Below are 56,113 nucleotides of genomic sequence, written 5' to 3'. Positions count from 1 at the left end.
GCTTCTTCGGGTCCGGCTCGCCGGCGCCGCTCCACAGCAGGGTGGCCGGGCCGTCGTACTGCACGGCGAGCACCCGGTTGTCCACATTGGCCAGGCCCACGTGCGCGAAGGTGCCGGGGCGGCCGGCGGCGGTGGACAGGTAGACCCCGAAGCCGGCCTGCGCGGCCACCGCCACCCCGGGCGCGCCGCGCTCGGAGACGAACGCCCGGACCGCGTAGAAGCCCCGGTCGGCGTCGGCCGGGTCGACCAGGATCTGCAACGGCACGGCGCCGGGCAGCAGCGACACCTCGTAGAGGCCGGCGTCGGTGGCCAGCAGCAGCGCCCCGGCGCCGTCCCGGTCGATCCAGGCCAGGTCCCGCACCCCGGAGTCCAGGTCGGTCAGCAGCGTCCAGGTCTCGCCCAGGTCGGTGCTCAGCCGCACCCGCGAGCCGCCCGCGTCGCGCGCGGTCACCACGGCCACCGAACCGGCCCGGGGCACCACGCCGGGGCGCACCGGGGCGGGAGCGGGCACCACCCGGACCACGCTCTCGCCGTCGAACCGGCCGGCCGGCTCCCACCCCGCGCCCGCGTCGGTGGAGCGGAACAGCACCGGGCCGCGCCCGGTGTACCAGGTGCCCGGCTGGTACTGGTCGACGGCCACGGTCCGCACCTGCGCGTCCGGCGCCTCGTCGACCACGAACCGGACCGACTCGACGTAGCGCACACCCGGCTCCGCGTGCTCCAGCATCCGGTACACGTTGGAAGCCCGCAGCGGCTCGCCGAACGCCCAGCCGGCCGGGTTGAGCGGGGTGGGCAGGGGGCTGAGCGTCTGGTGCAGCCGGTCGTGGATGCGCCGTCGGACCGCGTCCACGTCCTCCTCGCGGCGGACCACCACGCGGGCCCGGACGGAGACCGCCTTGTAGCGCGCCCAGCCGGCGCGCACCGCCGTGCCGAGCGCCCGGCGCCGGTCCAGGTCGGCCTCCACCCGGCGGCGGGCCTCCTCCACCTCGTGCTCCCGCAGCACCGCCACCGGCAGCCGGCCGCCCGGTCGGGCCTGCTCCGGCACGTACGGCACCAGCACCACCTCGACCTCGCCGGGGCGGGCGAAGCTGTAGACGGCCGCCCGGGTGAACGCCCGCGCCCGGGCCACCGCACCGGAACCGGCGGCCAGGATCTCGTAGTCCCGGGCGGTCACCGCGCGCTGCTGGGCGAAGAACTCGTACGGGCCCCGGGCCAGGGCCGACTCCATCGACTCCAGGTCCCGGCCGCCCGCGGCCGGCGCCGGGTTGTCCACCTTCAGCCCGGGCAGCGGGTCGCGCAGGCTGGTCAGCGTCCCGGCCGCCACGTTCCCCGCCGGCCCGCCGCCGCACCGGTACCAGAGCCGGACCTGCCGGCCCGCCGGCGGTACTGCCGCCACCGGGCCGGGCGCCCCCTCGACACCCGGCCCGGCCCCGTCCGCCGGCCGCAGGTCCAGCGCGGGGGCGAAGGTGACCACGCCGGAGGCGCGGTCGACCAGGTAGACCTTGGCCTGCGGGCCGGCGCCGGCGAAGCTGTCCACCGGCCGCCAGATCTCGTACGTGCGGCCCTCGTGCTCGCGGGCGGCCGCACCCAGCTCCACCGACCCGGTGGGCACCTCCACCCCGAGCAGCAGGTCCAGTGCCTCGGTGGTCCGGGCCAGTGGCGCCCGGGCCGCCCGGAACACCTGCCCGGCCTGCCCGGTGCCGGTGCCCAGCAGCTCCGCCTCGACCGGCTCGCAGTGGTGCACGCGTACCGTCACCTCGGTCTCGCCCGCGGGCAGCACGGCCGGCTCGGTGGTCACGAAGACGACCGGCCGGGGGTCGGCGCCACGGGCGGCGGCGACCCGGGTGCCGGCCGGGACGCGGACCGCGCCCCGGTCCGCGCCGGTCCGGGTGAAGCGGACGTCCGCCCACGCGGCGGCCGGCGGGTGCCGGGTCACCCCGAGCAGGTTGAGGAAGGCCACGTACGCCTTCTCCGGCAACTGGTTCAGCCGGTAGATCATCACCTCGGTGAGGTAGGCGAACGCCTCCAGCAACGCCATGCCCGGGTCGTGCGCGGAGAGGTCCGTCCAGTCCGGGCAGGACCGGCGGATCCGTTCCCGGGCCTCGGTGACCAGGTCGAGGAAGGCGCGGTCGTCCAGGTGCGGCACCGGCAGCGTCATGCGGGACCCTCCTCGCCGGGCTCGTCGTCGACGGGCAGCAGGTCCACGGAGAAGACCAGCTGGCCGGGGGAGAGGCTGGCCCGCACCCGGTAGTCCAGCCGGATCACCAGCCGCCACGGGTCGTCCGGGTCCGGCCCGGCGTCCACGTCGAGCACCTCGACCCGGGGCTCCCAGCGCCGGATGGCCTGCCGCACGTAGTGGATGGCCAGCCCCGCCGTCGTGTCGTCGTTGGGTGCGAAGACCAGCCGGTGCAGCCGCGACCCGTACCCGGGGCGCATCAGCCGCTCGCCCGGCGTGGTGGACAGCAGCAGGAACAGCGCCTGGCGTACGGTCTCGTCGCCCTCGGTCATGGCCAGGCCGCCGGCGGCGGTCAGCGCGAGACCGCCGGTGCGACCCGCGTCGAAGCCGGCGCCGACGAACCGGAAGGCCCTCATGCGTCCGCTCCCAGGAAGGTCTGCCGCGGGTCGCGGACCTTGTGGTGGACCAGCCCGGGCGGGGTGCCGTCGGTGAGCCCGTCCAGGTGGGACAGCACCACGCGGTGGCCGTCCACCCGCAGCCAGGCGCTGTAGCCGACGGTCACCTTCAGCGTCTTCGCGCAGGGCTTGATGGTCGGGCCGTAGTTGGGGCAGGCGGTGATGTCCCGCCCCTCCGGGTCGGCCTCGACCAGCACCGGCACACCCCGCACCGTCACCCACCGCTGGGAGGGGCGGTTGGCCACCCGCCCGTCGTGGTCGCAGGTGATCAGCGAGTCGCGGTGGATCCAGCGCATCAGCCACCTCCGTGGGAGCGGGCGAGGGTACGGGCCTGGGCGGCGGCGGTCTCGGCGTCCTCCGCCGCCTCCGCCTGCAGGAAGTCGACGGTGCGGGCGCGCACCACCATGGCCCGGCCCGGCGCGGAGAGCACCAGGTCGCCGGCGGCGTGCACGGTGGTCAGCTCGGGGCGCAGCTCGACGAAGCTGCCGCCGTCGGTGGCCAGGCGCAGGGTGCGCCCGTCGTCGTCGATGACGATCGACTGCCCCGTGCCGGTCCGCATCGACCACCGGCGGGACCGCCCCGACACGATCCCCGCGTCGTACGGCTCGACCGCCCCGAACAGCGAGCCGAGCACCACACCCGAGGCGGGCTCGCCGCCGGGCAGCGCCACGAGCACGGTGTCCTCCGGGTCGGGCAGCGCCACGATGCCCTTGCCCCGCCCCGCGCCCGGGCAGACCACGGCGAGCCAGCCGGCGTCCAGGTCCCCGTACGCGGGCAGGGTCACCCGGGCCCGGCCCAGCCCGTCCGGGTCGTCCACGTCGGTGACCGTGCCGAGGGTGACCGTGGCCGCCACGGGGGCGGCCGGCGGCGGCCCGGGCGGTACGGTCGAGAAGCGGGTCAGGTGCCCGTTCGCGTCCAGCGTGTGCACCACCTCGGTGAGCACGTACACGCCGGCGACCGGGTCGGGGACGCCGGCCAGGGCGATCCGCCGGCCGGGCCGCAGTGCCGGGTCCCCCTCGGCCGTACCCTCGGCGGTCACCAGCGCGGCCACCCGGGCGTCCAGCCCGGCCTGGGCCAGGGCCGCCAGCTCGTCGTCGCTGCGGCCCGGCTGGTCGACGGCCGTGCGGACCCCGTCCGCGCCCACCCCGCCCGGGTCCGGCCGCAGCGGGATGCGCCGCCCGGAGCGGGCCTCACCGGCCTCCTGCCGCAGCGGTTCCGCGCGCTGCGGGTGCCAGCCCAGCACCGCGCACCCGCCGCCCGCCCGGTCCAGGTTCTCCGCGATCCGCAGCGCGTGCACGTTCCCGCCGAGGGTGAGCGGGACCGGATCGCCGTGACCGTCGAGGGTCAGCAGGCGCAGCCGGTCGCCCTCCATGGTCAGGTGCAGGCCGGCCCGGCCGGCCACCTCGCGCAGCAGCTCCAGGTCGGTGTGCCGGTGCTGGAGCAGCCGGTCCAGGCGCGGCCCGTCGTCGTCGGCGTCGACCGCGAGCCCCAGGCCGGCGCAGAGCGCCCCGGCCAGCTCGGCGGCGGTCACCGACTCGAACACCCGCAGCTCCTGCCGCTTGCGCAGCCGGTGCAGCGGGTCGTACGCCCGGACCCGCAGCAGCGCCGCGCCGTCGCCGGCGTACTCCACCTCGACGCCGGTCACCTCGCCGGTGAACAGGGCGTCGGGCTGACCCTCCAGGCGCAGGTCGAGGGCGGCGCCGGGGCGTACCGGAGGGTCGAGGGCGGCGGCGCCCGGCGCGGCGGCCAGGGTGAGCTCGCACTGGGTCGGTTGGTCCAGGCGGGCGGCGACCCGGACACCGCGCAGGCGGCCGGGGTCGGCCAGCGGTGTCCCGTCGATCGTCACGACGGCGGCCCGGATCACGGCGCACCTCCCGTGCCGGTCCGGCCGTCGGCGGTCGGCGCGGTGGCGGCCGGCAGGGTGGCGGTCCGGATCACAGCGCGCCTCCCATCCCGGCGGGGCCGTCGGCGGGCGGCGGCGTGGCGGCGGCGGTGGCCGGCACGGCCAGCGCGGTGCCGGCCGGCACGGTCAGCGGGTCGCTGATCCGGTTGTGCTCGGCCAGCAGCCGCCAGCGCAGCGGCGAGCCGAGCGCGTCGTGGGCGAGCAGGTCGAAGCGCACCCCGGACCAGCCGGGCTCGGCCGCCCCGTCCGCCGCGGCGACCACCGCCGACCCGGGCGGCACGGTCGGCGTGCTCGCCGCGGCCAGTTCCTCCTCGAAGCCGGCCCGGGCCGCCTCGGCGGTCTCGGCCACCCGGACCAGCTTGAGTCGCAGCCAGGAGCGGCGCGGGGTGCCGGTGAGGGTGAACGCGTCGAAGCGTTCCGCGATGGCCACGATGACGCCGGGCACGTTCCAGGTCTTGCCCCAGACCAGCCGGACCAGCGGGGGCCGCAGCCAGCCGTGCTCGGTCGCGGAGTTCTCCGCCAGCATCCACAGCGGACGGGTGAGCGCGCGCACGTCCTCGGGGCGGGCCGGGGACTCCACGAAGTCGGTGTCGAAGAGCAGGTCCAGCACCAGCTCGGTCCGCCCGCCGCCGGTGAAGACCAGCGGGTCGTCGGCGAGACCGGCGCCGGTGAGCTGCCCGTCCGGCGCGCCCCGGGGGCGTACGCCGGCCAGCCGGGTCACCTGCACGGTCTCCGGGTTGAGCAGGCAGTCCACCCGGGTACCGGACTCGTCCACGAGGAAGGCGACGCGCTCCATCAGTCACCCGCCTGTTCCCGGTCGAGCCGGGCCAGCCGGTCGGCGTCCCGTGCCGTGACCGCCGGCGTCCACAGCTCCCGGTCGTCGGGCAGCGCCGGCCACGGGTCGCGCCGAGGCACGCCGCCGGCCCCGTCGCCGGCCGCGCCGCCGGCCCTGCCGCTGGCCTGCTCGCCCGCTTCGGCCGGCAGCGCCGGCCACGGCCCGGCCGCCGCCCCGGTCCAGTACGGGCGGTCCGGCCGCGGCCACCCCTCGCCACCGGTGCCGCGCGGGTGTGCGGGCGCGGTCGAGTTCGGGTGCGTCTGTTGTCGTCCCAGCGACAACGGATGCACCCGAAGGTCTGCGGCACGGGTCATCCCGGTGCCGGCGATGCCCGGTGCGTCGGCCGGCGGTCCGGGCCGGAGCCGGCCCGGGGCCGCGTCGGCGAGCAGGACGGCGAGCGCGCCCGCGTCGGAGGTCGAGGTGACCCGCGCGGGGCGGCCGATCAGTCCCGCCCCGGCCGCGCTGCCCGGGACGGCGCCCCACCCCGACGGGCCGCCGCCGGGCCGCGCGCCGCCCGATCCGGCCGCCCCGGCCGACGGGTCGGCCAGGGCTCCGACCCACCCGGGCGGTGCTGCCGGCCGGGCGCCGGACGAGGGTCCTTGTCGGACGAAGCTGGGGCCGGACGCCGATCCCGCTGGTGCGCCGGTCCCACCGGACGCCGATCCCGCTGGTGCGCCGGTCCCACCGGACGCCGATCCCGCTGGTGCGCCGGTCCCACCGGACGACGATCTGTCGAAAGCACCGTTCCGGCCGGCCCGAAGACGGTCCGCGAGTGGGCCCGCGCCGAGTGCCGACTCCGCTGCGGCGCCGGCGTGACCGGGCGGTCCGGCGGGAGCGCCGGTCCGGCCCGGCGGCGATCCCGGTGACACGCCGGCCGCACCGGACGACCACTGGGCCGTCGCGGCCCGGCGTGAGGCGCCGGCATCGCCCCGCGACCCGTCACGGCCGGCCTCGCCGGCCGACGAGGCACCCCGCATGCCGGGGAGGGATCCGCGGGTGGCCGACTCGCGTGCGCCCGGTCCCCACCCGATGTCGAGCGGCCGGCGCCGGCCCGCCGCATCGCGCGACGTGAACCCGTCCCGGGCGGCGTCGTCGGCGGGGAAAGGCGAAAGGCCGCGGATCGCGTCCGCCGAGGAAGGTGCCGGCCACGCGGTCCCGTCAGCCGCCCGTGCGCGCTCCGCGAGCCGGTCACCCGCCAACGGTGCGATCCCGTCACCCGCCAACGGTGCTGACCTCGCGGCCGCCTCGCCGAGCGCCCCGGGAACCGCTGAGCGCAACGGCAACCACCGCCCGGCCCCAGCGCCCGCCCGAACCCAGGCCCCCCACTCACCGTCCACACGGCCGCGTTCCCCCGCCCCCTCCTGGTCGATCAAGAGGTTCGCGTCGGCGGCGGCGTCGGACCCGACCCAAACTTCTTGATCGACAGGGGGAGCGGCGGTGGGCGGCGTGGGGGTGGGGTGGGCGAGGTCGTGGAGGAGGCCGGGGGCGTGGGTGGCGACCAGGCGGAGCCAGTGCTCGGGGGGTTCGCCGGGGCGGCGCGGGGCGGGCTCGGGGGCGGCGTGCGGAGGTGGGGCGGTGGGTGGGGTGGCGAGGCGGTCGGCGGTGGCCCGGAGCAGGCGGGCCAGCCGGTCACGCGGTCGTCGGGGCGGCGGCACTGCCGGACTCCAGTTCCAGCCCCTCGTACGCCAGGGTCAGCGCCTCGATGGCGATCTCCTGGGACAGGGTGTTCAGGTGGGCGCCCCGCCACCGCGTCGGCCACGCGTTGATCATGTTCCAGCGCAGCACCTCGGCGGTGCCGGCCGGGTCGAGCAGCACCACCGAGACGTTGCGCCGGCTCACCGTGCCCTTCGCCGCCGCGTTCACCCAGTCCCACAGCTCGCGCGACGCGGTCAGCCCGAAGTGGAGGGTGACGGGTGCGTACTCGACCTGGCCGGGGACGGCCCGGATCCGCTCGTTGCCGGCCTCCCGGTACGCCAGCGACGGTATGGCCACCTCGAAGCCGCTGACCTCGGTGAAGTGCCCGTTGGTGATGCCGTTGATGAGCAGCTTGAAGTGGTACGCCCGGTAGGGGTCGACGGGCGCGCCCGGCTGCGGGGTGGCCGTGGTGGGCATGTCAGCCTCCGATCGTCTCGGTCTCGGTGCCGCCGGCCCACTGGCTCAGCTTGAACACCACGAACTCCGCGGGCTTGACCACCGCGATGCCGATGTGCGCCACCACCATCCCGGCGTCGCGCACGTCGGCCGGGTTGGTCTCCTCGTCGCACTTGACGAAGAACGCCTCCTCGGGCGTGCGGCCGAGCAGCGCGCCGTCCCGCCACACCCGGGTGAGGAACGCGCCGATGTCCCGCCGGATCGAGCGCCACAGGGTGTAGTCGTTCGGCTCGAACACCATCCACCGGGTGCCGTTGGCGATGGCCAGCTCGATGGCGATGGAGAGCCGACGCACGTTCAGGTAGCGCCACTCGCTGGCCTCGGCGGCGAGCGTACGGGCGCCCCAGAGCCGGATGCCCTCGCCGGAGAAGAAGCGGATCACGTTGACACCCTTGGGGTTGAGCACGTCGTGCTCCGGCCGGGTGACCCGGTACGCCAGGTCGACCGCGCCGCGTACCGGCTCGTTGGCCGGCGCCTTGTGCACGCCGCGCAGGGCGTCGGTGCGGGCCCAGATGCCGGCGACGTGCCCGCTCGGCGGGGTGAGGACGAGCTCGCCGCTGAGCGGGTCGCGGACCCGGATCCAGGGGAAGTAGTAGGTGGCGAAGTCCGACTGCCGGGGCCGGTCGCCGCCGGGTGGGTCGTCGTCCGGCTTGGGCGTACCGTCGGCGGGTTTGCCGGACGACTTGGGTGGCGTGGCGACCCGGGTGAGGCGGGAGATGTCGGCCACGTCGGGCGGCGGGTCGCAGATGGCGACCATGGTGCGCAGCCGCTCGGCCGTGCTGATGAGCGCCTCGTGCGAGACCGGGTCGTGGTAGCCGGGCGCGGCCAGGATGGAGATCTCGTCGATGGCTTCCAGCAGTTGCAGGCCGCTGCGCCGCCCGCCCGTGCCGGTGAGCTGGCCGCCCTCGCCGACGTTGACCACCCAGCAGCGGGTGCCGCCGTTGTCGAGGAAGCCGAAGACCGCGCGCGCCAGGGGGGTGCTCTCCAGGTGCTCGCCGTCGGCGTAGAGCCGGAGGAACTCCGACCAGCTGTTGACCGCGAGGGCCTCGTTGACGTGGGCGGTGCGGTTCGGCGTGAGCCCGACGAAGGCGGCGGTGCTCGTGCCGACCGGGCCGATCGGGCGGGCCCCGCTGGGCACCTCCTCGACGTAGATGCCGGGGGAGAAGTAGGTGGGCATCGGTCCTCCTTGAGGAGTCAGTCGGGGGCGCAGACTACGACGTGGTCTCCGTCGGCGGGGTCCAGCTCGGCGGTGTGGGTGCGGCCCCGGCCGATCAGCCGGATCCGCACCGGCCGGTCCGGGGCGTCGGGGTCGTGCGGGACGCCGACCAGCCGGAACCGGCCGGCCGCGTCGGTCTCGGTGGCCTGGGCGGTGCCGACGAGCTCGACCCGCATGGCGGCGAGCGGTTGCCGCTCCGGCCCGACCACCCGGCCGTCGAGGGTGCGCATGTCGAGCTGCCGCAGCCGCAGGGGCTGCCGCACGGGCGGCGCGGCCGGCGCCGGCCGGTCGATCCGCGCCGGCACGTCGAGCAGCAGCGCGGGCCGGGGCGGCACGCCGAGGGCCCGCCAGAGCGCCGGGTCCCCGGCGGCCAGCACCACCTCGGGCTGGCCGGCCGCGGTGGCGGCGGCGAGGACCCGGTCCAGCGCCGGCAGCGCCGCCGGCCCGCCGCCGCTGAGCAGCAGCCGGACCACGAACCGGTACGGCTCGCGCGTCCCGCCGCTGCCCGCGGTCTGCCGGGCCGGCCGCAGTTCGAGGGGCCAGACGGTGAGGCCGCCGTCGGGGTCGTCGCGGGGCGGGCCGACCGGGACGGGGTCTCCCGCCGCCCCGGTCAGCCAGGCCGCGAGGTCGGCGACGGCCGCCTCGATCGCGCCGGTCATCGCGGCGGCGTCCCCTGGATCCGGTACGCGATGGCCTCGTTCCAGACGTGCGGGTAGACGCCGATCTCGAAGTAGCGGGTGAACCGGTTGATCGGCGCGTTGCTGTGGTCGTGCCAGAGCAGCCACACCGGGGCGATGGTGAACAGCACGTAGTTGAGCGCGACCAGCGGCAGGTAGAGCGGGCCGAGCAGCCGCGCCTGGAGGACGTGCACGTCCTCGTGCCGTTGGATTCCGGGGCTGGAGCCGGCGCAGACGGTGCCGATGGTGGTGGCGTAGCGGGGCGAGACGCCTTCGACCAGGTTGACCCGCCCGCTGCCCTGCGAGACCACCCGGTCGAGCTGGTGCCCGAAGACCAGGTGCAGGGCCAGGTAGAGGGCGCCGGCGACGGTGTTGAGCAGGCTCCAGGTGTGGTCGACCACGAAGAGGAAGATGCCCTTCGGGTCGGCGCCGTAGGTGCCGGCGGAGGCGACCGCCCAGCCGAACGGCGCGCCGATGAGCAGCCCGACGACCGCGCCGATCAGAAGGCCGATGGTGCCGCCCGCCGCCCCGCCGAGGACGGCGCCCAGGACGATGTGGACGGCGGCGCTGATGATGCCGAGGACCATGGGGTCACCTCTCTCAGACCCAGGAGCGGATGTAGCGGGGCTCGCGGCCCTGCGCGAGCTGGGTCGGCGACGCGTTCGTCGCCTGCCGGTTGCCGGGCGGCAGCTGGTTGATGCCGAGGGCGGCGGAGAAGATGACCAGCCCGTTGAAGAACGCGATGATCCACTTTTCCGATCCCGCGTCCTCAGCGAAGGCGGCCGTCAGGTACGACAGGACGAGCGCGAAGCCCAGGGCGATCCACTTGCGCGCCTTGTCGCCGCTCGGGCCGATGAGGCCGCCGATGACGTTGGTGGCGAGCAGGGTGGCGGCGCTGGCGCCGGTGAGGCTGCCCAGGGCGGCCCAGGTGAAGAGATCGTTCACGGCGATCCCCCTCTTCGATCGTGCGGTGGTGCGGTCGGGGTGGTGGTGCGGCGGGCCCCGGCTGGTGCGGTTCCGGGTACCGCCCGGGTGTGGCGGCGCCGCGCCCGCTCAGGCCGGCCGGTCGGCCGGTGGGGTGGGCGCGGGGGTGGGGGCGGCCGGGGCGGCGGCGACCGGGCCGCGCGGGCGGCGGAGCAGGACGACGACGACAACGGCGATCAGCAGCAGCACGACCACCCCGCCGACGACCAGCAGCCAGGGGAATCCGCCGCCGGCGGCCGCGGCGGCGGCCGGGGTGACCGAGGCGGAGGGTCGCGCCGGAGCCTCGGCCACGGCCCGCAGTTCGGCCGGCTTCGGCTGGTTGGCGACCACCTTCCAGCTCACCGACCGGCCGTTGATGGTGCCGTTGGTGTCGAGCACGCGGCCGGGGAAGGTCACGGAGATCTCGAACGACATCAAGGTCATGAAAGCCTGCTGGTTCCGCGGATCCTGTTCGGCGACTTTTCCGCCGTATTTTTTCGGATCGAGCGGGAGCGAGAAGCGGTAGAGATCGTCGTCGCGGGAAAGATTCACACTCTCGCTGGCGAATTGCGACAGGGGTGTTTTCCGGTACGCGATCTGAGTGCCGTAGTAGTTGGCGTCCTCGTATCGCGTCTCGGTGCCCGCGGGGAGGGTGGGGATGTTCTGCCGCAGCTCGGCGAAGGCCGCCGCGACGTCGGGGTTCCGCCGCTTGAGCACCGACTTCTCGGCGGTGAGCAGGAGTTGGCCGGTGACCGTGTCGTCGGTGTCGACGGTCAGCCCCAGGTTGAGCTGCATGCAGCCGCTCAGTGCCGCCACCAGGGCGAGACACACCGCGAGGCGGAATGCCCTGCTGCGGCGGAGTCTCGTATTCATGGGCACAGTGTGTGTGATCGCCGTCACGTCCAGCAGTCAGCGATCAGTCACAGGCTTGTCGCCGATCTTACCGGCCCGCTCTCCCATTCGGCCGACGCCGAAATCGCGCGCGATCGATATTCTGGAGGGTTGTCAATTTTCGTTTCGAGAGCCCGGGTCGCAGGATGGTGGGCGGGCGCGACAGGGAGGCGGGCGATGGCGGGGTGGAGCCGGGTACGGGAGGCGGCCGGGCGGTTGCGACGCGGCTGGCTGCCGGTGGTGGAGGCGACCCTGGCGGCCACCGTGGCGTGGATCCTCGCCACCCGGCTGGCCGGCCACGACCAACCGTTCTTCGCCCCGGCCGCCGCGCTGATCGTGCTCGGCCAGGCCCGCGGCCAGCGGATGCGCCGGGCCGTCGAGGTGGTGCTCGGCGTCGCGGCCGGCGTGCTCGTCGCCGACCTGGTGGTGCAGGCGCTCGGCCCGCGGACGACCTGGACGGTCCTCACCGTCATCCTGCTCACCGTCGCCCTGGCCGTGGCGATCGGCGCCAGCTCGGTCACCGTGGTGCAGGCGGCCGTCTCCGCGCTCTACCTGGTGGTGGTCTCCCCGCCGACCGAGTCGCTGGTCCCGTTCCGGTTCGTCGACGCGCTGATCGGCGGCGCGGTGGCCCTGGTCGCCAGCCAGCTGGTCGACGCGCGCCGGCCGCTCGCCCCGCTGGTCGACGAGTTCCGGCACACCTTCGCCGAGCTGGCCGGGGTGCTCGACGAGATCGCCGACGCGCTCGACCGGGGCGACGACGCGGCGGCGCTGGCCGCGCTGGAGCGGGCCCGGCACGCCGACGCCGGGGTGGAGCGGCTGCGCGGCGCCGTGCGGGCCGCCGGCGAGGCGCTGCGGCTCAACGTGCGCCGCCGCCGGCACCTGGGCCGGCTGCGCTCGGTGGAGGGCTCGATCCGGCAGATCGACTACGCGGTCCGCAACGTCCGGGTGCTGGCCCGCGCCGCCGTCACCCTGACCCGGGGCCCGGCGCCGGTCCCGGCCGAACTCGGCGGCGCCGTGCGGACCCTCGCCGAGGCCGTGCGCTCGGCCGGCGACGCGCTCGCCGCGGACCTGAGCGGGCAGGACGGCGTCGCCGACGCGCACGCCGAGCGGGCGGATGTCGCCGCCCTGGTTGCGGTCCGGGCCGCCGGTCGGCTCTTCACCCCCGGCGAGACGCTGCCGCTCGCCATGATCATCGGGCAGGTCCGGGCCACCGCCATCGACCTGCTGCGCGGCGTCCGCGGCGACGACGACGCGACAGTGCTCGCCCGGGTCGACGCGGCGGTCACCGGGCCGGGGCACTGACCCCGCTCACCCCGCCAGCCAGTCCACGGCCCGCCGCCGGATCTCCGCGGGCACCTCGTGCCCGCCGGTGAACTCGGCGTACTCGGCCGGGTAGCCGAGGGAGTGCAGGCGGGGCACCAGCCGGCGGCTGCACACGTCGATGGGCAGCACCCGGTCGTCCGTGCCGTGCGAGACGAACAAGCGGGGCCGGCCGTGGGTGACCAGCGGCGCGGCGAAGCCGGGGGAGAAGGCCAGCACCGCGTCGACCAGGTCGCCGTTGGTCAGGCCCAGGGAGAGGGCGTACGAGGCGCCGTCGGAGAACCCGCCGACGGTCACCCCCGCCACCGGGTACGCGCGCAGCGTCCCGGCCAGCAGCGCGTCGATCCGGGCGACGTCCGGGCCGTAGCCCTCGGCGATGAGGTCCCAGGTGCTGGCGAGCGCCTGCGGGGCGAGCAGCAGCAGCCGGTGCGCGTCGGCGAGCGGCAGCAGCAGGTCGAGGCCCTGCCGGGCCGAGCCGCCCGCGCCGTGCAGCAGCAGCACCAGCCGGTACGGGCCGGTGCCGCCGGCCGGCACGTGGCGCAGCGCGGGCGGCCCGCCGGCCGGGTCGGGAACCTCGGCCGGACCCGTCGGGCCGGGCCCGGCCACGGTGGTGGGACGGGCGGTCAGCCGGCCGTGCCGGTATCCCTCCTCGGGTTGCCGGTGCGGCGGCGCGGGCTCGGTCACCTCGCCTGCCCCCAGTCCCGCCGGGCGAGCGGCATGACCATCCAGAGCAGCAGGAAGACCAGCGCGGTGACGCCGGACAGCAGCAGTGCGGCGCCGCGCGGGAGCACGTAGTCGGTGATCAGCAGCACCGCGCTCACCATGGCGACCAGCAGGAAGCCCAGCCCGCCGCTGGACGCCCGGTGCGCGTACCTGACCACCTCGGACTTGCGGCCCCGGCGGAACAGCGCCGAGTGGAACGCGACCGGCGCGATGATCAGTGCGGTCGCGGCGGCGGCGGACACCAGCGCGACGAGGAAGACGCCGCGCTGGAACGGCGTCGCGCGCGGGAACCCGGCGGTGAACGGCAGGGTGAGCAGGAAGGCGAACAGGATCTGCACGCCGGTCTGCGCGACGCGCAGCTCCCGCAACTCGTCGGTGAAGTTGCGCTCCAGGCGCTCCTTCTCGGTCTCCCTGGTCATGCCGTTCCACCGTCCCGTCGGGCTCAGCCGCCAAGGGCAGGACCGGTACCCGATGGTAGAACGGGGCCGGACCGGCGCGCCGGTGTTTGCCGCTGCCGGGCTCCGGACGGCGGGCGCCGCGACGGGCCCGGCCGGCTGGTCGGCCCCGCGCCGAACGCCCCCACCGGTCGGCGGGGCTGCCGCTCAGGCGCTCTCCCGTGCCACCAGCGTGGAGGGGAACGCGGTCACCGGCGGCACCGGCCGGCCGTCGAGCACCGCGGTCGCCGCCGCCGTGGCGATCCGGGCCACCGGGTGGGTGGCCGTGGTCAGCGCCGGGCTGCTCACGGCCGCGTACGGGATGTCGTCGAACCCGGCCACCGCCACGTCGTGCGGCACCCGGAGCCCGCGCCCGCGCAGCGCGGCGATCGCGCCCAGCGCGGTGGCGTCGCTGGCCGCGTAGATCGCGTCGGTGTCCGGCCAGCGGTCCAGCGCCTCCAGCGCCGCCCGGCCGCCCCGCGCGGCGGTGAAGTCGCCGGTGACCAGCCGCACCGGTAGCCCGGCCGCCCGCATCAGCCCCTCGTAGGCGGTCACCGACCGCTCGGCGCAGCTCAGCCAGCGCGGGCCGGTGACCATGGCGATCCGGCGCCGCCCGCCGGCGTGCAGGTGGCGCAGCACGGCGTCGGCGCCGCCGGCGTTGTCCACGTCGAAGGAGGGTACGGCCGGCGAGCCCGTGCCGATCGAGACGACCCGCCCGCGCAGCCCCGCGGGCACCGCGTCGAGCACCGGCGCGGTGGTGTTGACCAGCAGCACCCCGCAGACGCTCCGGTCGTCGCCGAGCCGGCGCAGCCCGGCCGGGGCGCCCAGCGGCAGCCACTCCAGGGCGACGCCCACCCCGTGCGGGGCGCACACCCGGGCCGCCGCGCTGACCAGCCGGTCCACGTACGGGTCGTCCAGCACCGTGGCGTCGGTGCCGGAGACGGCCACGACGAGGCGTACCCCGGCGCCCCGGACCAGGGCGCGGGCGGTGATGTTCGGCACGTAGCCGAGCCGGTCCGCGGCGGCGCGCACCCGGTCCCGGGCGTCCACCGAGGCGAACCCGTAGCCGCCGAGCACCCGGGACGCGGTGGCCCGGGAGACCCCGGCCGCGCGGGCCACGTCGTCGAGGGTCGCCGGGCGGGCGGTCGGCGTCTCCATGTCTGGTCCTCCCCGTGCTGGCCGTTCTGTCGGCATCATGCCCGGTCGGGGCCGGCCGGGGTAAGGGGTGGGAGCGTTTGTGGTGGTAGCGCTCTCAGGTGTGCGATGGTCGTCGGACGAACCTTGGGGAGAGGACGACAGCACACGTGAGCAGCACCATCGACGCGCCGGCCGGCGCCCGCGCCGCCACCCCGCGGACGGTCCTGGCCGCCCGCAACGGCGTGGCGGCCGTGTTCGCCCTCAACGGGCTGGCGGTGGCCACCTGGTTCGCCCGGGTGCCCGCGATCCGCGAGGCACTCGGGCTCAGCGCCGGGCGGCTCGGCCTGCTGCTGCTGGCCATGTCGGCCGGCGCGCTGGTGGCCATGTCCACCGCCGGACTGGTCACCCTGCGGCTCGGCCCGGCCCGCACCGTGGCGGCCTCGACCGTGCTGCTCGCGCTCGGCCTGACGCTCGCCGGCCTGTCGGCCAGCCTGGCCGGCTCGCTGATCGGCGTCGTGGTCGGGCTCTTCGCCGTGGGGTACGGCTCCGGCACCTGCGACGTGGCCATGAACGTCGAGGGCGCGGCCGTGGAGAAGCGGCTCGGCCGGACGATCATGCCCCGGTTCCACGCGGCCTGGAGTCTCGGCTCGGTCGCCGGGGCCGGGCTGGGCGCCGGTGCGGCCCGGCTGGGCGTGCCGGTCGGCTGGCACCTGCCCGTGATCGCAGTGGTGGTCCTGGCCGGCACGCTGCTCGGCATCCGCGCCTTCCTGGCCGCACCGGCCGAGGCCCCCGGCACGGCCGAGCCGGCCAACCACCGGCGCGCGCTGCTGGCCACCTGGCGGGAGCCGCGCACCCTGCTCATCGGCCTGTTCGTGCTGGTGATGGCGTTCACCGAGGGCAGCGCGAACGACTGGCTGGCGGTGGCGTTCGTCGACGGGTACGGGGTGAGCGAGGCGGCCGGCGCCGCCGTCTTCGGGGTGTTCGTGGTCGGCATGACCCTCGGCCGGACCGCCGGCACCGTGGCGATCGACCGGTGGGGCCGCGTCCCGGTGCTGTTCGGCACCATCGGGCTGGCCGTCACCGGATCCACGTGCGCCGTGCTGGCCGGCTCCGGGCCGCTCGCCGTGGTGGGCGTGGTGCTGTGGGGCATCGGGGCGTCGCTCGGCTTCCCGGTCGGGATGAGCGCCGCCGCCGACGAGGAGGACCGGGCGCCGACCCGGGTCAGCGTGGTCGCCATGATCGGCTACACGGCCTTCCTCGGCGGCCCGCCACTGCTCGGCTTCCTCGGCGACCGGCTGGGCATCCTCCACGCCCTCGGCGTGGTGCCGCTCCTGCTGTTGCCGATCCTCGCCCTGGTCCCGATCCTGCGCCCGCCGGCCCGCTGACCGGCGGCCCGACCGGGCGCCCGCCGGCTGGCCCAACGGACTCCCACCCGGCTCGCAGCCCGTTCCCAGGTAAGGGTGCTGCACTGGAGGGAACGCCGAGGAGAGGAGGCGGGCATGGGCTGGTTCAGCCGACGGGCCGCCGACCCGACGACCCCGACCAAGCTCGACCGGGAGGCGAACCGGGACGACCTGGCCGCGCTGGAGGCGTTCGTCACCAGCCGGCGCGGGGTGGAGTTCTACCTGGAACCGGAGACCACGGCCACGGACACGACAGTGGTGGCCGTCGCCCACGACGGTGAGTGGATCCGGCGCCGCACCGGCACGCCCCGGGCCGCCGGGAAGATCGCCCAGAAGCACGCGGTGCCGCTGTACGAGGCCGCCCGCACCGGCTACCCGGAGCGGATGCGGGCCTGGAACCGGGCCCACCCGGAGCGGCGCGCCCGCTGACCCCGGGCGCGGTTCAGCCGCCGGCCAGCGCGGCGCGCGCCTCGGCCAGCGTCAGCGGCTCGTCGTGGGCCGACACGAACCACGCGAGGTCGTCGTCGAGCAGGCTGGCGGCGAGCGCCAGGTCGGGCCCGTCCTCGGGCGTCCGCAGGTGCGCGGGCGGCGGGTACCAGCAGTCGCCGAGCAGCAGCACCCCCGAGTCCGGCACCCGCACCACCGTGGAGTCCGGCGCGTGCCGGCCGCCCACGTGCCGGACCACCACGCCGGTGGGCAGGGTCAACTCGTCGGCGAAGGTGCGGGTGGGTGGGAGCACCGCAAAGCCGTCCCAGGAGTCGACCGCCAGGGCCCGGGCCCGGAAGCTGTGCCCGAGGCGGGGATTCTCGCGGACCTGCTCGCGCAGGTAGCGGTGGCTCCACGGCCGGGCCGCCTCGGCGCGCAGCGCGGCCACCGCCGACTCGTGCCCGACGATCTCCACCTCCGGCCAGGCGCAGGCGCCCCAGACGTGGTCCCAGTGGTGGTGGGTGTAGACCAGCCAGCGCGGCTCGGGCAGCCCGGCCGCCGCCAGCGCGGCCCGGATCTCCCGGGCGTGGGCGGGGCTCTGGCCCGCGTCGACGATCACACTTCCGCGCTCGTCGGCGACCACCGCCACGGTCGGGCGGACCGCGAGCGGGTCGGGATCGCCGGGGAACAACCAGACCCGACCGTCGAGATGTCGCAGCGTCACCGGCAATTCCTCCCCGTTTCCGTGGCGGGTGCTCCACAGTCGATCGGGATGCTATCCGCCGGCTGCCGCTCCGGGCCGCCCCGGCTGCGGCGACGCGATGGTCCGGGCGCGGATCGGCGCGTGCCTCAAATGCCCGCCACAGGTAACCCGAAAGCGGCCGATCCCATCGACCCACGCCATTGTGGTCGAGGCGACGGACGAGGGAGGCGGATCGACCGCTGCGGATGCCGGCGGCCGGGCGGAGGGCCGGAGACCCGGCGTTGACCCGCGCCGGGCGGCTGTGGCAGCATTCGCGGCCTGACGGCAGTGAAGGAAGCCGGTGCGATTCCGGCGCGGTCCCGCCACTGTCACCGGGGAGCGATCCCCCCTCGTGAGTCACGGCCGTGCGTGCGCGGTTGGAAGGCCGGGGGAGAGCGTCGATCCGGGAGCCAGGATACTTCGGCCGTCGGAGAGCCCCAGGGCGTGGACACCCGAGGAGGACCCGATGCACGGCCTTTCCGCCATCGACGACGATCGTCGTTCCCGGCCGGCGCGCGCCGACGCGCCGCCGACCGCTCACCCGCGCGCCGACGCACCGCTGATCGCCCACCCCGCCGCGCCGCAGGCCGCCGTGCCGCGCGCCCGGTGGGCCCGCGCCGTCCGCCGCTGACCGCCCCGCCGGGTTCCGCACCCGGCCGGGCGCCCCTGCCGACCCGCCGTCGGTGAGCCGTCCGCCGCGCCCGCGTACCCGCCGAACCCGCATCCACCCCCGCCCGCCGCCGGCCCCGCCGCGCCGCCGGGCGTCACGCTCCGGAGCCGTCCGTGCGCATCCTGCTGCTCTCCACCGCCGACACCGACCTGCTCGCCGCCCGCGCCAGCGGCGCCGACTACCGGCTGGCCAACCCCGCCCGGGTCGCCACGGACGCCGTGCCCGCGCTGCTCGACGGCGTCGACCTGGCCGTCGTACGCCTGCTCGGTGGCCGGCAGGCGTGGCCGGACGGCCTCGCCGCGGTGCTCGGCTCGGGCGTGCCGACGGTCGTGCTGGGCGGCGAGGCGGTGCCCGACGCGGAGCTGATGGCGGCGTCCACGGTGGCCGGCGGCGTGGCCGCCGAGGCGCTCGCCTACCTGGTCGAGGGCGGTCCGGCGAACCTGGCCGAGCTGGCCCGGTTCCTCTCCGACACGGTGCTGCTCACCGGCGAGGGGTTCGCCCCGCCCGCGCCCACCCCGCCGCACGGGATCCTCGGCACCGACCCGGCGCCCGACGGCCGGCCGGTGGTCGGCATCGTCTTCTACCGGGCGCACGCCCTGGCCGGCAACACCGCCTTCGTCGAGACCCTGGCCGACGCCGTGACAGCGGCCGGTGGCCAGCCGCTGCCGGTGTTCTGCGGCTCGCTGCGCGGTCTCGCCCCCGGCACCGGCCCGCTGGAGCTGTTCGCGCGGTGCGACGCCCTCGTGGTGACGGTGCTCGCGGCCGGCGGGACGGTCGCCGCGGACGCCTCCGGGGGCGGCGACGAGGACGCCTGGGACGTCGGCGCGCTCGCCGCCCTGGACGTGCCGATCGTCCAGGCGCTCTGCCTGACCAGCGAGCGCGACCGGTGGGCGGCCAGCGACGCCGGACTGTCCCCGCTGGACGCCGCCATGCAGGTGGCCATCCCCGAGTTCGACGGCCGGATCGTCACGGTGCCGTTCTCGTTCAAGCGGATCGACGCCGACGGGCTCTCGGTCTACCAGCCCGACCCGGAGCGGGCCGCCCGGGTCGCCGGCATCGCCGTCCGGCAGGCCCGGCTGCGGCACGTGCCGAACGCCGACAAGCGCCTCGCCATCGTGCTCAGCTCGTACCCGACGAAGCACTCCCGGGTCGGCAACGCCGTCGGCCTGGACACCCCGGCCTCGGCGGTCCGGCTGCTCGCCGCGCTGGCCGGGGCCGGCTACCACCTGGGCGACGGGCCGGTGCCGGACGACGGGGACGCCCTGATCCACGCCCTGATCGCCGCCGGCGGACACGACGTCGAGTGGCTCACCCCCGAACAGCTCGCCGCGGCCGAGGCGCGGGTGCCGGGGGAGACCTACCGGCGCTGGTTCGACGCGGTGCCCGCCCCGCTGCGGGACCGGATGCGGGAGCACTGGGGCGAGCCGCCCGGCCGGCTCTACACCGACGGCGGCGACGTCGTCCTCGCCGGGCTGCGCTTCGGCAACGTGGCGCTGCTCATCCAGCCGCCCCGCGGCTTCGGCGAGAACCCGGTGGCCATCTACCACGACCCGGACCTGCCGCCCAGCCACCACTACCTGGCCGCGTACCGCTGGCTGGCCGCGCCGGTCGCCGACGGCGGCTTCGGCGCGGACGCCGTGGTCCACCTCGGCAAGCACGGCACCCTCGAATGGCTGCCCGGCAAGGGCCTCGGGCTGGCCGCCGACTGCGCGCCCGACGCGGTCCTCGGTGACCTGCCGCTGGTCTACCCGTTCATCGTCAACGACCCCGGCGAGGGCACCCAGGCCAAGCGCCGCGCGCACGCCGTGGTCGTCGACCACCTGGTGCCGCCGATGGCCCGCGCCGAAACCTACGGCGACCTGGCGAAGCTCGAACAACTCCTCGACGAGTACGCCACCGTGCAGGCCCTCGACCCGGCCAAGGCGCCCACCGTGCAGCGGCAGATCTGGGACCTCGTCCGCGCCGCCGAGCTGCACCACGACCTGCACCAGGCCGAGATGCCCGGCGAGGACGACTTCGACGACTTCGTACTGCACCTCGACGGCTACCTCTGCGAGGTCAAGGACGTGCAGATCCGCGACGGCCTGCACATCCTCGCTGAGGCGCCCGCCGGGGAGGCCCGGGTCAACCTGGTCCTCGCTGTGCTGCGTGCCCCGCAGGTCTGGGGTGGGGCCCGCGTGCTGCCCGGGCTGCGCCAGGCCCTCGCCGCCCACGCCGGCCTCGACGAGGCGGCGCTGCTGGCCACGCCCGGCGCGCGGATCGTCGTGCCGGCGGCACTGACCGACGCGGTCGACGGGCCGGCCGCCACCGCCGCCGACGCCGTCGACCTCATCGAGGCCCTGGCCCGCCGGCTCGTGCTCGGCATGGAGACCCTCGGCTGGGACGCCGCCAAGGCCGGCGCGGTGGTCGAGGAGGTGGTCGGCGGGCCGGTGCCCGAGGCGGCCGAGGTGCTGCGCTTCGCCGCCCGCGAGGTGGTGCCCCGGCTGGACCGGACCACCGACGAGATCGACCGGGTGCTCGGCGCGCTCGACGGCCGGTTCGTGCCGCCCGGCCCGTCCGGCTCGCCCACCCGCGGGCTGGTCAACGTGCTCCCCACCGGGCGCAACTTCTACTCCGTCGACCCGAAGGCCATCCCCAGCCGCAACGCCTGGGACGTCGGGGTCGCCCTCGCCGACTCGCTGCTGGCCCGGCACCTCGCCGACACCGGCGCGTACCCGCGCTCGGTCGGGCTCACCGTCTGGGGCACCAGCGCCATGCGTACCCAGGGCGACGACATCGCCGAGGTGCTGGCGCTGCTCGGCGTCCGTCCGGTGTGGGACGACCGGTCCCGCCGCGTCACCGGCGTCGAGGTGGTGCCGCTGCCCGAGCTGGGCCGCCCCCGCGTCGACGTCACGGTGCGCATCTCCGGCTTCTTCCGGGACGCCTTCCCGCACGTGGTCGCCCTCATCGACGACGCCGTCCGGCAGGTCGCCGCGCTGGACGAGCCGGCCGCCGGGAACTTCGTGCGGGCGCACGTCGACGCGGACGTCGCCGAGCACGGGGACACGCGCCGGGCCACCGCCCGCATCTTCGGCTCCAAACCCGGGGCGTACGGGGCGGGGCTCCTGCCCCTCATCGACGCCCGGAACTGGCGCACCGACGCCGACCTGGCCGAGGTGTACGCCGTCTGGGGCGGCTACGCGTACGGGCCGGGGCTGGACGGGCGCGAGGCGCGGGCCGACATGGAACGCTCCTTCGCCCGGATCGCCGTCGCCGTGAAGAACCAGGACACCCGCGAGCACGACATCGTCGACTCCGACGACTACTTCCAGTACCACGGCGGGATGGTGGCCATGGTCCGCCACCTCACCGGCGGGTCCCCGGCCGCGTACGTGGGCGACTCGGCCATGCCGCACGACGTGCGCACCCGCACCCTCGGTGAGGAGACCCGCCGGGTGTTCCGGGCCCGGGTGGTCAACCCCCGCTGGATCGCCGCCATGCGCCGGCACGGCTACAAGGGCGCCTTCGAGCTGGCCGCCACCGTGGACTACCTGTTCGGCTACGACGCCACCGCCGGAGTCGTCGACGACTGGATGTACGAGCGGCTCGCCGAGGCGTACCTGTTCGACCCGGAGACCCGGGAGTTCCTGGAGCGGTCCAACCCGTGGGCGCTGCGCGGCATCGCCGAACGGCTGCTGGAGGCCGCCGACCGCGGACTGTGGGCCGAGCCCGAGCCGGTCACCCTCGACCGGCTGCGCGAGACGTACCTGGCCAGCGAGGGCGACCTGGAGGACCGGCAATGACTGGATATCCGTTCAGCGCGGTGCTCGGGATGGACGAGATGCGGCTCGCCTTGCTGCTCAACGCCGTCAGCCCGGCCATCGGCGGCGTGCTGGTCCGGGGCGAGAAGGGCACCGCCAAGTCCACCGCCGTGCGCGCCCTCGCCACGCTGCTGCCGCCCGTCGACCGGGTCGCCGCCTGCCGCTTCGCCTGCGATCCGGCCGCGCCCGACCCGGGCTGCCCGGACGGGCCGCACCCGGCCGGGTCGGCGGCCGAGCGCCGCCCGGCCCGCCTGGTCGAGCTGCCGGTGGGCGCCGCCGAGGACCGGGTGGTCGGTTCGCTCGACCTGGAGAAGGCCCTCGCCGAGGGGGTACGCGCCTACGAGCCCGGCCTGCTCGCCGCCGCCCACCGCGGCGTGCTCTACGTCGACGAGGTCAACCTGCTCCACGACCATCTCGTCGACCTGCTCCTCGACGCCGCCGCCATGGGCCGCTGCCACGTCGAGCGGGAGGGCGTCTCGGTCAGCCACGCCGCCCGGTTCCTGCTGGTCGGCACCATGAACCCGGAGGAGGGGGAGCTGCGCCCGCAGCTGCTCGACCGGTTCGGGCTCACCGTCGAGGTGGCCGCCAGCCGCGACCCCGCCGTACGCGCCGAGGTGGTCCGCCGCCGCCTCGCCGCCGACGCCGACCCGGCCGGTTTCGCCGCCGGCTGGGCCGAGGCCGACGCCGAGGTGGCCCGCCGGGTCGCCGCCGCCCGCCACCGGCTGTCCCGAGTGGCGCTGCCCGACGCGGCGCTGCGGCAGATCGCCGAGGTCTGCGCCGCGTTCGACGTCGACGGCATGCGCGCCGACATCGTCACGGCCCGGACCGCCGTGGCGCACGCCGCCTGGCAGGGCCGGGACCGGGTGACCGCCGACGACGTCCGGGTCGCCGCCCGGCTGGCCCTGCCGCACCGCCGTCGCCGGGACCCGTTCGACACCCCGGGGCTGGACGAGCAGCGCCTGGACGAGGCGCTGGACCGCGCCCGCGCGCAGCACCCCGACGACGACCCCGATGACCACGGCCCCGACGGTGGCCCCGGCGGCGAGCCCGGACCGGACGGCGATCCCCGGGACCCGGCCGGTGGACCGGGCGGCACCGGGTCGTACCCCGACGGTCCCGGCCGGTCGGACCGCGCGAAGGGCGGCGCGGGGGACCGGTCCGGGGGCTCCGACGACGACGGGCACCCCGGGGGGTCCGACGACGAGAGCGCCGGGCCATCGGACGGCGGACGGGGCGGCGGTCGCGACGGCCGCTGGCCGGCCAACGGCCGCGCCGACGGGATGGGCCACGACGACCGGTCCGGCCACGGCCGCGCCGATGGGATGGGCCACGACGACCGGTTCGGCGGCGACCGCAGCGGCCGTGACGGCGCAGGGGACCGGTCCGGCCACCCGGGCGACGACCGGTCCGACGGCGGGAACGGGGACGGCCCGGACGTCGAGAACGGGAACGGTCCCCGTCGGTCCGGCGACGACGGTGACCGGGGACGGTCGCGCTCCCGCCGCCCCGGAGCCGCCGGCCGGCCGGGGGACCCCGACAGCGCGGAGGGACGGCCCGGGACCGTGGCCGTACCCGATCGGGGACTGCGCGCCCGGCTGCTCACCGCGCCCGGCGTCGGGGAGGGCGTGCCCGGCCGGCGCTCCCGGGCCCGGACCGGGCGGGGCCGCACCACCGGCGCCCGGGTGCCCGCCGGCCCGGCCGGGGCGCTGCACCTGCCGGCCACCGTCCGCGCCGCCGCCCCGCACCAGGCCGCCCGGGGCCGGGCCGGCGGGCCGCTGCGGCTGCGCCCGTCCGACGTGCGCGAGGCAGTCCGCGAGGGACGCGAGGGCAACCTCGTCCTGTTCGTGGTCGACGCCAGCGGGTCGATGGGCGCGCGGCAGCGGATGTCCGCCGTGAAGGGCGCCGTGCTGGCCCTGCTCACCGACGCCTACCAGCGCCGCGACAAGGTGGCCGTGGTCGCCTTCCGGGGCGCCGGCGCGCAGACCCTGCTGCCGGCCACCTCCTCCGTGCTCGCCGCCTCGGTCCGGCTGGCCGACCTGCCCACCGGCGGGCGTACCCCCCTCGCCGAAGGGCTGCTCGCCGCGGCCGACCTGCTCCGGGTGGAGCGGCTGCGGGACCCGAGGCGTCGCCCCCTCGTGCTGGTGGTCACCGACGGCCGGGCCACCGCCGGCCCCCGCCCGCTCGACCGGGCCGCCCGCGCCGCCGCGGTGCTCGCCGCGACCGGCGCGCCCTGCGTCGTCGTCGACTGCGAGTCCGGCCCGGTCCGCCTGCACCTGGCCCGCCGTCTCGCCGGCCAACTGCACGCCCCGCACCACCATCTCGCCGACGTGGCCGACGGCCCGCTCGTCGGCCTCACCACGAGGAGCGCCGCCTGATGCCGCAAGGGAAGCCGAGCCACGTGCCCGCCGACGGGCTGACCACCCGGCAGCGTCGGCACCGCCCGCTGCTGATCGTGCACACCGGACAGATGAAGGGGAAGTCGACGGCCGCGTTCGGGCTGGCGCTGCGCGCCTGGACCGCCGGCCTGCCGATCGGCGTCTTCCAGTTCGTCAAGAGCGCCAAGTGGCGGGTGGGCGAGGAGAACGCCTTCCGGGCCCTCGGCGAGGTGCACGAGCGCACCGGGCAGGGCGCCCCGGTCACCTGGCACAAGATGGGCGAGGGCTGGTCCTGGATCCAGCGCGGCGGCGAGGCCGACCACGCCGAGGACGCCCGGGAGGGGTGGCGGCAGATCCGGCGCGACCTGGCCGCCGAGCGCTACGGGCTCTACGTGCTCGACGAGTTCACGTACCCGATGAAGTGGGGTTGGGTCGACGTGGACGACGTGGTCGCCACGCTGCGCGACCGGCCCGGCTTCCAGCACGTGGTGATCACCGGCCGGGACGCCGACCCGCGGCTGGTCGAGGCGGCCGACCTGGTCGCCGAGCTGACCAAGGTCAAGCACCCGATGGACGCCGGCCAGAAGGGCCAGAAGGGCATCGAATGGTGACGCCCTGGGCGCTGCCCCGGCTGGTCGTCGCCGCGCCGGCCAGCGGGCACGGCAAGACGACAGTGGCCACCGGGCTGCTCGCCGCGCTGCGCCGGCGCGGCCTGGCGGTCAGCCCGCACAAGGTCGGCCCCGACTACATCGACCCCGGCTACCACGCGCTCGCCGCCGGCCGCCCCGGCCGCAACCTCGACCCCTGGCTGGTCGGCCCGGAGCGGATCGCCCCGCTGCTGCGCCACGGCGCGAGCGTGCCCACCCCGGCCGACGTGGCCGTGGTGGAGGGCGTGATGGGGCTGCACGACGGCGCGGTCGGCCACGGCGGGTACGCGTCCACGGCCCACGTGGCCCGGCTCATCGAGGCGCCGGTGGTGCTGGTGCTCGACACCACGGCGCAGGGCCGCTCGGCCGCCGCGCTGGTGCTCGGCATGCGCGCGTTCGACCCGGCGGTGCGCATCGGCGGGGTGGTGCTCAACCGGGTCGGCTCGCCCCGGCACGAGACGCTGCTGCGCGACGCGCTCGCCGAGGTGGGCGTGCCGGTGCTCGGCGCGGTGACCCGGGCCGCCGAGGTGTCCGCGCCCTCCCGGCACCTGGGCCTGGTGCCGGTCGCCGAACGCGCGCCCGAGTCGGTCGCCGTGGTGGCCGCGCTCGCCGACCTGGTCGAGTCCACGGTGGACCTCGACGCCGTGCTGGCGCTGGCCCGCACCGCGCCGCCGCTGACCGCGCCCGCCTGGGACCCGGCTGCCGCGGTCGGCGGTCCGGCCGGCACCGCCCGCCCGGTCGTCGCGGTCGCCGGCGGGGCGGCGTTCACCTTCTCGTACGCGGAGACCGCCGAACTGCTCACCGCGGCCGGCGCGGAGGTGGTGACCCTCGACCCGCTGCGCGACGCGGCCCTGCCGCCCGGCACCCGGGCCGTGGTGATCGGCGGCGGCTTCCCCGAGCTGCACGCGGACGCCCTGGCCGGCAACACCGCGCTCCGCGCCGAGCTGGCGGGCTTCGACGGCCCGGTGGTCGCCGAGTGCGCCGGGCTGCTCTATCTCGGCCGCTCCCTCGACGGGGTGCCGATGTGCGGGCGGCTCGACCACACCGCCCGGATGACCGGCCGGCTCACGCTCGGCTACCGGGACGCGGTGGCCGCCGCCGACTCCCCGGCGCACCGCGCCGGCGACCCGGTACGCGGACACGAGTTCCACCGCACCGTCACCGACCCCGGGCACGGCGACCGTCCCGCCTGGCACTGGGACGGCGGCCCGCACGGCTTCGTGGCCGGCCGGGTGCACGCCTCCTACCTGCACACCCACTGGGCCGGGCACCCAGCGGCGGCCCGCCGGCTGGTCGAGGCGGCGAGCCGGTGAACCCGCCGAGCCACCCGCCGACCGGCCCCGCCCCGAGCCGGCCCGCGCCCGTCGGCCCGCCCCGCGAGGAGCGACCACCAGTCCCGCCCGCCGCCGTGCTGACCGGGATCGGGGTGGGACCTGGCGATCCCGAGCTGCTGACGCTCAAGGCCGCGCGGCTGCTGGCCGAGGCCGACCTGGTGTTCGTGCCCGTGCTGGACCGGCACGCCGCCGACCCGGACGCGCCCGCCGGACGGGCCGAGACCACCGTGCGGGCGCACGTGCCCGCGGACCGGCTGCGCCGGCTGCCGTTCGCCCTGGACGACCGGGGCGGGGTGACCGCCCGCCGGGAGCGGGCCTGGGACGCCGCCGCGGCGGCCGTGGTGGCGGCGGTCGACTCCGGCGCCCGGTCGGTCGCCTTCGCCACCATCGGCGACCCCAACGTCTACTCCACTTTCGGCTACCTGGCCGACGGTGTGCGGGCCCGGCGGCCCGGGGTCGAGGTGCGGACCGTGCCCGGCATCACCGCCATGCAGGAGCTGGCCGCCCGGGCCGGCGTGCCGCTCTGCGAGGGCCGGGAACCGCTCACCCTGCTGCCCGCCACGGCCGGGCTCACGCCGGTCGCCGACGCGCTCGCCGGCCCCGGGACCGTCGTCGTCTACAAGGGCTGGCGCCGCCACCCCGACCTGGTCGACGAGCTGCGCCGGCAGGGCCGGCTGCCGGACGCCGTGCTGGGTCGGGCGCTCGGCCTGCCCGGCGAGCGGATCGGGCCGGTGGACGCCGCCGCCGTTGACCTGCCGTACCTGTCGACGCTGCTGGTCCCGGCCCGCCGGGACCGTCGGGGAGGAAAACTGTGACCACCACCGGCAAGGTCTGGTTCGTCGGGGCCGGCCCCGGCGCCGCCGACCTGCTCACCCTGCGCGCCGCCCGGGTCATCGCCGAGGCCGACGTGGTGATCTGGGCGGCCAGCCTCGTGCACGCCGACGTGCTGGCCCACGCCCGCCCGGACGCCGAGATCGTCGACTCCTCCCAGCTGCCCATCGAGGGTGTCCGGCCGCTGTACGAACGGGCCGCCGGGCAGGGGCTCGTCGTGGCCCGGATCCACTCCGGCGACCCGGCCCTGTGGGGCGCCGTGCAGGAACAGCTGGACCTGTGCCGCGACCTCGGCCTGGCCGTGGAGGTGGTGCCCGGGGTGTCCTCGTTCACCGCGGTCGCGGCGCTCGTCGGCCGGGAGCTGACCATCCCCGAGGTCGCCCAGTCGGTGATCCTCACCCGCCTGGAGGGCGGCAAGACGCCCATGCCGCCCGGCGAGCGGGTCCGCGAGTTCGCCCGGCACGGCACCACCATGGCGCTGTTCCTCTCCGCCGCCCGCTCCGGGCAGGCCCAGGCGGAGCTGCTGGCCGGTGGCTACCCGCCGGAGACCCCCGTGGTGGTGGCGTACCAGGCGACCTGGCCGGACGAGCTGGTGGTCCGGTGCGCGCTGGGCGAACTGGAGGCCACCGTCAAGGCGCACAAGCTCTGGAAGCACACGCTGTTCCTGGTCGGGCCGGCGCTCGCCGCCGCCGGCACCCGCTCGCACCTCTACCACCCGGGGCACTTCCACACCTACCGGCGGGCCGAGCCGGGCGCCCGCGCCGCGCTGCGCCGGGCCCGCGCCGACCGGTCGGACGACGCCGCCGGGGACGGCCGGTGACGTACGTCGAGCCGCCGCTGCGCGAGCCGGACCTGCCGCGTACGGCGAAGGTCCGGCCCACCGCGCTGCGCACGGGCTGGACCACCGGCGCGTGCGCCACCGCGGCGACCAAGGCGGCCCTGACCGCGCTGGTCACCGGGGAGCCGCAGCGCCAGGTGGAGATCGGGCTGCCGGCCGGCCGGCGGGTCACCTTCGCGGTGGCCCGCTGCGACCTGGAACGGGCGCGGCGGGCCGAGGCCGTGGTGGTCAAGGACGCGGGCGACGACCCCGACGTCACCCACGGCGCCGAGCTGACCGCCACGGTCACCTGGCGGGACGAGCCGGGGCTGCGCCTCGACGGCGGGCCGGGCGTCGGCACGGTCACCCGGCCGGGGCTCGGCCTGGCGGTGGGCGGCCCGGCCATCAACGAGACCCCGCGCCGCATGATCGGCCAGGCCGTCGCCGAGGTCGTCGACCTCGACGAGACCGGCGTCCGCGTGGTGATCAGCGTGCCGCGCGGCGAGATGATGGCGCGCAAGACCACCAACCGGCGGCTCGGCATCCTCGGCGGCATCTCCATCCTCGGCACCACCGGGATCGTCCGGCCGTTCTCCACCGCCTCCTGGCGGGCCAGCGTGGTGCAGGCCGTGCACGTGATGGCCGCCCAGGGGGAGCGGACCGTGGTGCTCTGCACCGGCGGGCGTACCGAGCGGGCGGCCCGGGCGCTGCTGCCGGAGCTGCCCGAGGTGTGCTTCGTCGAGGTCGGCGACTTCACCGGCGCGGCGGTCACGGCCGCCGTCGGCGACGGGATGACCGGGGTGGTCTTCGTCGGCATGGCCGGCAAGCTGGCGAAGCTCGCCGCCGGCATCCTGATGACCCACTACACCCGGTCCAAGGTGGACCTGTCGCTGCTCGGCGCGATCACCGCCGAGGCCGGTGGCGACCCGGACCTGGTCGCCGCCGTCACCGCCGCCAACACGGGGCGGCACGCGTACGAGCTGTGGGCCGACGCCGGACTGCTCGGCCCGGCCGGGGACCTGCTCTGCCACCGGGTCCGGCAGGTGCTGCGCCGCTTCGCCGGGCACGCCGTCAGCGTCGACGTGGCCATGGTGGACTTCGCCGGCGCCCGGGTGGTCGCCTCCTCGGGGCGGTGGGCCGCGTGAGGCCGACCGTCCTCGTGGCGGGGATCGACGCCGCCGGCCGCCCCGCGCACCCCGCGCTCGCGCCGGCGCTGGCCGGCGCCGGCCTGGTCGTCGGCGCGGCCCGGCACCTGGCGGCCGTGCCTGTGGCCCCCGGCTGCGCCACCGTCGTCCTCGGCCCACTCGCACCCGCCCTGCGCCGGCTCACCGCGGCCGTCGCCGCCGGCACGCCCGCGGTGGTGCTGGCCAGCGGCGACCCCGGCTTCTTCGGCATCGTCCGCCGGCTCCGGTCGGCCGGCCTGCCGCTGCGGGTGCTGCCCGCCGTCTCCAGCGTCGCCGCCGCGTTCGCCCGCGCCGGGCTGCCCTGGGACGGCGCCGCCGTGGTCACCGCGCACGGCCGGGACCCGCGCCCCGCGCTCAACGCCTGCCGGGCGCTGCCCGCCGTCGCGGTGCTCACCGCCCCCGGCGCGGGCGCGGCCGAGCTGGGCGCCGGCCTGGCCGGCTGGGACCGCCGCCTGGTGGTCGCCGAGCACCTCGGCACCCCGGACGAGCGGGTCACCTGGACCACCCCGGCCGAGGCCGCCGCGACGGCCTGGTCCGACCCCCACGTCGTGCTCTGCCTTGCCGCGGAGACCGTCCCGGGCCGCGTCGAGGGCGCACCCCGTCCTTCGAGCACCGTCTCGACGGCCCGGAACCGATGCACGACCGAGGACGCGGGGCGCGGGCCTGCCGGCCCGCCGACGGGCGGCGTCGACGGGACCCGCGCCGGCGACCGCCCGCCCACCGCCCGGCCGGCCACCGCCGGCGTCGCCGGGATGCGCGCCGACGACCAGCCCGCCGCCGCGCCGGCCGGAGGGTGGGCGCTGCCCGAGTCCGCGTACGCCCACCGGGACTCGATGATCACCAAGGCGGAGGTCCGGGCGCTCGCGGTGGCCCGGCTGCGGCCCCGGCTGGGCCGGCTGGTCTGGGACGTCGGCGCGGGCAGCGGCTCGGTCGGTATCGAGTGCGCGCTGCTCGGCGCGGCGGTGCTCGCCGTGGAACGCGACCCGGACGCGCCGATCCGGGCCAACGCCGCCCGGCACGGCGTCGACGTCCGGGTGGTGACCGGGGCGGCCCCGGCGGCCCTGGTCGGCCTGCCCGACCCGGACGCGGTCTTCGTCGGCGGGGGCGGCGTGGACGTGCTCGCGGCGGTGGCCGACCGTCGCCCGCCCCGGGTGGTGGTCACCCTGGCCGCCCTCGACCGGATCGCCCCCGCCGTGCACCTGCTGCGCGCCGCCGGCTACGCGGTCGACGGCTGCCAGCTCGCCGCCGCCCGCCTCGCCGACCTGCCCGGCGGCTCGCTGCGCCTGGCCGCCACCAACCCGGTCGTCCTGCTCACCGCGGAGCAGCCGTGACCGCCCACCCGGAGGAACCCGTGGCCACACCGTCGGACCTGTTGACAGGGGACCCCTGCGCCACGGCAGGCGTGAATAAGGAGCCTCTCCGCGTGGGGCTCGTGGCGGCGACCGCCGCCGGACGGCGGCACGCGCGCACCCTCGCCGCGGCCTGGCCGCACGCCCGGCTCGTGGAGGCGGAGAGCGCCGCCGACGCGCTGCGGGCCGCCTGGCGCGGGTGCGACGCCGTCGTCGCCTTCCTGGCCACCGGCGCGGTGGTCCGCATCCTGGCCCCGCTGCTCGGCGACAAGCGGACCGACCCGGCCGTGGTGGTCGTCGACGAGGCGGCCCGGCACGCGGTGGCCCTGCTCGGCGGGCACGCGGGCGGCGCCAACGCCCTCGCCGCCGACGTCGGCGCGCTGCTCGACGCGCGGCCGGTGGTCACCACCGCCACCGACGCGGTAGGCCTGCCCGGCCTGGACACCCTCGGCTGGCCGGTGGAGGGCGCGGTGGCCGCGGTGTCCCGGGCGATCCTCGACGGCGAGCCGGTCCGGCTGGTCGCCGACGCCACCTGGCCGCTGCCCGCCCTGCCGGAACACGTCCACATCGAGGTCACACCCCCGCCGGCCGACTCGCACCCGCCGGCCGCCCCGACACCGGCCGCCGGAGCGGCGACACCGATGCCGGCCGCCGACGGGAGCCGCGACGGCGTGGCAGGCTGGCGGATCCTGGTCACCGACCGGGTCGTGCCGCTCGACGGGCGGACCGTGGTGCTCCGGCCGCCGTCCCTGGTCGCCGGCATCGGCTCCAGCCGGGGCGTGCCGGCCGCCGAGGTGACCGACCTGCTGCGCCGGGCGCTCGCCGACGCCGGCCTCAGCCCGGCCAGCCTGCGCTGCCTGGCCAGTGTGGACCTCAAGGCCGACGAGGCGGGCATCCGGGCGACCGCCGACGCGTACGGCGTACCCCTGAAGACCTGGCCGGCGGCGGACCTGGCCGCGGTCGACGTGCCGCACCCCAGTGAGGTGGTCCGCGCCGCGGTCGGCACGCCGAGCGTCGCGGAGGCCGCGGCGCTGCGCGGCGGCGGCAGCCTGCTGGTGCCGAAGACCGCCTCGGCCATGGCCACCGTGGCGGTGGCCCGGCATGCCCCGCGCGGCCGGCTCGCGCTGGTCGGCCTCGGCCCCGGCGCGGCGGACCTGCGCACCCCGCGCGCGGTGGCCGAGCTGCGCCGGGCGGCCGTGGTGGTCGGCCTTGACCAGTACGTCGACCAGGTCCGCGACCTGCTCCGGCCCGGCACCCGGGTGCTGGCCAGCGGCCTCGGCGCGGAGGAGGCGCGGGCCCGGGCCGCCGTCGCCGAGGCCACCGCCGGCCACGCCGTCGCCCTGGTCGGGTCCGGCGACGCCGGGGTGTACGCGATGGCCAGCCCCGCCCTGGAATACGCCGACGACCGGATCGACGTGGTCGGCGTGCCCGGGGTGACCGCCGGCCTCGCCGCGTCGGCGCTGCTCGGCGCGCCACTCGGGCACGACCACGTCTACCTGAGCCTGTCCGACCTGCACACCCCGTGGGAGGTGATCGCGGGCCGGATCGCCGCCGCGGCCGAGGGCGACCTGGTGGCGCTGCTCTACAACCCGCGCAGCCGCACCCGGGACTGGCAGCTCGGCGCCGCCCTGGAGACCTTCGCGGCGCACCGCCCGCCGGACACCCCGGTCGGCGTGGTCCGCAACGCCAGCCGCCCCGGCGAGCGGGTGCACCTGGCCACCCTGGCCACCCTCGACCCGGCCGTCGTCGACATGTACAGCGTGGTGGTGGTCGGCAGCTCGCAGACCCGGGTGGTCGCCGGCCGGATGGTCACGCCCCGGGGGTACCGGTGGCGGTCGTGACCATCGGCGCCTGCCAGGGCTGCGGCGCCTGCCTGCTCACCTGCCCGACGCACGCCATCCGACCCACCCCCGCCGGCCTGCGGGTCACCGACCGCTGCACCGGCTGCCTCGAATGCCTGGAGATCTGCCCCGTGGACGCCATCCGCGTCGACCCCGAACCCGGAGGAGAGCGATGACCTCGACCCCCACCGCCGCCGCCCCCACCATCGGCCGCTGGAGCCGCGCCGAACGGGCCCGCCTCGGCGGCATCGTCTGCGCGGTCGCCGCGCTGCACGTCGCCGGAGTGACCCTCTACCTGTACTGGAACAACCAGCCGGTGGCGGCCGGCGGGCTGGCCGGCGCCGGCACCCTGGCCTACGTGCTGGGGGTGCGGCACGCCTTCGACGCCGACCACATCGCCGCCATCGACGACACCACCCGGCTCATGCTGCTGCGCGGCCGGCGGCCGGTCGGCGTGGGCTTCTTCTTCGCGCTCGGGCACAGCGCCGTGGTGCTGCTGCTCGCCCTCGTGGTCGGGCTCGCCTCCACCCGGTTGACCGGCGACCGGATGGCCGGCGTCCGCGAGGTCGGCGCCACCGTCGCGATCGTCACCGCGACCGGCTTCCTGCTCCTCGTGGCGGCCCTCAACGCGGTGGTGCTGGCCGGGCTGGCCCGGCTCTGGCGGCGGCTGCGCGCCGGTGCCCTGGACGAGACCGAGCTGGACCTCATGCTGCTCAACCGGGGGCTGATGCACCGGATCCTCGGGGCCCGGGCCCGCACCCTGGTCCGCTCCTCCTGGCACATGGCCCCGGTCGGCTTCCTCTTCGGGCTGGGTCTGGAGACGGCCAGCGAGGTGACCCTTCTGGCGCTGTCGGCGAGCACCGCCGCCGCCGGCGGGCTGCCCGTGCTGGCGCTGCTCACCCTGCCGCTGCTCTTCGCCGCCGGGATGTCCGCCATGGACACCGCGGACAGCCTGCTGATGAGCCGCGCCTACTCGTGGGCGTACCGGCAGCCGGCCCGGCGGCTCTGGTACAACCTGGCCACCACCACGATGACCGTGCTGGTCGGCGGCCTGGTCGCCAGCGTCTACCTGGCCGGGCTGCTCGCCGACCACCTCGGGCTCACCGCCCTGGCCGGGTACGCCTCGATCGCCGACCACTTCGAGCAGCTCGGCTACGCCGTGGTGGGCCTCTTCGCCCTCGCCTGGGGCGGCGCCGTGCTGCTGTGGCGGCTGCGCGGCTACGACCGCCGCTACGGCCGGGCCGGCTCGTGAGCCGGACCGTGCACCCGATCGAGGCGGAGTCCTACCGGATCCTGCGCGGGCGGGTCGACCTGTCGCACCTGCCGCCGCTGACCCGGGCGGTCACCGAGCGGGTGGTGCACGCCAGCGCCGACCTCGACTACGTCGCCGACCTGGTCTGCGACGAGGCCGCCCTGGCCGGCGGGCTGACCGCGCTGCGGGCCGGCGCGCCGATCGTCACCGACGTGTGGATGGTCGCCGCCGGCATCACCCGGGCCGGGCGGGAGATCGTCTGCCCGGTCACCGAGCCGGCCGCCGCCGACCTGGGCCGCGCCGCCGGCATCACCCGCTCGGCCGCGGCCGTGCGGATCGCGGCCGACCGGGTGGGCCCGGGCGCGGTCTGGGTGGTCGGCTGCGCCCCCACCGCGCTGGTCGAGCTGATCGCCCTCGACGCGGCCCCGGCGCTGGTGGTCGGCCTGCCGGTCGGCTTCGTGGGCGCGGCCGAGTCCAAGGCGGCGCTGCGGGCCAGCGGCCTGCCCGCCGTGTCCAACGTGGGCGAGAAGGGCGGCTCCGCGGTGGCCGCCGCCGCCCTCAACGCCCTGCTCTACCTGGAGGACATGTGAAGGACCAGACCCCGCTGCTGATCGTCGGGCACGGCACCCGCAGCGCGGCCGGCGTCGCCCAGTTCGCGGCGCTGGTCGAGCGGATCCGCCGCCGGAACGCGGTCGCCGACGTCGAGGGCGGCTTCATCGAGCTGTCCCGCCCGCCGCTGACCGACGCCGTCGGCGCGCTGGTCGACCGGGGCCACCGGACCGTGGTGGCGCTGCCGCTGGTGCTGGCCGCCGCCGGGCACGGCAAGGGGGACATCCCCGCCGCCCTCGCCCGCGAGAAGCAGCGCCACCCCGGCCTGCGGTACGCGTACGGGCGGCCGCTCGGGCCGCACCCCCTGCTCCAGGAGGCGCTGGCACGGCGGATCGACGCGGCGCTCGACGGGGCCGACCGGGCCGGCACGTGGGTGGCGCTGATCGGGCGCGGCTCCACCGACCCGGACGCCAACGCCGAGGTGACCAAGGTGGCCCGGCTGCTCTGGGAGGGGCGCGGCTACGCCGGCGTGGAACCCGGCTTCATCTCGCTCGCCGAGCCGTCCGTGCCGGCCGTGCTGGAACGGCTGCGCCGGCTCGGCGCCCGGCGGATCGTGGTCGCGCCGTACTTCCTCTTCGCCGGCGTGCTGCCGGACCGGATCGTGGCGCAGAGCCGGGAGTTCGCCGCCGACCATCCCGGCCTCGACGTGCGGGTGGCCGAGGTGATCGGCGACTGCGACGCGCTCGCCGACCTGGTGCTGGAACGGCACGCCGAGGCGCTGCACGGGGACATCCGGATGAACTGCGACACCTGCGCGTACCGGGTGGCGCTGCCCGGCTTCGCCGAAAAGGTGGGCCGGCCGCAGACCCCGCACCACCACCCCGACGACCCGGCCGACGGGCACGGCCACCACCACCATCACCACGCGGGCCACCACGACGAGCCGGCGCTGCGCCCCGGACAGGTGGCCGTGGTGGGCGGCGGGCCCGGCCCGGACGACCTGATCACCGTACGCGGCCGGGCGCTGCTCGACGCCGCGGACGTGGTGGTGGCCGACCGGCTCGCCCCGGCCGGGCTGCTGCGCCGGCTGCGCCCCGGCGTGCTGGTGGTGGACGCCGCCAAGGTGCCCCGCGGCCCGTCGATGACCCAGGACGCCATCAACGACACCCTGGTCGCGCACGCCCGCGCCGGGCGGCGGGTGGTCCGGCTCAAGGGCGGCGACCCGTACGTCTTCGGCCGGGGCCACGAGGAGGTCCTCGCCTGCGCGGCGGCCGGGGTGGAGACGGTGCTCGTGCCGGGGGTGAGCAGCGCGGTGGCGGCGCCCGCCCTGGCCGGGGTGCCGGTGACCCACCGGGGCGTGGCGCACGAGGTCACCGTCGTGTCCGGGCACCTGCCGCCCGGGCACCCGGACTCCCTGGTCGACTGGGCCGCGCTGGCCCGGGCCCGGGGCACGCTCGTGCTGCTCATGGCGGTGGACACCGTCGGGCGGATCGCCGCCGAACTGCTCGCCCACGGGCGGGCGGCGCAGACGCCGGTGCTGGCCGTCCGGGACGCCGGCCACCCGGAGCAGTGGACGGCCCGGTGCCGGCTGGACGAGGTCGGCGCGCTGGCCGCGCGGGACGAGGTCCGGCCGCCGGCGGTCTTCGTGGTTGGACCGGTGGTCGGGCTCGCGGCCGATCCGGCCTCGCTCGCCGCGGCCGGTCCGGTGCCCGCCGCGCCTGCCACGCCCGCTCCGGCTCCGGCGCCTGCCGCGGTGCCGGCGCGGGGCTGAACATGGCGACCGGCACCGGCCGGCCGGTGCCGGCGCGGGGGTGTGCGTGCCGGCCGGGCCGGTCGGCCGGTGCCTTTCCGTGCTGGCCGCTCGGGTCGGCTGGAGCCGGCGCGGGGGAACGTGCCGGCCCGGAAGGTCAGCCGGTGAGGGCGCGGGCGAGGAGGTATCCGACGGTCGCTGCCGCGAGGCCGGCGGCGATGCTGCCCAGCGCGTTGGCCACCGCGGGCCCGCGGTGGCCCGAGCGGTGCAGCCGCAGGGTCTCGTAGCTGAGCGTGGACCAGGTGGTCAGCGCGCCGCAGAAGCCGGTGCCGACCAGGGCGGTCACCGCGGGGGAGGCGGGCACGGCGGCCACCGCGCCGAGCACCAGCGACCCGGCCACGTTGACGGTCAGCGTGCCCCACGGGAAGGGGGAGCCGTGCCGGGCCTGCACGGCCCGGTCGGTCAGGTAGCGCAGCGGCGCGCCCACCGCCGCACCGAGCGCGATCAGCAGGACGGTCACCGGGCCGCCCCGACCCCGGCCCGGGTCAGCAGCCGGCCGGCCACGGCGTCCCCGACCCAGACCGCCAGCAGCGCACCGGTCAGGGTCGCCGCCAGGTACGCCAGTGCCGTGCCCGGCGCCCCGGCCACGATCGCCCGCTGGGCGTCCACGGCGTAGGTGGAGAAGGTGGTGAAGCCGCCGAGGACACCGACGCCGAGGAACGGCCGGACCAGCGGCCCGGCCGGGCGGGCCGTGAGCACCGCCATCAGCGCCCCGATGAGCAGGCAGCCGGCGACGTTGATGCCGAAGGTGGCCCACGGGAAGCCGGTGGGCGGGTGCGGGAACGCGGCCTGCAACCCGGCCCGGGCCAGCGCGCCGAGCACCCCGCCGGCGGCGATGACGCCGAGCACCGCCGCCGGGTGGGCGGGCAACTCCCGCCGGTCGGCGGGGACGCGCAGGTCGACGTCGGGGTCGACGCGGAACTCGGACGGTCCGGTCACGGTGCCTCCCACCAGGACGGGCATCACTGGCAGGGACCGTTGGCGAGCGTGTCGCGGTTCTCCCGGCCGGTTCCGGGACGGCGGGCCCCACCGCCGCGCCGAGCATAACGCCGCCCGCGCGCGCCGGCCGGCACACCGTCAGGCCGGGACGGCGGCCGGCTCGCGCGCCTCCGCGGCGTCCACCGGGGTACGCCGGACGTGCCGCTCGGCCACCAGCAGCACCCCGAGGCCGAGCAGGGTGAGCCCGGCGCCGGCCCAGATCGGGGCGGTGAAGCCGAGGCCGGCGTCGATGGTCAGCCCGCCGAGCCAGGCGCCCAGCGCGTTGCCGACGTTGAACGCGGCGATGTTCGCCCCGGAGGCCAGGGTCGGGGCCTGGCGGGCGTACTTCATGATCCGCATCTGGAGCGGCGGCACGGTGGCGAAGCCGAACGCGCCCATGAGCACCAGCGCGACCACGGTCAGCGCCGGGCTCCCGGCGGTCAGCGCGAAGCCGACCAGCACCAGGGTGAGCACCGCGAGGACGGTGACCAGGGTCCGGGACAGCGACACGTCGGCGGCCCGGCCGCCGGCCAGGTTGCCGGCGAACAGCCCCACCCCGAAGAGCACCAGCAGCCACGGCACGGTGCCGGCCGCGAAGCCGCTCACCTCGGTCAGGGTGTACGCGATGTAGGTGAACGCGCCGAACATGCCGCCGAAGCCGAGCACGGTGACCACCAGCGAGAACCAGACCTGGGCATGGGTGAACGCCCGCAGCTCGCCGCGCAGCCCGCCGGTCGGTGCGGCGTCGGTGGCCGGGCCGCGGCCGGGCACCAGCACGGCGAGGCCGGCCAGCGCGACCAGCCCGATGCCGGTGATCGCCCAGAACGTGGCGCGCCAGCCGAGGTGCTGGCCGAGGAGGGTGCCGAACGGCACGCCGAGGACGTTGGCGATGGTGAGCCCGGCGAACATCATGGCGATCGCGCCCGCCCGGCGGGCCGGCGCGACCAGGCCGGCCGCCACCACCGCGCCGATGCCGAAGAACGCGCCGTGGCAGAGCGCGGCGACGATCCGGCCGGCCAGCATGGTGCCGTAGTCGCCGGCGAGGGCCGAGAGCAGGTTGCCGGCGATGAAGAGCACCATCAGGCCGAGCAGCACCGGCTTGCGGCGCAACCGGGTGACGGCGGCGGTGAGCGCCACCCCGCCGACGGCGACGCTGAGGGCGTACCCGGAGATCAACCAGCCGGCCACCGACTCGCTGACCGCGAAGTCGGCGGCGACCTGGGGGAGCAGTCCCATGATCACGAACTCGGTCAGCCCGATGCCGAACGCCCCGATCGCCAGGGCGATCAGGCCGCCGGGGAGGGCCGAGGTGCGCTGTGTCATGCCGTACCCAATCCATACGCGCGAAATAAAGAGGCGCGTGCAACTACCCGCGCCGGCAACAAAGATAGTTGCACGCGCCGTATACCGGCGCAAGGGTGGTAGCCTGGAGGGCGTCCACGTCACACCGGAGGGGGCGCCATGGGCATCGCCGACGACGCCGTCGAGATCCGCGCGCAGGGCTGGCGCACCCTCGCCGCGCTGCACGGCCTGATCGAGACCGCCCTGGAGCGCGCCCTCCAGGCCGAGCACGACCTGACCGTCGTCGAGTACACGGTGCTCGACGCGCTCTCCCGGCAGGACGGCTGGCACATGCGGATGCGGCAGCTCGCCCGCGCCGCCGCGCTGTCCGGCAGCGCCACCACCCGCCTGGTCACCCGGCTGGAGGAGCGCGGCCTGCTCACCCGCGTGCTCTGCGCCGACGACCGGCGCGGCATCTACACCGAGCTGACCCCGGCCGGCTCCGAGTTGCTCGGGCGGGCCCGCCCGACCCACGACCGGGTGCTGGCCGACGCGCTCGCCGAGGCCGAGCGCACCCCCGAGCTGGCCCCGCTGGTCGACGCGCTGCACCGGCTCCCCGCCGCCCGCTGAGCCGCAGAACTGCATCGGCGGCCGGCGATGCCGACCCCGCTGACCTGGCAGGACGGGCCGTACGGGCGTACGGTGATCGGCACCCGCCCGGCGCGACGCGGCGTCGGCGACCCGTCGCGCAGGAGGCCACCGTGCAGGACCGCACCCCTCGTCCGGACGAGCTGGAACCCGTCGAGCGGGCCGGCGTCGACGAGCTGCGGGCGCTGCAACTCGACCGGCTGCGCTGGTCGCTGCGGCACGCGTACGACAACGTGCCGCACTACCGGCAGGCCTTCGAGGCGGCCGGCGTGCACCCCGACGACGTGCGCGAGCTGGCCGACCTGGCCCGCTTCCCATTCACCGGCAAGGCCGAGCTGCGGGAGAACTACCCGTTCGGCATGTTCGCGGTCCAGCGCGAGCGGGTCGCCCGGCTGCACGCCTCCTCCGGCACCACGGGCCGGCCCACCGTGGTCGGCTACACCCGCGCCGACCTGGACACCTGGGCGAAGCTGATGGCCCGCTCGATCCGGGCCTCCGGCGGCCGGCCCGGCGACCGGGTGCACGTGGCGTACGGCTACGGGCTCTTCACCGGCGGGCTCGGCGCGCACTACGGCGCCGAGGAGCTGGGCTGCACCGTCATCCCGGTCTCCGGCGGCATGACCGAGCGGCAGGTCATGCTGATCCGCGACTTCGCGCCGGACGTCATCATGGTCACCCCCAGCTACATGCTGGCCATCGTCGACGAGATGGAGCGCCAGGGCGTCGACCCGCGGTCCACCTCGCTCCAGGTCGGCATCTTCGGCGCCGAGCCGTGGACCGAGGACATGCGCCGGGAGATGGAGCAGCGCCTCGACATGCACGCCGTGGACATCTACGGCCTCTCCGAGGTGATGGGCCCCGGGGTGGCGGTCGAGTGCGTGGAGACCAAGGACGGCCTGCACCTGTGGGAGGACCACTTCTACCCGGAGATCATCGACCCGGTCACCGGTGCGGTGCTGCCCGACGGCGAGCGGGGCGAGCTGGTGCTCACCTCCCTCACCAAGGAGGCCATGCCGGTGGTCCGCTACCGCACCCGCGACCTCACCCGGCTGCTGCCCGGCACCGCCCGCAGCATGCGCCGGATCGAGAAGATCACCGGCCGGACCGACGACATGATGATCGTGCGCGGGGTCAACGTCTTCCCGACCCAGATCGAGGAGCTGATCCTGCGTACGCCCGCGCTGTCGCCGCACTTCCAGTGCGTGCTGGACCGGCAGGGCCGGATGGACACCCTCACCGTCAAGGTGGAGCGGCGGGCCGGGGTGGCCGCCGACGAGGCCGAGCGGGCCGGGGCGGCCCTCGTCGAGCAGGTCAAGAACACCATCGGGGTGAGCGTGGCGGTCCAGGTCATCGAACCCGACGGGGTCGAGCGCTCGATGGGCAAGATGCGCCGGATCGTCGACCAGCGGCGGGGGAACTGACATGGCGGGCGACGACGGCCGCACCGCGGCCCACGACATGTTCGACGCCGACGTGGCGTCCAAGGGACTCGGCATCGAGCTGGTCGAGGCCGGCGACGGCGCGGCGGTGGCCCGGATGCGGGTCACGCCGGCCATGCTGAACGGCCACGCCATCGGCCACGGCGGTTTCGTCTTCCTGCTCGCCGACACCGCCTTCGCGCTGGCCTGCAACAGTCACGGCCCGGCCACCGTGGCCGCCGGCGGCGAGATCAGCTTCCTCCGGCCGGTCCGCGAGGGCGACCTGCTGGAGGCCCGGGCCGCCGAGCGGGTCCGCTACGGCCGCAGCGGCATCTACGACGTCACGGTGTGGCGGGACGGCGAGGTGGTCGCCGAGTTCCGCGGGCGCAGCCGCACCATCGCCCGGGACTGACCGGCGTGCCGGCCCGCCGGGCGGCACGGCTGCGGGCCAGGATGGGTCGATGGCACACATCCTGCTCCTGCACTCCGTCTACGGGCTGCGCCCGGCCGTGCTGTCCGCCGCCGACCGGCTCCGCGCCGCCGGGCACCGGGTGACCACCCCCGACCTGTACGAGGTGCCGGCCGCGGACACCGTCGACGCCGGCTTCGCACTGTTCGACAAGATCGGCCGGGACACGGTCCTCGACCGGGCCCGCGCGGCGGTGGCCGGACTGCCCGCCGAAACCGTGCTGGCCGGCTTCTCGATGGGCGCCGGCGTCGCCGGGGCGCTGCTCGCCGAGCGGCCGGCGGCGGCCGCGCTGCTCCTGCTGCACGGCACCGGCGGCGATCCCGGCTCGGTCCGCCCCGGCCTGCCGGTGCAGCTGCACCTCGCCGACCCCGACGAGTACGAGCCGCAGGACGAGGTGGACGACTGGCAGCAGGCGATGACCGCCGCCGGCGCCGAGGTCACCGTGCACCGCTACCCGGGTCCCGGGCACCTCTTCACCGATCCCGGCACGCCCGACCACGACGCGCCCGCCGCCGACCTCACCTGGGACCGCGTCCTGGCGTTCCTCGCCGGCCGCTGACCGACCCGCCGGCCCAGGGGCCGGCCGGCCGCCCGGCGTGACCGCCGGATCCCGCCGCGCCCGCGCCTCGCCGGCCCAGGACGACGCCCGTCGGCCGCTAGCCGCCCGTGTTCGGCTCGCCTGCCCGGGACGACGCCCGTCGGCCGCTGCTCGGCTGTTCCCGTGCGACGTCCGGGTCGGAGTGGCCCCGTGCCCGCTCCGGCCCGGACGTCGCGTCAGGCGGCGAGCACCCGCCCGCCACCGGCCGGCGTCCGCCCTGCCGGGGCGGATGTCCCACCCTGCCGCTCCCGGCCGGTCCGGAGCGGACGCGGTGGCCCGACGATCGACGGTCGCCCGCCGACCGGCCCCACCCGGCCCGCCGACCCCCGCGGCGGGCCGCCGGGTAACGCGTCCCGGAGCCCCGGGAAGACGCCGAGCCGCGCCCGCACCGCCCGGCCCGCCCCGTTACCGCCGAACCGGGCCGCCCGGAGAGCCGGTCCGGCGGGGGCGCCCCCCGGCACCCCCGCCGCGGCGAACCAGCCCGCCCCGACGTCGGTCGTCCGCCGGCTGGCCGGCGCGTCGGTTCCGGCCGGCACCCCCCGTGCCGCGCCGCCCGCCGCAGGCACCCCCACGGCCGTGCCGCCCGCCGCAGGCACCCCCACGGCCGTGCCGCCCGCCGCGGGCACCCCCACGGCCGCTCCACCCGCCGCAGGCACCTTCCCGGCCGTGCCGCCCGTCGCAGGTACCTCCACGGCCGTGCCGCCCACCGCTGTCACACCGACGCCCGGCGTCGGGTCGCCCGCACCGGGGATCGGCGCCGGTCGGGCCCCTCCACCCGACCGGCGCCCCACCCCGCCCGGGCAGGTCGCCCGGCCGGTGGTGACCCCGCCGGCCGGGCCCGGGACGGCCGGGCGGATCGCCCCGACCGTCTCGGCGTCCCGCAGCCGGCGGGCGAACTCCGCCCGCACCGCGCGGGGCAGCCGGTGCGCGGCCACCCGGGCGACGGCCGGCTCGGCGACCGCGTACCCGCCGGTGGCGGCACGGCGGAGCAGGCCCGCGTCGACGAGCGCGCGCAGCACCGGCTCGGCACGCCCGGCCGGCCAGCCGAGCATCCGGGCCACCGTGGCGACCGGGACGTCGACACCCCGGGTCGCGGCCGCCATGAGCACCGCCCGCCGCTCCCCGTCCAGCCGGTCCAGCCGGGCGTCGACCAGGCGGCGGACCGGCTCGGGCACCCCGGCCGGCTCGCCGTCGGCGCCGAGCGCGCCGACGTACGCCGCCGCGGCGGCCGGGTTGCCGCCGACCAGCGGGAGCAGCTCCGCGGCCGGCGCGGTGGGCCGGCCGGCCCGGTCGAGCAGGTGCCGCAGCAGCCGTCCGCTGTCGACGGAGCCCAGCGCGGGCAACGGCACCCGGCGCCGCCGGCCGGCCGCTCCGGGCAGCAGGTCGGCCCAGCGCGGGCCGTGGGTGGCCACCACCGCGAGCGGCAGCCCCCGCTCGGTGGCCGCGGCGAACACCCGGTGCAGGAACCGGTTCAGCGCCGGCGCGGCCCGGTCCAGGTCGTCCACCGCCACCACCACCGGCTGGCCGGCGGCCAGGTCCAGCAGGACCTCCCGGCACACCTCGGCGCCGCGCGCGGCGGCCCCCGGGTCGCCCGGCGTGGCCAGGAACTCGGTCAGCGCGTGCGCCGCCGCACCGCGCCGGGCCGCCGGCAGCCCGTCCAGGGTGGTGCCCAGCCGCCGGCGTACGGTCTCCGGCGACTGGCCGTCGCGGAGCCCGGCGAGGCCGCGGACCAGATCCGCCAGCGGCGCCAGCTCCCCGTCGGGGAACGGGGGGCAGTGCGCGACGCACCACCGCACCGCCACACCGTCCACGCTCGACACCGCGCGAACCAGTTCGTGCAGCAGCCGGCTGCGCCCGCTGCCGGCCGGGCCGACCAGGGAGATCCAGCGTGGACGCCGCTCCCGCGCCGCCCGCACGATCTCGTCACCGGCCGTGGCCAGCTCGCGGCGGCGGCCGACCAGCGGGCCGTGGTGCCGGGCCGGCCGGCGCGGGGACACCCCGGTCACCCGCCAGACGTCCAGCGGCGCCGCCCTGCCGGCCACCGTCAGGGCGGCGAGCGGGCGCTGCTCGACCAGGCCGGCGACGGCCCGCCGGGTGGCCGCGCAGAGCACCACCCCGCCGGGCGGGGCGTACTCCTGGAGGCGCGCCGCCATGGTGATCACCGCACCGCTGGCCGCGGCGTGCCCGCCGTCGCGGGTGGCGGCCAGGTCGACCAGCGCCTCGCCGGTGGCCACGCCGACCCGGACCCGTAGCCGGGTGCCGGCCGGCACCCGCCGGTCCAGCGCGCCCTGGATCTCCAGCCCGGCGCGCACCGCCCGGTAGGCGTCGAACCCATCGGAGCCGTGCGCCCCGAACAGCGCCATGACCGCGTCGCCGACGTACTTCTCCACCACGCCGTGCCACCGGCCGAGCACCGCGGCCACCGTGCCGAAATAGGCCCGCTGCAGCGCCCGGACGTCCTCCGGGTCGAGCCGCTCGACCAGACCGGTCGACCCGACGATGTCGGCGAAAAGGACGGTGACCGTGCGCCGTTCCTCCGGCACCGGCCAACGCGCCACGGTGACCGCTTCCCGACTCCCCACCGGCGTGGTGATCAGCATCGCACCCACCCTTTCCCCGGTCCGGTGCCTGACGACCACCGGAGACTTTCACCACCGGGTCCTCGGGGGATCGGTAGGACGACGTATGTCGACCACCCGCAACCATTAGTCGTAATGTCGACGCGAGGAGTACCACAAGGGCGCTGAGCCCGTAGAACGGTGCGGGAACCTGTGACTAGGCTGCGTGGCATGGCCAGCGATGTGGACACCGCGCCGCTCGTCGGCCGTGCCGACACGGTGGGGGCGCTGCGGTCGGCGCTGCTCGACGACGTCGCCCCCGGGCAGACCGCGGCGGTGTTCCTCACCGGCGAGAGCGGAGTGGGCAAGACCCGGCTGCTCAGCGAGGTCGGCGAACGCCTGCGGGACGCGGGGGCACTGGTCCTCACGGGCGTCTGCCTCGACATCGGCGACGCCTCGCCGCTGCACCCGCTGCGCCAGGCGCTTCGTCGCCTCGACGCCGACCTGACCGAGGCGCGCACCTCCTCGGCGGTCCGCGGGCTGCTCCAGGTCTTCGACGAGGAGACGCCGGGCCCGGACGGCGCGGGCGCGCTGCTGGAACGGGTCTCGCGCGGCCTGCACCTGGTCGCCGGTGGACGGCCGCTGGTCCTCGTCCTCGACGACCTCCAGTGGGTCGACCGCAGCACCCGCCAGCTCCTGCTCTACCTGCTCGCCGGCCTCGGCGACCTGCAGCTGTCGGTGCTCGCCGCGATCCGGGCCGAGTCCTTGCAGGGCGCGCACCCGCTGCGCCGCGTGCTCACCGAGCTGCGCCGGCTGCGCTCGGTCCGGGTGGTCGACCTGGCGCCGCTGGACCGCGCCGGCACCGACGAGCTGGCCGCCGCGATCGCCGGCGCACCGCTGGCCCCCGAGGCCGCCGACCAGATGTGGCAGCGCAGCGGCGGCAACCCGTTCGTGGTGGAGGAGCTGGCCCGCGACCTGCGCGACGGCCACGACGGCCTCTCCGACACGCTGCGTGAGGTCTTCCTGGCCCGGGTCGACGCGCTGCCGCAGCCCGCGCACGCCGTGGTGCACGCGGTCGCCGCCGGCGTCGAGCCGGTCGAGCACTGGCTGCTGGCCCAGGTCGTCCGGCTGCCCGAGGACCAGTTGATCGAGGCGGTCCGCGAGGCGGTGGCGCACCGGCTGCTGGTCGGCGCCGACGACGGCTACCGGCTGCGGCACCGCCTGGTCGCCGAGGTGCTGGCGCACGAGCTGCTCCCCGCCGAGCGGGCCGCGCTGCACCGCCGCTACGCCGAGACGCTGACCTCGGCCACCGCCGAGCTGCACCAGGCCCGGCTGGCCCACCACTGGCGGCTGGCCGGCGAGCCGGCCCGGGCCCTGCCGGCCGCGATGGCCGCCGCCCGCGAGGCCGAGCGGCTGCACGGCTACGCCGAGGCGCACCGCCACTGGTCGGCCGCGCTCAGCCTGGCCACCACCCCGCCCGCCGTGCTGCCCGACGGCGGCCGGCCCGAGCCGGTCGAGGTCGACCGCGCCGAGTTGCTGACCCACGCGGCCGAGTCGGCGCACCACTGCGGCGAGCACGCCCGTGCGCTGGCCCTGCTGGAGGAGCTGGCCGCCGAGCCGGCCGGCCCGCCCACCTGCGCCCTGCACATCCGGCGGGCCCGCTACCTGGCCGCCGCCGGCCGGTCCGCCCCCGCCGAGGCCGAATACCGGCGGGTGCTCGCCACGGCGGACTGCACGCCCCGGGAGCGGGCCACCGCCGCCGCCCACCTGGCCGAGCTGCTGCTGCACCTGGGCCGCTACGCGGAGGCCGGCGACCAGGCCCGGGAGGCGCTCCGCCTGGCCGCCGAGGTGGAGGGCACCGCCTCGGAGGTGGTGCTGGCCAGCTCCGCCCTCGGGTTCAGCGAGGCCTACCTGGAGGACCCGGACGCCGGGCTCGCCGTCATGCGCAGGGCGCTGGACACTGCCGAGCGTTCCGGCCGGCCGGAGGACGTGGCCTGCGCGTACCTGCACCTGGCCGAGCTGCTCACCGGGCCGCTGAACATCCTCGAGGAGGGTGTGGTGGTGGCCCGCCGGGGCGCCGAGCGGGTCGCCGAGCTGGGGCTCGGCCGCACCTGGGAGACGCGGCTGCTGGCCATCGCCACCAACGGGCTGTTCCGGGTGGGGCAGTGGGCCGAGGCCGAGAAGGTCGTGGCGGCCGCGCTGCGGCACCGCCCGTCCGGCGCCGACGCCGTCGAGCTGCTGCTCGCCCGCTGCCGGCTCTCCGTCGGCTACGGCGACGTCGAGGCTTCCGACCGGGACCTGGAGGCGGTCGCCACCGTGCTGGCCGGCGGCGGGGCCCGGCACGTGCTGCCGATGCTCATCCTGCGGGCCGGGCTGGCCATGTGGCAGGGCCGGCACGACCTGGCCCGGCAGGCGGTCCAGCGGGGCCTGACCGAGAGCCGCTCCGACGACGTCATCGTGCTGGCCACCCTGGCCTGGCACGGGCTGCGCGCGGAGGCGGAGGCGTCGGCCAGCCGCACGGTTGAGGTGGATCCGAACGCGGTCCGCCGGCTGCGCGAGGTGGTCGACCGGGTGGCCGGCAAGAGCGGGAAGGCGGGCGCACCGGTGCGCTACGTCGCCGACGCGTTCCTGGCCCTCTGCGCCGCCGAGCTGAGCCGGCTGGACGACGGCCGGGGCGACCCGGAGTTGTGGGCCCGGGCGGCCACCGAGTGGGACCGGCGCAACCACCCCTACCCGGCGGCCTACTCTCGGCTGCGGCAGGCCGAGGCGCTGCTGGCCCGGCGCAGCCGGGTGGCCACCGCCGGCAAGCTGCTGCGGCAGGCCCACCAGACGGCCCAGGCGCTCGGCGCGGTGCCGCTCAGCGAGGAGATCCGTACCCTGGCCGGGCGGGCCCGGGTGGCCCTGGACGAGGGCACGGCCGCCGCCCGTCCGGCGCCCCGGCCCCGGGCCGCGGAGCCGGCCGCGCCCACGGTGGACGAGCTGGTCGTGCTCACCGCCCGGGAGCGGGAGGTGCTCGCGGCGGTCGCCGAGGGGCTGACCAACCGCGAGATCGGCCAGCGACTGTTCATCAGCGAGCGGACCATCGGCGTGCACGTGTCGCACATCTTCGACAAGCTCCAGGTCCGCACCCGGGTGCAGGCCAGCGCGATCTTCCTGCGCAACCGGGCCGAGTAGCCGCACGTCGGCAATACGTCGTTCTACTGATCCGGCCGGCCTACGCCGGCTGGAAGGCTGTCCAGCGTCACCGGGTGGCGTCGTGGGGGACGCCGACCACTGTGGAGGAGAGATGACCGAACCGGTCTGGGGTCCCGTGCACCAGGACATCGTCGGGCTGCTCGCCGACCACCCCGCCGACGTGCCGGCGGTCGTCGACCACCTCACGAAGCTCCAGGACCTGCTGGTCCGGCTGCCTCCGCTAGAGGAGAGCTGCCCCCTCGCGGACTTCAACAAGCTCTACCTGGTCATCACCTCCACGGTCCTCGACGGCCTGTACGACGACCGCTTCACCGACCCGGCCTTCCTGGCGCGGCTCGACGTGGAGTTCGCCGCCCGCTACTTCGACGCGCTGCGGTTCTGGACCGACTCCCACCCGAGCACCCCGAAGGCCTGGTCGTGCCTGTTCCGGCGGATGCGTGGCCCGGACGCCCGGCCGCTGCCGTCGGCGGCCGCCGGGGTGAACGCCCACATCAACTACGACCTGCCGTTCGCGCTGGTGACCACCTTAGACAGCCTGGAGTCCGAGCCGGTCGACGGCAGCGACCAGCACCACGACTACCTGGAGATCAACAAGATCTTCGCCGAGCGGATCCCGGAGCTGCGCCGCGGCTACCTGGACCACTGGCAGCTGATGATCGACATGGTGAACGGCGACATCGACGACTGGTACCAGGGCGAACTGGTCGAGTACACCCGGAACGTGGCCTGGCGCAACGCGCAGAAGATCTGGCGCTGCCGGCACGACCCGGAGGCCCGCGAGTGTGAGCGGATGCGGTTGGACGACAACGCCGCACTGCTCGGCCGGCTGCTGCTGTCGCCTCTCGGGGCGTTCCTGCAGTAGCCGGGACGGGGGGTCCCCGCGTCCCGCCGTCCGGGCGCGGGACGCGGGGACGCCGTCCGCGGTGCGAGGATGAGCCGGTGGAAGAGGCGCTGCCCGGCAACGTGACCGCCGGGGTGGTCCGGGTCGGCGACACCGTCCGGCGCCCGGCCGGCCCGTGGACCGCGGGCGTCGACGCCCTGCTCGGCCACCTGCGCGAGGTCGGCTTCCACGGCGCACCCCGGCCGCTCGGCCGGGACGACCGGGGCCGCCAGGTGCTCGAGTACGTGCCCGGGGAGCCGGGCGATCCGTCCGGCACGTACTCCCTCGACGAGCTGGCCTCGATCGGCGCGTTCCTGGCCGACCTGCACCGCGCGACGGCCTCCTTCACGCCGCCGCCCGGTGCGGTGTGGCAGCCGGCCATCGCGCCCGACGGCGCGGAGCTGGTCTGCCACCACGACGTGGCGCCGTGGAACCTGGTCCGCTCGGCCCGGGGGTGGGTCCTCATCGACTGGGACGGTGCCGGCCCGGGCACCCGGCTGTGGGAGCTGACGTACGCGGGGCAGAGCATGGCGGGGATGCGCCCGGACCGGCCGCTCGACGAGTCCGCCACCCGGCTGCGGGCCCTGGTCGACGGCTACGGGCTGCCGGCGGCGGACCGGCCGGCTCTGGCCGCGTTGCTGGGCCGCCGGGCCCGGGCCATGGCCGATCTGCTGGCGGCGGGCGCCCGCGACGGGGTGCAGCCCTGGGCGCGGATCCACGCCGAGGACGGGGCGTACTGGCGGGCCACCGCCGCGCTGCTGGCCGCCGGGGTGGGTCGCTGGACGGCCGCCCTGGCCTGACCGGTCAGCCGCGCCGGGACCGCCCCCGGTACGCGGCCGCGGCGGCCCGGTTGTTACAGAGCTCGCAGCAGTAGCGCTGCCGGCCGGCGCGGGTCCGGTCGAGGTAGGGCGCGTCGCACCCGTCGGCCGCGCAGACGCCGAACCGCTCCGCCCCGCCGGTCGCCGCGGCGCGGGCGAGCGCCCCGGTGACCATTGCGGCGAACGGCCCGACCGGGCCGGGCCGGGGCAGCGGGGTGAGCCGCAGGGTGCCGTCCGGCCCGGGCTCGACCACCGTGCCGGCGCTCACCTCGGCCAGCACCCCGTTGAGGGTGGCCACCCGGGCGGCGGGGTCGGGCGCGGCGAAGACCCGGTGGAGCCGGTCGCGCAGCTCGCGGAGCCGAGGCAGGTCGGCCTCGGTGAGCGGGTCGGCGACCTCGGCGAGGTCGAGTTCCCGGGCGGCGGCCCGCAGCCGGGCCACTGAGAGCTGGTCGACGGGCTCCTGGAGCACCCAGTAGCTGTGCAGCAGCGCGATGGCCAGGCGCAGCGCGGGTTCCAGGGGTGGCACCGCGCTCATCCGCGCCTCCACCCTCGTCCGGTTGCCGACACGCCCGCCGTCCTCCCGCACTTGACCGATCGCCGTCCGCCATCCTAGCGTCGTCAGTTGTAAAACGCGTTTAAAAACTTATGGAGGTGGCGTATGCGACGTCTGCCCGTCCTCGTGTCCGTGGCGGCGCTGCTGGTCGCCGGCGCGGTCACCGGCGCCGGCGGGGCCCACGCGGAGGCACCCGCCGAGCCGGCCCCGGCCGCCGCGGGCCACGCGGCGGCCACGGTGGTCCGCGACATCGAGATCCCGGTCCCCGGGCAGCCGGCCGTCCGGGCCTGGCTGGTCCGGCCGCAGAGCGCCCGCGGCGGGCTGGCCGGGGTGCTGGACCTGCACTGGTTCGAGCCGGGCCGGGCCAACCAGGACCGCAGCGAGTTCCTGGCCGAGGCGACCGCGCTGGCCGGGCGGGGCGTGGTGTCCGTGCTGCCGCAGCTCACCTTCCCGTGGGCGGGCGACCCGGTCGGCGACGCCCGCGACCGCGCCGCGGTCACCGCCCAGCTCGACGCGGTGCGGGCGGCCTACCGGCGGCTGCTCGCCGAGCCGGGGGTGGACCGGCACCGCACCGCGGTGGTCGGCCACGATTACGGCGCCATGTACGCCGTCGACCTGACCGCCCGCGAGCCGGGACTGCGCACCGCGGTGCTGCTCGCCCCGGACGCGACCTGGGCCAACTGGTTCGACCTCTACTGGCTCCAGCTGCCGGCGGGGGAGAAGGAGGCCTACCGGGCGGTCTTCGCCGGCCTCGACCCGGTGGATCTCGTGGGGCGGCTCGGCGACGGGGCGTACCTCCAGTTCGCCGGCGCGGACCGCTTCGTCGGCGCGGAGACCCGCGCCGCCTACGCGGCCGCGGCGCCGCAGGCGAAGGTGTCGCTCTACCCCGACGAGGAGCACGACCTGGGCGCCGCCCGCACCCGGGACGACCGGGTCGCCTGGCTCGCCGGCCGGCTGGGGCTGCGCGGATGACCCGAGGCAACCAGCGGACCGGGCGGCGTCGGGGGGCGTCGCCCGGTCCCGGCCGGCGGGGGAGCGGTTGGGCCGGCCCGGGCTGAGGGCGCGACCGGGTGTCGGCCGGGCCCGCGCGAGCGGGTGTCGGCCGGGCCCGACCGGGTACCCGGCGGCCATGCCGCACACCGAGCCGGTCCGCCGATTCGCCTTCCGGTTCGACGCGGCGTTCCGGCTGCCGCTGGCCCTGCTCGGGGTGCGGCCGGAGACCGCCCGCGTCGAGCTGGGCCTGCACGAGCTGACCGTCCGGTACGGCCCCTGGCGGCTGCGCACCGCCCGGGACAACGTCACTGGGGTAGAGCTGGGCGGACCGTACCGCTGGTGGCGGGCCGTGGGCCCGCACCTGTCCCTGGCCGACGGCGGGGTCACCTTCGGCACCGGCGTGGCCGCCGGGGTGTGCATCCGCCTCGCCGCCCCGGTTCCGGCGCTCGCCCCCGGCCCCTGGCCGCGCCACCCGGCCGTCACGGTGACGGTGAGCGACCCGGAGGCGCTGCGCGACGCCCTGGCCAGCCCGCCTTGATCATGTCTTCCGCTTGCCCGGTTCCGCCGGGCTGTGCCCCGCGTACGACCTACGGTCGGTGCAGGGCCTGAAGGGGTGCACATGGCGGAGGCACGGGACGGGGCGCAGCCCCGGCGGACGCGGGGGCGCCGCCACCAGGCGCAGTCGACCCCCGCGGACCGGGCGCTGCGCGACGCCCGCGACCCCGAGCGCGGCGACCGTGCCCGCCGGGGACCCGCGACGCTGCCGGAACGCGTGGAGAGCCCGGTCCGGCGGGCCCAGCCGACCAGCCGGCTCGCCCGCTGGATGTTCCAGCACCGGGTGCAGCCGGAAGGCCCGGAGACCCGGGAGCACCAGTCGAAGGGGCATGCCTGGTGGCGGGTGATGTGCCTGACCGGCGTGGACTACTTCTCCAGCCTGTCCTACCTGCCCGGCATCGCCGCGGTGGCGGCCGGCGCGCTGAGCCCGCTCGCGACCCTGCTCATCGTCGCGCTGACCCTGTTCGGCATGCTGCCGATGTACCGGCGGGTGGCCCGGGAGAGCCCGCACGGGCAGGGCTCGGTGGCCATGCTGGAACGGCTGCTGCCGTTCTGGCGGGGCAAGGTCTTCGTGCTGGTGCTGCTCGGCTTCGTGGCCACCTCGTGGATCATCACGATCACGCTCTCCGCCGCCGACGCCACCGTGCACCTGCTGGAGAACCCGATCCTGCCCGAGTCGTTTCCGCACGGCACCACGGCCGCCGTGCTGGTGACCGTGGTGCTGCTGCTCATCCTCGGCGGGGTGTTCCTGCTGGGGTTCAGCGAGGCGGTGCAGGTCGCCATCCCCCTGGTCGCGGTCTTCCTCGGGCTGAACGCGGTCATCGTGGTCGCCGGCCTGGCCGAGGTCGCCGGCGACCCGGCGACGCTCGGTGGTTGGACCGACCGGCTGACCCGGCTCGGCGGCACGGGCGACGTGCTGGCCACCAGCGTGCTGGCGTTCCCCCTGCTGGTGCTGGGCCTCTCCGGCTTCGAGACCGGGGTGAGCATGATGCCGCTGGTCAAGAGCGACGGCGACGACGCCGAGCACCGGTTGACGGCGCGGATCCGCAACACCCGCAAACTGCTCACGACCGCCGCGCTGATCATGTCGGTCTACCTGATCGGCACCACCTTCGTCACCACCGTGCTCATCCCGGCGCACGAGTTCGCGCCCGGCGGGGCGGCCAGCGGCCGGGCCCTGGCCTTCCTGGCCCACGAGCACCTGGGCGAGGCGTTCGGCACGGTCTACGACATCAGCAGCATCCTCATCCTCTGGTTCGCCGGCGCCTCGGCAATGGCCGGCCTGATCAACATCGTGCCCCGCTACCTGCCCTCCTACGGCATGGCGCCCGAGTGGGGGCGGGCGGTCCGGCCGGTGGTGCTGGTCTACACCGCCATCAGCATCGCCATCACTGTCGCCTTCCGGGCCGACGTCAACGCCCAGGCCGGCGCGTACGCCACGGGCATCCTGGCCATGATGGTCTCCGGCGCGATCGCGGTGACCATCTCCACCTACCGGTCGCGGCACCCGTACGCGGGGATCGGTTTCACGGTGCTCACCCTCGTGCTGCTCTACGCCCTCGTCGAGAACGTCATCGAGAAGCCGGACGGCATCACCATTTCCGGCCTGTTCATCGCCGGCATCGTCGCCGTCTCGCTGATCTCCCGGGTGTCCCGCACCACCGAACTGCGTGCCGAGCGGATCGAGTTCGACGACGCGGCGCGGCGGTTCGTCGCCGACTCGATCGCCCACGACGGCCGGCTGCACCTCATCGCCAACAAGCGGCAGAGCGGCTCGCTGAAGGAGTACCGGGTCAAGGAACGCGCGCAGCGCGGCATGAACCCGGTGCCCGGCGCCGCCGACGTGCTCTTCCTGGAGATCGACATCAGCGACCCCTCGCGCTTCAGCGAGGTGCTGCGGGTGCACGGGGTCGAGGTCGGCGGATACCGGATCCTGCGGGCCAACAGCCCCGCCGCGCCCAACGCCATCGCGGCCATCCTGCTGGCGCTGCGTGACGCCACCGGAGTCCGCCCGCACTGCCACTTCGAGTGGTCCGAGGGCAACCCGATCGCGCACCTGCTGCGCTACCTGATCCTCGGCCGCGGGGACACCCCGCCGGTGGTCCGGGAGATCATTCGCAAGACCGAACCGGACCCCGCCCGCCGGCCCGGCATCCACGTCGGCGGCTGAGCGCCGCCGCCGCCCGCCGGCCCCGTCCCGGTCCGACGCCCCCCGGGGTACGCCGACCGCCACCCGCACCGGGCTGCGCCCGGCTGCCGGCGCCCCGATCAGGCGAGTGCGCGCACCCGGTCGACGAAACCGCCCGCGCAGAAGTCGAGGAATCCGTCCGGGTCCGGGCCGGCGTTCTGCAGCACGATGTGGTCGAAGCCGGCCTCGACGTACGCCTTCACCTTCGCCAGGTGCGGCTCCGGGTCCGGCCCGACCGAGAACTGCTGCCGGATGTGCTGGTCCTCCACCCAGACGGTGGCCGCGTCGAAGTTCACCGGGTTGGGCAGCTCGCTCATCACCTTCCACCCGGTGACCGCCCACCGACTGGTCTCCTTCGCCGCGCGGACCGCCTGCTCCTCGTCGGGCGCCCAGGCCATCGGCACCTCGGCGTAGCGGGGTCCCTGCCCGCCGGCCTCCCGGTAGTGCGCCACGATCGACGACTTCGGTTCGGTGGCGAACAGCCCGTCGCCCAGCTCGGCGGCCGTCGCTGCGGAGGACCGCCCGCTGGCCGCCACCGCGATCACCGGCGGCGTCTCCGGCAGGTCCCACACCCGGGCGTCCTCCAGCTGGAGGTGCCGGCCCTCGTACGACTGGTAGCCGCCCTGCCAGAGCAGCCGGATGATCTCCAGGGCCTCGCGCAGCCGCTCGTGCCGGCCGCGGACGCTCGGGAAGCCCTGCCCGACCACGTGCTCGTTGAGCCGCTCGCCCGCGCCCACCCCCAGGGTGAACCGCCCGTCGGAGATGAGCGCCATGGTGGCCGCGGCCTGGGCGATGATCGCCGGGTGGTACCGCACCGAGGGGCAGGTGACCCCGGTGGCCAGCCCGAGCGTGCTGGTCTTCGCGGCGATGGCGGCGAGCGCGCTCCAGGTGAAGCAGGAGTGCCCCTGCACCTCCAGCCAGGGGTGGTAGTGGTCGCTCATCTCGACCAAGTCGAAGCCGGCCTGCTCCGCGCGGACCGCCTGCCGGATGAGGTCCTGCGGGCCGAAGGCCTCCGAGGCCAGCTTGTAACCGATCTGCATCGCCCTGGTCTCCCGTCCCCCGCGCGGCTGGACCGCTGCCCTTCCCACCCCGCACCTCGACAAACGCCAGGAGCGCCACCGAGGGACCCAGCCTCCTAGGACGGCGAAGGGGTGGTGACGCCGCGTACGCCGGGCGCGGAGAGGCCCGCGCCGCAGGGGAGCGGGCGCGGGCCGGGGCGGTGCGGGGGTGAGGCCTACTTGGACGGCTCGGGAAGCTTGCAGTCCACCTTGGGGTTCGCGCCGATGTAGTTCAGCGGGCCGGCCACGATGGTGACGAGGATGGTGCCGGCCTCGGCGCAGTTGGTGTCGTCGTTGCCGTAGTAGCCGCGCTGGCCGGCGGCGATCGCGCCGATGACGAGCCAGATGACGACCAGGACGCCGACTATCGAGGTGCCGCGCATGGGTTGCCTCCACTGGGGTTGTGGTGGATTCGAGGTGGAGGTCTTGTACCCCGAGCGGGGGAACGGTCAAACGGCGCCGCCGGTGCCGCGCGGCCGATTCCGACCATCCGGGGCCCGGGTCAGTGCGGCGGCGCGGGGCTCTCCGGCGGCCGTCCCCGGCTGCGCAGGTGGTCGGCGACGGCCACCCCGACCAGCACCAGCATCGCCCCGAGCGCCGCGTAGACCGGGGCGAGGAAAAGAAGCCCGGGAGAGATGGTCAGCAGCGCCAGGACGCCGCCGGGGCGGGACCACGACACCCGGCTGAACACCTCGTACTCGAAGGCGGCGCGACCGGCCAGGAACAGCGCCGGCCCGCCGAGGATGACCGCCAGCCAGGCCGGCGGCGTCTGCCCGGTCGGTTCGAGCAGCACCAGGTCGAAGCCCGCCGCGCTGGTCACCACCCCGGCCACCATGAGCAGGTGGGTGTAGGGGGCGGAGTTCAGGAACTTGCTCGGCTGCTTCGCCATGGCGATGGCGTGCGGCAACAGTTCCCCGGACTTGTGCACGTAGATCCGCCAGAGCAGCAGCGTGGTGGCGAACGCGATGGCGAAGGCCCCGATGTTCTCCGCCTCCGAGTGGTGCGTGCTGAAGACGGTGCCGGCGACCAGGATGGCGTCGCCCAGCGCGATGATGAAGAACTGCTGGTAGCGCTCGGAGAGGTGTTCCGCGGTGACGTTGCGCTGGGCGTCCGGCACCATGCCGAGACCGGGGACCGGGTACGCGAGCCGGAAGCCGAGGTAGTCGATGCCCAGGGCCAGCGCCCACAGGATCTCGCGGGTGAAGCCGGACATCGTGGCGCCGACGAGCCACGGGATCGCCGAGATCGCGAACCAGACGAAGATGCGGGCGGCCCGGCGTTGGGTCTGCCGGTGGCGCCGGACCGTCGGCATGAGGAACAGCCCGCGTCCGAGATGGATCGCCACGTACGTCCCGGCGAAGACCAGTCCGCGACCGCTGAAGGCCTCCGGGATCGCGGTGGTCATCAGCAGCGCCCCGAACATCACCGCGATGATCAGCAGCTTGATCTGGCCGCGTTGCGGGTCGTACATGTCGGTGACCAGGGTGGTGATCGCCCAGGTCCACCACATGGCCATCAGCATGATCAGCGACTGGAAGGCCCGCTCCCAGTTCAACTCGTGGATCAGGCCGCGGGAGATGAGGGAGAGCGCGACCACGTACACCAGGTCGAAGAACAGCTCCAGCAGGGTCACCCGGCGCGGTGCCTCGGGATCGCGTACCGGGGGCCGCGGCTCGGCGGGCTGCTCCGGCGTGGCGGTGGGCACGAGCTGCTCCTGCGGTGGCGGGATCGGCGCGGCCGGCCGTCCGGCCCTGCACCGACCGTAGCCACGCCCGCACGGGCCCGTGCCGGGTTTTCGGCATTCGTCCTCGTCCGGGGCGCGCGGCGCCGGCGGCCCCGTGCCGGCCCGACCGTCCCCCGGCCCGACCGGGTCGTCGACGTCCGCCGGACACGGCGCGGGCCGGTGGTGACCTGCGGTCACCACCGGCCCGTGAGTCGGATCAGGCGTCCTCGCCGGTGCCGGCCGGGAGCACCCGCTCGGCGTCGGCGCGGGCGCCGGCCAGCACCTTGGC

At 76.6% G+C, this 56,113-nt stretch carries 49 protein-coding genes, 3 pseudogenes and 1 riboswitch (2 of these 53 cut by a window edge); of the genes and pseudogenes, 27 read left to right on the top strand and 25 right to left on the bottom strand.

Annotated elements, in window-relative coordinates:
- From ABZ452_RS16215 to ABZ452_RS16160, 12 genes are all read right to left on the bottom strand, one after another.
- Nucleotides 1–2,158, bottom strand: the 5' portion of a protein-coding gene (locus tag ABZ452_RS16215) for a putative baseplate assembly protein (protein ID WP_357943249.1). It extends 461 nt beyond the left edge of the window; the window shows 2,158 of its 2,619 coding nt (coding positions 1–2,158); the start codon lies at nt 2,156–2,158; the stop codon falls past the left edge of the window.
- Nucleotides 2,155–2,592, bottom strand: coding sequence for a GPW/gp25 family protein (locus tag ABZ452_RS16210; protein ID WP_151465564.1), 438 nt, complete (start codon nt 2,590–2,592; stop codon nt 2,155–2,157). The genes ABZ452_RS16215 and ABZ452_RS16210 overlap by 4 nt, the downstream gene beginning before the upstream one ends.
- A complete protein-coding gene (locus ABZ452_RS16205; protein WP_357943247.1) occupies nt 2,589–2,927 on the bottom strand; it encodes a hypothetical protein in 339 nt (112 codons plus the stop codon). Before ABZ452_RS16205 ends, ABZ452_RS16210 begins: the two co-directional genes overlap by 4 nt.
- Nucleotides 2,927–4,495 (bottom strand): phage baseplate assembly protein V, encoded by a 1,569-nt coding sequence (locus tag ABZ452_RS16200; protein WP_357943245.1) that lies wholly within the window; start codon nt 4,493–4,495, stop codon nt 2,927–2,929. The genes ABZ452_RS16205 and ABZ452_RS16200 overlap by 1 nt, the downstream gene beginning before the upstream one ends.
- Nucleotides 4,496–4,565: 70 nt before the next feature.
- Nucleotides 4,566–5,330 carry a hypothetical protein gene (locus ABZ452_RS16195; protein ID WP_357943243.1) on the bottom strand — a complete coding sequence of 255 codons (765 nt, stop codon included), beginning with the start codon at nt 5,328–5,330 and terminating at the stop codon, nt 4,566–4,568.
- Nucleotides 5,330–5,650 (bottom strand): hypothetical protein, encoded by a 321-nt coding sequence (locus tag ABZ452_RS16190; RefSeq protein ID WP_357943241.1) that lies wholly within the window; start codon nt 5,648–5,650, stop codon nt 5,330–5,332. The genes ABZ452_RS16195 and ABZ452_RS16190 overlap by 1 nt, the downstream gene beginning before the upstream one ends.
- A gap of 1,348 nt (nt 5,651–6,998) precedes the next feature.
- A complete protein-coding gene (locus ABZ452_RS16185) occupies nt 6,999–7,481 on the bottom strand; it encodes a phage tail protein (RefSeq protein WP_357943239.1) in 483 nt (160 codons plus the stop codon).
- Between the two features lies 1 nt (nt 7,482).
- Nucleotides 7,483–8,697: a phage tail sheath subtilisin-like domain-containing protein gene (locus ABZ452_RS16180; RefSeq protein WP_357943237.1), complete on the bottom strand. Its 1,215-nt coding sequence runs from the start codon at nt 8,695–8,697 to the stop codon at nt 7,483–7,485.
- Between the two features lie 17 nt (nt 8,698–8,714).
- A complete protein-coding gene (locus ABZ452_RS16175) occupies nt 8,715–9,395 on the bottom strand; it encodes a carboxypeptidase-like regulatory domain-containing protein (protein ID WP_357943235.1) in 681 nt (226 codons plus the stop codon).
- The gene (locus ABZ452_RS16170) at nt 9,392–10,000 is read right to left on the bottom strand and encodes a glycine zipper family protein (RefSeq protein ID WP_357943233.1); all 609 of its coding nucleotides are present in this window, start codon (nt 9,998–10,000) and stop codon (nt 9,392–9,394) included. Before ABZ452_RS16170 ends, ABZ452_RS16175 begins: the two co-directional genes overlap by 4 nt.
- A gap of 13 nt (nt 10,001–10,013) precedes the next feature.
- Nucleotides 10,014–10,358, bottom strand: a complete 345-nt coding sequence (locus ABZ452_RS16165; RefSeq protein ID WP_151465728.1) for a hypothetical protein — start codon at nt 10,356–10,358, stop codon at nt 10,014–10,016.
- Between the two features lie 108 nt (nt 10,359–10,466).
- Nucleotides 10,467–11,249 (bottom strand): DUF3153 domain-containing protein, encoded by a 783-nt coding sequence (locus ABZ452_RS16160; RefSeq protein ID WP_357943231.1) that lies wholly within the window; start codon nt 11,247–11,249, stop codon nt 10,467–10,469.
- A 195-nt stretch (nt 11,250–11,444) separates the two neighbouring features.
- Here ABZ452_RS16160 and ABZ452_RS16155 point away from each other — a divergent pair, with 195 nt between their 5' ends.
- Entirely contained in the window at nt 11,445–12,569 is a 1,125-nt protein-coding gene (locus ABZ452_RS16155; RefSeq protein ID WP_357943229.1) for an FUSC family protein, read from the top strand.
- 6 nt (nt 12,570–12,575) lie between these two features.
- Here ABZ452_RS16155 and ABZ452_RS16150 read toward each other — a convergent pair whose 3' ends face one another.
- The 3 genes from ABZ452_RS16150 to ABZ452_RS16140 form a co-directional block, all read right to left on the bottom strand.
- Nucleotides 12,576–13,271, bottom strand: a complete 696-nt coding sequence (locus ABZ452_RS16150; protein WP_357943227.1) for a phospholipase — start codon at nt 13,269–13,271, stop codon at nt 12,576–12,578.
- Nucleotides 13,268–13,729, bottom strand: coding sequence for a DUF6328 family protein (locus ABZ452_RS16145; protein WP_357943225.1), 462 nt, complete (start codon nt 13,727–13,729; stop codon nt 13,268–13,270). The genes ABZ452_RS16150 and ABZ452_RS16145 overlap by 4 nt, the downstream gene beginning before the upstream one ends.
- 183 nt (nt 13,730–13,912) lie before the next feature.
- Nucleotides 13,913–14,902, bottom strand: a complete 990-nt coding sequence (locus ABZ452_RS16140; RefSeq protein WP_357943223.1) for a LacI family DNA-binding transcriptional regulator — start codon at nt 14,900–14,902, stop codon at nt 13,913–13,915.
- A 146-nt stretch (nt 14,903–15,048) separates the two neighbouring features.
- On the opposite strand from ABZ452_RS16140, the gene ABZ452_RS16135 reads away from it, so the two are divergent.
- Together ABZ452_RS16135 and ABZ452_RS16130 are read left to right on the top strand one after the other, a co-directional pair.
- A complete protein-coding gene (locus ABZ452_RS16135; RefSeq protein ID WP_357943221.1) occupies nt 15,049–16,266 on the top strand; it encodes an MFS transporter in 1,218 nt (405 codons plus the stop codon).
- Between the two features lie 114 nt (nt 16,267–16,380).
- The gene (locus tag ABZ452_RS16130) at nt 16,381–16,713 is read left to right on the top strand and encodes a hypothetical protein (protein WP_357943219.1); all 333 of its coding nucleotides are present in this window, start codon (nt 16,381–16,383) and stop codon (nt 16,711–16,713) included.
- A 13-nt stretch (nt 16,714–16,726) separates the two neighbouring features.
- Here ABZ452_RS16130 and ABZ452_RS16125 read toward each other — a convergent pair whose 3' ends face one another.
- Nucleotides 16,727–17,434, bottom strand: coding sequence for an MBL fold metallo-hydrolase (locus ABZ452_RS16125; RefSeq protein ID WP_357943217.1), 708 nt, complete (start codon nt 17,432–17,434; stop codon nt 16,727–16,729).
- A gap of 309 nt (nt 17,435–17,743) precedes the next feature.
- Nucleotides 17,744–17,873: riboswitch (cobalamin riboswitch) on the top strand.
- Nucleotides 17,874–17,918: 45 nt separating this feature from the next.
- On the opposite strand from ABZ452_RS16125, the gene ABZ452_RS16120 reads away from it, so the two are divergent.
- The 14 genes and pseudogenes from ABZ452_RS16120 to cobA form a co-directional block, all read left to right on the top strand.
- Nucleotides 17,919–18,083, top strand: coding sequence for a hypothetical protein (locus ABZ452_RS16120; RefSeq protein ID WP_357943215.1), 165 nt, complete (start codon nt 17,919–17,921; stop codon nt 18,081–18,083).
- A gap of 152 nt (nt 18,084–18,235) precedes the next feature.
- Nucleotides 18,236–21,904, top strand: a complete 3,669-nt coding sequence (cobN, locus tag ABZ452_RS16115; protein ID WP_357943213.1) for a cobaltochelatase subunit CobN — start codon at nt 18,236–18,238, stop codon at nt 21,902–21,904.
- The gene (locus tag ABZ452_RS16110; RefSeq protein ID WP_357943211.1) at nt 21,901–24,297 is read left to right on the top strand and encodes a VWA domain-containing protein; all 2,397 of its coding nucleotides are present in this window, start codon (nt 21,901–21,903) and stop codon (nt 24,295–24,297) included. The genes cobN and ABZ452_RS16110 overlap by 4 nt, the downstream gene beginning before the upstream one ends.
- Nucleotides 24,297–24,908 carry a cob(I)yrinic acid a,c-diamide adenosyltransferase gene (cobO, locus tag ABZ452_RS16105; protein WP_357943209.1) on the top strand — a complete coding sequence of 204 codons (612 nt, stop codon included), beginning with the start codon at nt 24,297–24,299 and terminating at the stop codon, nt 24,906–24,908. Before ABZ452_RS16110 ends, cobO begins: the two co-directional genes overlap by 1 nt.
- The gene (locus ABZ452_RS16100; RefSeq protein WP_357943207.1) at nt 24,902–26,257 is read left to right on the top strand and encodes a cobyrinate a,c-diamide synthase; all 1,356 of its coding nucleotides are present in this window, start codon (nt 24,902–24,904) and stop codon (nt 26,255–26,257) included. Before cobO ends, ABZ452_RS16100 begins: the two co-directional genes overlap by 7 nt.
- A gap of 95 nt (nt 26,258–26,352) precedes the next feature.
- A complete protein-coding gene (gene cobI, locus ABZ452_RS16095) occupies nt 26,353–27,093 on the top strand; it encodes a precorrin-2 C(20)-methyltransferase (RefSeq protein WP_357943700.1) in 741 nt (246 codons plus the stop codon).
- Entirely contained in the window at nt 27,090–27,929 is an 840-nt protein-coding gene (cobM, locus tag ABZ452_RS16090) for a precorrin-4 C(11)-methyltransferase (RefSeq protein ID WP_357943205.1), read from the top strand. Before cobI ends, cobM begins: the two co-directional genes overlap by 4 nt.
- Nucleotides 27,926–29,071, top strand: coding sequence for a cobalt-precorrin-5B (C(1))-methyltransferase (locus ABZ452_RS16085; RefSeq protein ID WP_357943203.1), 1,146 nt, complete (start codon nt 27,926–27,928; stop codon nt 29,069–29,071). The genes cobM and ABZ452_RS16085 overlap by 4 nt, the downstream gene beginning before the upstream one ends.
- Nucleotides 29,072–29,079: 8 nt before the next feature.
- Nucleotides 29,080–30,441, top strand: a pseudogene (cbiE, locus tag ABZ452_RS16080) (precorrin-6y C5,15-methyltransferase (decarboxylating) subunit CbiE); the annotation flags it as partial.
- A gap of 71 nt (nt 30,442–30,512) precedes the next feature.
- The gene (gene cobJ, locus ABZ452_RS16075; RefSeq protein WP_357943201.1) at nt 30,513–32,300 is read left to right on the top strand and encodes a precorrin-3B C(17)-methyltransferase; all 1,788 of its coding nucleotides are present in this window, start codon (nt 30,513–30,515) and stop codon (nt 32,298–32,300) included.
- A pseudogene (locus ABZ452_RS16070) lies at nt 32,288–32,446 on the top strand (4Fe-4S binding protein); the annotation flags it as partial. The gene cobJ and the pseudogene ABZ452_RS16070, both read left to right, overlap by 13 nt.
- 26 nt (nt 32,447–32,472) lie before the next feature.
- Nucleotides 32,473–33,552, top strand: coding sequence for a HoxN/HupN/NixA family nickel/cobalt transporter (locus ABZ452_RS16065; protein WP_357943199.1), 1,080 nt, complete (start codon nt 32,473–32,475; stop codon nt 33,550–33,552).
- Nucleotides 33,549–34,142 carry a precorrin-8X methylmutase gene (locus ABZ452_RS16060; RefSeq protein ID WP_357943197.1) on the top strand — a complete coding sequence of 198 codons (594 nt, stop codon included), beginning with the start codon at nt 33,549–33,551 and terminating at the stop codon, nt 34,140–34,142. The genes ABZ452_RS16065 and ABZ452_RS16060 overlap by 4 nt, the downstream gene beginning before the upstream one ends.
- Nucleotides 34,139–35,788: pseudogene (gene cobA, locus ABZ452_RS16055) on the top strand (uroporphyrinogen-III C-methyltransferase); the annotation flags it as partial. The gene ABZ452_RS16060 and the pseudogene cobA, both read left to right, overlap by 4 nt.
- Nucleotides 35,789–36,008: 220 nt before the next feature.
- On the opposite strand, the gene crcB reads toward cobA, so the two are convergent.
- The 3 genes from crcB to ABZ452_RS16040 form a co-directional block, all read right to left on the bottom strand.
- Nucleotides 36,009–36,371 carry a fluoride efflux transporter CrcB gene (crcB, locus tag ABZ452_RS16050; RefSeq protein ID WP_357943195.1) on the bottom strand — a complete coding sequence of 121 codons (363 nt, stop codon included), beginning with the start codon at nt 36,369–36,371 and terminating at the stop codon, nt 36,009–36,011.
- On the bottom strand, nt 36,368–36,862 hold the full coding sequence (locus tag ABZ452_RS16045; protein ID WP_357943698.1) for a CrcB family protein: 495 nt from the start codon (nt 36,860–36,862) through the stop codon (nt 36,368–36,370). Before ABZ452_RS16045 ends, crcB begins: the two co-directional genes overlap by 4 nt.
- Nucleotides 36,863–36,988: 126 nt before the next feature.
- A complete protein-coding gene (locus ABZ452_RS16040) occupies nt 36,989–38,212 on the bottom strand; it encodes an MFS transporter (protein ID WP_357943193.1) in 1,224 nt (407 codons plus the stop codon).
- Nucleotides 38,213–38,350: 138 nt separating this feature from the next.
- On the opposite strand from ABZ452_RS16040, the gene ABZ452_RS16035 reads away from it, so the two are divergent.
- From ABZ452_RS16035 to ABZ452_RS16020, 4 genes are all read left to right on the top strand, one after another.
- Nucleotides 38,351–38,800: a MarR family transcriptional regulator gene (locus ABZ452_RS16035; RefSeq protein ID WP_357943191.1), complete on the top strand. Its 450-nt coding sequence runs from the start codon at nt 38,351–38,353 to the stop codon at nt 38,798–38,800.
- A 131-nt stretch (nt 38,801–38,931) separates the two neighbouring features.
- Entirely contained in the window at nt 38,932–40,239 is a 1,308-nt protein-coding gene (paaK, locus tag ABZ452_RS16030; RefSeq protein ID WP_357943189.1) for a phenylacetate--CoA ligase PaaK, read from the top strand.
- Nucleotide 40,240: 1 nt separating this feature from the next.
- Entirely contained in the window at nt 40,241–40,648 is a 408-nt protein-coding gene (gene paaI, locus ABZ452_RS16025) for a hydroxyphenylacetyl-CoA thioesterase PaaI (RefSeq protein WP_357943187.1), read from the top strand.
- A gap of 49 nt (nt 40,649–40,697) precedes the next feature.
- On the top strand, nt 40,698–41,264 hold the full coding sequence (locus tag ABZ452_RS16020) for a dienelactone hydrolase family protein (protein ID WP_357943185.1): 567 nt from the start codon (nt 40,698–40,700) through the stop codon (nt 41,262–41,264).
- A 215-nt stretch (nt 41,265–41,479) separates the two neighbouring features.
- Here the strand turns inward: ABZ452_RS16020 and ABZ452_RS16015 are convergent, their stop codons facing one another.
- Complete coding sequence (locus tag ABZ452_RS16015; protein WP_357943183.1) at nt 41,480–43,903, bottom strand: adenylate/guanylate cyclase domain-containing protein; 2,424 nt, start codon at nt 43,901–43,903, stop codon at nt 41,480–41,482.
- Nucleotides 43,904–44,092: 189 nt separating this feature from the next.
- On the opposite strand from ABZ452_RS16015, the gene ABZ452_RS16010 reads away from it, so the two are divergent.
- From ABZ452_RS16010 to ABZ452_RS16000, 3 genes are all read left to right on the top strand, one after another.
- Nucleotides 44,093–47,035, top strand: coding sequence for an AAA family ATPase (locus tag ABZ452_RS16010; protein WP_357943181.1), 2,943 nt, complete (start codon nt 44,093–44,095; stop codon nt 47,033–47,035).
- Nucleotides 47,036–47,147: 112 nt separating this feature from the next.
- Nucleotides 47,148–47,918 carry a DUF5995 family protein gene (locus ABZ452_RS16005; RefSeq protein ID WP_357943179.1) on the top strand — a complete coding sequence of 257 codons (771 nt, stop codon included), beginning with the start codon at nt 47,148–47,150 and terminating at the stop codon, nt 47,916–47,918.
- Nucleotides 47,919–47,995: 77 nt separating this feature from the next.
- Complete coding sequence (locus ABZ452_RS16000) at nt 47,996–48,736, top strand: phosphotransferase (RefSeq protein ID WP_357943177.1); 741 nt, start codon at nt 47,996–47,998, stop codon at nt 48,734–48,736.
- A 4-nt stretch (nt 48,737–48,740) separates the two neighbouring features.
- Here ABZ452_RS16000 and ABZ452_RS15995 read toward each other — a convergent pair whose 3' ends face one another.
- Nucleotides 48,741–49,289 (bottom strand): CGNR zinc finger domain-containing protein, encoded by a 549-nt coding sequence (locus ABZ452_RS15995; protein ID WP_357943175.1) that lies wholly within the window; start codon nt 49,287–49,289, stop codon nt 48,741–48,743.
- A gap of 123 nt (nt 49,290–49,412) precedes the next feature.
- Between ABZ452_RS15995 and ABZ452_RS15990 the strand changes: the two genes are divergently transcribed.
- From ABZ452_RS15990 to ABZ452_RS15980, 3 genes are all read left to right on the top strand, one after another.
- Nucleotides 49,413–50,279 carry a hypothetical protein gene (locus ABZ452_RS15990; protein ID WP_357943173.1) on the top strand — a complete coding sequence of 289 codons (867 nt, stop codon included), beginning with the start codon at nt 49,413–49,415 and terminating at the stop codon, nt 50,277–50,279.
- 157 nt (nt 50,280–50,436) lie between these two features.
- Nucleotides 50,437–50,838 carry a hypothetical protein gene (locus ABZ452_RS15985; RefSeq protein WP_357943171.1) on the top strand — a complete coding sequence of 134 codons (402 nt, stop codon included), beginning with the start codon at nt 50,437–50,439 and terminating at the stop codon, nt 50,836–50,838.
- An 81-nt stretch (nt 50,839–50,919) separates the two neighbouring features.
- Nucleotides 50,920–53,025, top strand: coding sequence for an amino acid transporter (locus ABZ452_RS15980; RefSeq protein WP_357943169.1), 2,106 nt, complete (start codon nt 50,920–50,922; stop codon nt 53,023–53,025).
- Nucleotides 53,026–53,123: 98 nt separating this feature from the next.
- Here ABZ452_RS15980 and ABZ452_RS15975 read toward each other — a convergent pair whose 3' ends face one another.
- The 4 genes from ABZ452_RS15975 to ABZ452_RS15960 all read right to left on the bottom strand — a co-directional run.
- Nucleotides 53,124–54,083 (bottom strand): TIGR03557 family F420-dependent LLM class oxidoreductase, encoded by a 960-nt coding sequence (locus ABZ452_RS15975; RefSeq protein ID WP_357943167.1) that lies wholly within the window; start codon nt 54,081–54,083, stop codon nt 53,124–53,126.
- A 194-nt stretch (nt 54,084–54,277) separates the two neighbouring features.
- Entirely contained in the window at nt 54,278–54,484 is a 207-nt protein-coding gene (locus ABZ452_RS15970; protein ID WP_091305815.1) for a hypothetical protein, read from the bottom strand.
- A gap of 119 nt (nt 54,485–54,603) precedes the next feature.
- Nucleotides 54,604–55,806 carry a low temperature requirement protein A gene (locus tag ABZ452_RS15965; RefSeq protein WP_357943165.1) on the bottom strand — a complete coding sequence of 401 codons (1,203 nt, stop codon included), beginning with the start codon at nt 55,804–55,806 and terminating at the stop codon, nt 54,604–54,606.
- A 235-nt stretch (nt 55,807–56,041) separates the two neighbouring features.
- On the bottom strand, nt 56,042–56,113 hold the 3' end of the coding sequence (locus tag ABZ452_RS15960; RefSeq protein WP_357943163.1) for a hypothetical protein. Its footprint extends 768 nt past the window's final position; only the last 72 of its 840 coding nucleotides appear in the window; the start codon falls outside the window, past its right edge; its stop codon occupies nt 56,042–56,044.

It is taken from the genome of Micromonospora sp. NPDC005707 (assembly GCF_040631005.1).
Classification (GTDB): domain Bacteria; phylum Actinomycetota; class Actinomycetes; order Mycobacteriales; family Micromonosporaceae; genus Micromonospora.
The sequence above is the reverse complement of the archived record's forward strand: the minus strand, read 5'-3'. Positions and strand labels throughout refer to the sequence as shown.

Excerpts from the sequence above, each read along its gene's own strand:
- ABZ452_RS16210 (WP_151465564.1), bottom strand. The coding sequence starts at position 2,592 with ATGAGGGCCTTCCGGTTCGTCGGCGCCGGCTTCGACGCGGGTCGCACC.
- ABZ452_RS16205 (WP_357943247.1), bottom strand. The coding sequence starts at position 2,927 with ATGCGCTGGATCCACCGCGACTCGCTGATCACCTGCGACCACGACGGG.
- ABZ452_RS16195 (WP_357943243.1), bottom strand. The coding sequence starts at position 5,330 with ATGGAGCGCGTCGCCTTCCTCGTGGACGAGTCCGGTACCCGGGTGGAC.
- ABZ452_RS16185 (WP_357943239.1), bottom strand. The coding sequence starts at position 7,481 with ATGCCCACCACGGCCACCCCGCAGCCGGGCGCGCCCGTCGACCCCTAC.
- ABZ452_RS16180 (WP_357943237.1), bottom strand. The coding sequence starts at position 8,697 with ATGCCCACCTACTTCTCCCCCGGCATCTACGTCGAGGAGGTGCCCAGC.
- ABZ452_RS16175 (WP_357943235.1), bottom strand. The coding sequence starts at position 9,395 with ATGACCGGCGCGATCGAGGCGGCCGTCGCCGACCTCGCGGCCTGGCTG.
- ABZ452_RS16170 (WP_357943233.1), bottom strand. The coding sequence starts at position 10,000 with ATGGTCCTCGGCATCATCAGCGCCGCCGTCCACATCGTCCTGGGCGCC.
- ABZ452_RS16160 (WP_357943231.1), bottom strand. The coding sequence starts at position 11,249 with ATGAATACGAGACTCCGCCGCAGCAGGGCATTCCGCCTCGCGGTGTGT.
- ABZ452_RS16155 (WP_357943229.1), top strand. The coding sequence starts at position 11,445 with ATGGCGGGGTGGAGCCGGGTACGGGAGGCGGCCGGGCGGTTGCGACGC.
- ABZ452_RS16145 (WP_357943225.1), bottom strand. The coding sequence starts at position 13,729 with ATGACCAGGGAGACCGAGAAGGAGCGCCTGGAGCGCAACTTCACCGAC.
- ABZ452_RS16140 (WP_357943223.1), bottom strand. The coding sequence starts at position 14,902 with ATGGAGACGCCGACCGCCCGCCCGGCGACCCTCGACGACGTGGCCCGC.
- ABZ452_RS16130 (WP_357943219.1), top strand. The coding sequence starts at position 16,381 with ATGGGCTGGTTCAGCCGACGGGCCGCCGACCCGACGACCCCGACCAAG.
- ABZ452_RS16120 (WP_357943215.1), top strand. The coding sequence starts at position 17,919 with ATGCACGGCCTTTCCGCCATCGACGACGATCGTCGTTCCCGGCCGGCG.
- ABZ452_RS16110 (WP_357943211.1), top strand. The coding sequence starts at position 21,901 with ATGACTGGATATCCGTTCAGCGCGGTGCTCGGGATGGACGAGATGCGG.
- cobO (WP_357943209.1), top strand. The coding sequence starts at position 24,297 with ATGCCGCAAGGGAAGCCGAGCCACGTGCCCGCCGACGGGCTGACCACC.
- ABZ452_RS16100 (WP_357943207.1), top strand. The coding sequence starts at position 24,902 with ATGGTGACGCCCTGGGCGCTGCCCCGGCTGGTCGTCGCCGCGCCGGCC.
- ABZ452_RS16065 (WP_357943199.1), top strand. The coding sequence starts at position 32,473 with ATGACCTCGACCCCCACCGCCGCCGCCCCCACCATCGGCCGCTGGAGC.
- ABZ452_RS16040 (WP_357943193.1), bottom strand. The coding sequence starts at position 38,212 with ATGACACAGCGCACCTCGGCCCTCCCCGGCGGCCTGATCGCCCTGGCG.
- ABZ452_RS16035 (WP_357943191.1), top strand. The coding sequence starts at position 38,351 with ATGGGCATCGCCGACGACGCCGTCGAGATCCGCGCGCAGGGCTGGCGC.
- paaI (WP_357943187.1), top strand. The coding sequence starts at position 40,241 with ATGGCGGGCGACGACGGCCGCACCGCGGCCCACGACATGTTCGACGCC.
- ABZ452_RS16020 (WP_357943185.1), top strand. The coding sequence starts at position 40,698 with ATGGCACACATCCTGCTCCTGCACTCCGTCTACGGGCTGCGCCCGGCC.
- ABZ452_RS16015 (WP_357943183.1), bottom strand. The coding sequence starts at position 43,903 with ATGCTGATCACCACGCCGGTGGGGAGTCGGGAAGCGGTCACCGTGGCG.
- ABZ452_RS16010 (WP_357943181.1), top strand. The coding sequence starts at position 44,093 with ATGGCCAGCGATGTGGACACCGCGCCGCTCGTCGGCCGTGCCGACACG.
- ABZ452_RS16005 (WP_357943179.1), top strand. The coding sequence starts at position 47,148 with ATGACCGAACCGGTCTGGGGTCCCGTGCACCAGGACATCGTCGGGCTG.
- ABZ452_RS15995 (WP_357943175.1), bottom strand. The coding sequence starts at position 49,289 with ATGAGCGCGGTGCCACCCCTGGAACCCGCGCTGCGCCTGGCCATCGCG.
- ABZ452_RS15990 (WP_357943173.1), top strand. The coding sequence starts at position 49,413 with ATGCGACGTCTGCCCGTCCTCGTGTCCGTGGCGGCGCTGCTGGTCGCC.
- ABZ452_RS15985 (WP_357943171.1), top strand. The coding sequence starts at position 50,437 with ATGCCGCACACCGAGCCGGTCCGCCGATTCGCCTTCCGGTTCGACGCG.
- ABZ452_RS15980 (WP_357943169.1), top strand. The coding sequence starts at position 50,920 with ATGGCGGAGGCACGGGACGGGGCGCAGCCCCGGCGGACGCGGGGGCGC.
- ABZ452_RS15975 (WP_357943167.1), bottom strand. The coding sequence starts at position 54,083 with ATGCAGATCGGTTACAAGCTGGCCTCGGAGGCCTTCGGCCCGCAGGAC.
- ABZ452_RS15970 (WP_091305815.1), bottom strand. The coding sequence starts at position 54,484 with ATGCGCGGCACCTCGATAGTCGGCGTCCTGGTCGTCATCTGGCTCGTC.